The following is a 57,671-nucleotide window of genomic DNA, read 5'->3' as shown; positions in this document are numbered from 1 at the left end:
CCATATGACAAAACGGAGTTCCGCAGTCCATACATCTTGCCCCTTGTTTTTGTAAAGATTCATCCGTTAGCTTGGAAGAGTATTCTTTCCAATTGTTTATACGTTTGAGAGGGGCCACCTCTTTACTTTTTTCCCGTCCATATTCCATAAATCCTGTAGGTTTTCCCATGAGTATCTCCCCTCTCCTTATTTTTTTGCTAGTTCTTCTGTTTTTCTATCCTTCACAATAGAAGTTGACAAAAATGCTTGCATTGCTGCCGCATCATCAGTTAGACCCTGTACTTTAAATGACTGGATTTTATCCAACATTTTTTTATAATCATTTGGTACAACTTTCACAAATCGACTAGCTGATTCATCCCAGTTATCCAATAAATTCATTGCTTTCGTACTCTTTGTGTAATAATAATGATCCATTATTAATTGGCGAACAGCATGTAGCTCATCTGTAGTTTGTATTTGCTCGAATCCAATCATTTCCGTATTACATTTTTCTTTAAACCCGCTCACGTCATCTACAAGTACATACGCAATTCCTCCGGACATTCCTGCCCCGAAATTTTTCCCTACATCTCCTAAAATCACAGCACGGCCACCTGTCATGTATTCACATCCATGGTCACCAATACCTTCTACGACAACATCTACTCCACTATTTCGAACTGCAAAGCGCTCCCCAGCACGTCCATTTATAAATGCAGTCCCACTCGTTGCACCGTAAAGCGCAACATTCCCAGCAATAACATTTTGTTCAGCCTTACCTTGAATAGGGGCTGTTACAATTAGTTTTCCACCCGATAATCCTTTTCCAAAATAATCATTTACATCGCCCGTAATATACATCGACATTCCTTTTGGAATAAATGCACCAAAACTTTGACCTGCTGCCCCTGTAAATCTTAAAACGATCGAATCATCCGCTAACCCTCTTGCACCATATTGTTTAGAAATCTCACTTCCAATCACTGTTCCCACAACACGCTCTCTGTTGGATATTGGAAAGTACAATTCAGCTTTTGACTGACTTTCAATCACCTTTTTCAACTTAGGAAGTAATACTTTTATATCAAACGATTCATCAATTTTATGATCCTGCTGTGTATTCCAAGTTCTCGATCCTTCTGGTTGGTATAATAGGGCATCTAAATTTAGCTGTTTTGCTTTCCAATGAGCTTTTGCACGCTCACTAACCTCTAAGGCATCTGTTCGGCCAACCATTTCTTCGACTGTTCTAAAGCCTAATAATGCCATGTATTCTCGCACTTCTTCTGCTACGAACTTCATGAAGTTAACTACATAATCTGCAGTTCCCGTAAATTTATCACGGAGGTCTGGATTTTGTGTGGCAATTCCAACTGGACAGGTATCTAGGTGGCAAGCTCGCATCATAATACATCCCATTACAATAAGTGGTGCTGTTGCAAACCCGTACTCTTCAGCTCCTAGTAAAGCTGCCATTACAACATCTTTACCTGTCATTAGTTTCCCGTCGGTTTCTAACACTACACGATTGCGTAAACCATTTAACATTAATGTTTGATGTGCTTCAGCAAGTCCTAGCTCCCATGGTAGACCAGTATGTTTAATACTCGTTTTAGGTGATGCACCTGTTCCTCCGTCATATCCACTAATTACAATTACATCAGCTGCGCCTTTGGCTACACCTGCTGCAATTGTTCCTACTCCAGATTTTGCAACAAGTTTAACACTAATTCTTGCAGTTCTATTGGCATTTTTTAAATCGTGAATAAGCTGTGCCATATCTTCAATGGAATAGATGTCATGATGCGGCGGTGGAGAGATTAAACCTACTCCTGTTGTAGAACCACGAACATCTGCAACCCAAGGATATACTTTGTTGCCTGGTAATTGCCCGCCTTCTCCTGGTTTTGCACCCTGTGCCATTTTAATCTGTAATTCATTTGCTTGAACGAGATAATGACTTTTTACACCAAATCGGCCAGATGCAATCTGTTTAATAGCACTTCTTCGGTTATCACCATTAGCATCTAGTTCATAACGACTCGGATGCTCGCCGCCTTCCCCACTATTACTTTTACCACCTATACGATTCATCGCAATCGCTAATGTTTCATGTGCTTCTTGACTTAACGAACCATATGACATTGCACCTGTTTTAAAACGTTTAACTATTTTCTCAACAGATTCTACGTCCTCAATTGGAATACTTTTATGGCCTTTTTTGAACGTTAGTAGATTTCTTAAGAATCCAATTTGCTCCTCATTTGCCATTTCTGCATATTGTCTATATAATCCATAGTCCCCTCTTCTAGTTGCCCATTGAAGCGTATGAATTGTTTTAGGATTGAATGCATGATGCTCTCCATTACTTCTCCACTGAAAATCGCTGCCTGATTCTAGTGAATTACCTGAAGCAACAACTGCTTGTTCATGCCTATTAAAAGCTTCCCGCGCAATTGTTGCTAAATCGATTCCACTAAGTTGTGAAACTGTACCAGTAAAATAACGCTCAATAACGTCTTTACTAATACCAACAGCTTCAAAAATTTGTGCACCACGGTAGCTTTGTACAGTGGAAATCCCCATTTTGGACATTACTTTTACTACTCCATCTGCAATTCCTTGACTGTATTTAGCAACTGCTTCTGAATAACTACTTGTTAGATGCCCATCCTGTATAGCTTCTGCAATCGTTGCATAAGCAAGATAAGGATTGATAGCATCTACACCAAATCCGATAAGTGCAGCAAACTGATGTACTTCTCTAAGTTCTCCAGATTCCACAATGATACTTACTTTTGTACGATTTCCATTACGCAGTAAATGTTGGTGCACATGACTCGCTGCTAATAATACTGGAATTGTGGGTTGCTGTTCCTGAATTTGTCTATCAGAAAGTATTAATAATGATATTCCTTGTTCAATTAATCCATCCACTTTTTTAGAAAGAATTTCTAAATCTAACTCTAAATCTTCTGACATATTTAAATGGATGTCTACAGTAGTAAATGATTCTATATTATTCTTTTTTAAATGTGCTAGTTGACCATTAGTTAAGATAGGTGTGTCTAAGAAAATCCGTTTTGCGTTTGAGGCATTTGGATGTAGCAAATCTCCTTCTGCTCCAAGCAGTGTCATAGTAGAAGTTACAATATGTTCCCTTATCGAATCAATAGGGGGATTAGTAACTTGAGCAAAAAGTTGTTTAAAATAATTGAATAACGACTGGGGACGTTCAGATAGTACCGCTAAAGGTGTGTCGTTACCCATAGATCCGATTGGATCCTTCCCATCCGTTGCTATTGGAATCATATACTTATGCACATCTTCAAACGTATATCCAAATGCTTTTTGACGGAATAATAAATCATCAAGCTCTTCTGCTTTTTCTTCCGTTACGGGAATCTTATACATATTTTCTGATAGCCATTGTTGATAAGGCTGAGCCTTTGCCATTTCTGTTTTTATTTCCTCATCAGAAATAATTCTTCCTTTTTCCAAATCAACTAATAGCATCCTTCCAGGGCTTAGACGTTCTTTATATAAAATACTCTCTTCGTCTATGTCCACTACTCCAACTTCAGAGGAGAAAACAATATAGTCATCTTTCGTTACGAGATAACGCGCAGGACGCAATCCATTACGATCTAAAATAGCACCAATCTGTTTCCCGTTTGTAAAAGAAATAGCAGTAGGACCATCCCAAGGTTCCATTAAACTACTATGATATGCATAGAAAGCTTTTTTTTCCTCCGTAATATGTGGATTCTCAGTCCATGGCTCTGGTATAAGCATCATAGCGGTATGAGCAGGTGTTCTGCCAGCTAAAACAAATAATTCAAATGCATTGTCGAGCATGGAAGAATCACTACCGTTTGAATCGATAATTGGCAATAGCTTCGACAGGTCTTTGCCAAAAGCTTTTGAAACAAATTGTTTTTCTCGAGCCTTCATCCAGTTGATGTTGCCACGTAATGTGTTGATTTCACCGTTGTGAACAATATAGCGGTTGGGATGTGCTCGCTCCCAGCTTGGAAACGTATTTGTACTATAACGGGAATGTACAAGTGAAAATGCAGAAGTGAATAATTCATCCTGTAAATCGACATAAAACAAATCTACCTCTTCTGGAGTTAACAGTCCTTTATAAACAATTGTTTGACTGGAAAGACTCGCACAATAGAATTTAAGACTTTGACGTTCAGCCCAATGCTCAGCTAGTTTACGAATAATATATAATTTACGTTCAAAAGCTAATGATTCCATTTCGTTATTTGATTGAATAAAAACTTGACGAACGAAGGGTGCAGTTTCCTTTGCTTTATCACTTAATCCACTTGCATCGATTGGCACCGTTCTCCAACCTATAAGCACTTGCCCTTCTGCAGCTATCAAATCATTTATTTTTTGTTCAATTAGTTTGCGTTCATTCGAATCATTTGTGAAAAATAACATACCGACTCCGTATTTACCTTTTTCGGGTAAATCCCATTCGTTGCATACAACACGAAAGAATATGTCAGGAATTTGAACCATCAAACCGGCTCCATCACCTGTTTTACCATCGCCACCTCTGCCGGCGCGATGCTCTAAACGACATAACATCTCAAGTCCTTTTTTTACGATATCGTGTGTTGCATTACCTTTTATATGTGCGTATAAACCTATCCCACATGCGTCATGTTCAAAAGACGGGTCATACATACCTTGTGCTTGTGGTAGTTGGTGAAATGTCATGTTTATACCTCCCTTTAAACTGAAAAAGTGTCTTAGGAATATTGTATGTTTTCAAAATAATATAAACAATATATAATTTGGATATAAATCATCTAATTTTGAGATAGATAAGGAGAATTCTATGGAACTACGCCAATTAAGATACTTTATAGAAGTCGCAGAAAGAGAGCATATTTCGGAGGCTGCGGTCCATTTACATGTTGCACAGTCCGCAGTTAGTAGACAAATAGCTAATTTGGAGGATGAACTCGGGGTTCAATTATTTGAGCGGGTAGGTAGAAATGTAAAGTTAACACCAATTGGTAAGATTTTCTTGGAGCATAGTGTCTCCGCCATTCAAGCGATTGATTTTGCGAAGAAACAAATTGATGAATATTTAGACCCTGAAAAAGGAACTATTAAAATTGGCTTTCCAACAAGTTTAGCCGGTCACTTATTACCAACAGTGATTTCCGCGTTTAAAAAAAAGCATCCAAACGTTGCTTTTCATTTGCGCCAGGGATCCTACAATTATTTAATAGAAGCGGTTAAACAACGAGAACTTAACTTGGCGTTTTTAGGTCCTCTACCTCCTAAGGAGAGTAGTTTAAATAACACTATTCTTTTTACGGAGAATTTCTCTATACTAGTGAATGCAAACCATCCCTTTGCCAAAAGAGATAAGATTCCTCTCATCGATCTTCGAAATGAGGATTTTGTCCTTTTCCCTGAAGGCTACATTATGCAAAAGTTGGTATTCGAAGCATGCAACTCTGTTGGTTTCACGCCCAAAGTTTCCTCGGAGGGTGAAGATATGGATGCGATTAAAGGATTAGTTGCTGCAGGGATAGGACTTACACTTTTACCCGAAAGTACTTTTTATGATTCTACCCCAAGATTCACGAAGAAAATCCCAATTGAATTACCTAATATACGAAGAACTGTTGGAATTATAAGCCCAGCTACACGGAATCTTTCCCCTTCAGAAAAGGTTTTTCATGATTTTGTCATTCAATTTTTCTCGTTGCTTGGACAGTATCAATAAACAGTCAGCATTTGCCTGAGGTATTTGAGGAGCTAACAATATAATAGGTCTTCGAGAAGGCCCTTTCTATACTTTGCATCTATTAAAACAAATGAAAAAACATGAAGATCGTAATCACACGGTCCTCATGTTTTTATATTTAATAGATAAGCTTATAATAAACTCAGTTTTTCGTCTTTTAAATCACTGATAAACATACAACCAGGGGCATGTGTGATCATAATAGAAGGCTTACTTTGCATAGCAACTGCTTGAGGTGTGACACCACAAGCCCAGAACACCGGTACTTCTCCATCCTTTATCGTAACTGAATCTCCAAAATCTGGCTTTGTTAAATCCGTTATTCCAATTTGAATTGGATCCCCAATATGAATTGGCGCACCATGTACCCCTGGAAATCTGGAAGTAATTTGTGTGGCTCTAATTGCATCTGCAGAAGACATAGGTCTCATACTAACTACAGTCGGCCCTTCGAAAACTCCTGCTTTCGCACAAGCAATATTCGTCTTATACATAGGTACATTACAGCTTTCTTCAATATGTCTAATCGGGATACCTGCATCTAGTAGTGGCGTTTCGAACGTAAAGCTACAGCCAATAAGAAAGGCCACCATATCATTCTCCCAATAATCTGTAATATCCGTTACTTCTTTAATATAGACTCCATCTTTATATATTCGATATCTAGGTATATCAGTTCGAATATCAGCCTCTTTAGCAATTGAACTGGGAACAAAAGAACCTATATCAGTCACATCAACCAAGGGACATGATTTTGGATTCCGCTGACAGAACAGTAAGAAATCATAAGCATATTCTTTCTTTAATATCGCTAAATTTGCTTGTGTATATCCTTTGGACATTCCAGCTGTTGGACCAGTTATTTTTCCTGCCCGAATCATTTCACGTATATTACTAGGTGACATAGAATTATAGTTGTTCATACAATCTCACTCCTAACTAGTTAAAAAGCAATGGAATTTGTTCTATAAGTGTCATGATACCTAAAACACCCATAATTATTGTTACTAATCCCCCACCAATCGTCATCCAAAGAGGGTGTTTATACTCTCCAACAACTTCTTTTTTATATGCACCAATTAACAGTGTCCCTAGTGCTAGAGGTAAAATCAGTGCATTAAGTGCACCAACAAGTATAAGAACGTTAACAGGTCTTCCTATAAAGGCGAATGTTACAGTAGATATAATAATAAATAATATAATTACCCAATTGTGATATTTTTCTATCTTTGGGTGGAAAGAACGAATAAATGAAACAGAGGTATAAGCTGCTCCCACAACTGAAGTAATGGCTGCTGCCCACATGATTACACCAAATATACGATATCCAATCTCACCTGCCGCAAGTCTAAATACAGAAGCTGGTGGATTCTCAGGGTCTATTGCCAATCCTTGCGATACTACTCCCAGAACAGCAAGGAATAACGCTACACGCATAATACCCGTTACAGCAATTCCCGTCACAGAGCTTTTCGTAACATCTGGAATTGATTCTATTCCTTTTACTCCTGCATCAAGTAGTCTATGTCCTCCCGCAAAAGTGATATAACCACCAACAGTACCCCCTACTAGGGTAACAATTGCAAAAATACTAATCTCAGATGGTGCAAATGTTCTTACAATCGCTTCTCCTACTGGAGGAGATGTTATAAAAGCAACATAAAGCATTAGTAATATCATGACAAAGCCAGCTACTTGAGCAACTTTATCCATTGCTTTACCTGCTTCTTTCACTACAAATATAAATATAGCAAATACAGCACTTATTATTGCACCAGTAATCGGATCAATTCCTAGCATAGCGTTCAATCCTAGACCAGCACCTGCAACGTTTCCTATATTAAATGCTAATCCTCCCATAACAATCAGAATTGCTAATATCACACCAAGTCCAGGGACTACCTTATTTGCAATCTCTTGTCCACGTAAACCAGATACTGTAATGATTCTCCAAATATTTAATTGCGCAAATACGTCTAATATCAATGAAATTAAAATAACAAATCCAAAACTTGCTGCTAATTGTTGCGTAAATACGGTTGTTTGTGTTAAAAACCCTGGTCCAATTGATGAAGTTGCCATTAAAAATGCAGCACCAAGTAATACGCTATTAGTAACTTTCTTGCTATTATTCACTGGTATAATATTCTTTTTTGACATCTTTCTCTCCCCCTAGTCCACTAATGAAGAAATAGCAATATTGTTGCGCTCTAATGTTTCTTTAATCTGTCGCGCAAATGTCACAGCATGTTCTCCATCGCCATGAATACAAACTGTATCTGCTTTTATCGATACCTCCGTATTTTGTTGAGATATTACTATACCTTCCTTTATCATTTTGACAACTTGTGAAACGGATTTATGTGTATCAGTTATCAATGCATCCGCATGTTGTCGAGAAGTCAAAGTTCCATCCGCTTGGTATGTACGGTCTGCAAAAACTTCATGAGCTGTCTGTAAGCCAATTCTTTCGCCTGCAGCAGTCAACTCACTATTTGCTAGTCCAAAGAGAATTATGGAAGAATCCACATCATAAACCGCTTTTGCTATAGCCTCTGCTAGCTCTTTATTTTTTGCTGCCATATTAAATAATGCTCCATGAGGTTTTACATGCTGCATCTTTTCATCAAATGTGGCTAAAAATGCTTGTAAAGCTCCTATCTGATAGACAACCATGTCGTACCCTTCTTGAGGAGAGATATTCATTTCTCTACGACCAAATCCGTTTAAATCAGGTAAGCCAGGGTGTGCACCGATTTTCACACCGTAGTCAATAGCTAGTTTTACTGTTTCTCGCATAACACTCGGATCTCCTGCGTGAAAACCACACGCTATATTCGCAGATGTTACATACTTCAATATCTCTTTTTGTTCACCTAATTGATAACGTCCAAAACTTTCGCCTAAATCACAATTTATATCTATTTTAAACATTTTCTAAACCCTCCTCAGATTTAAATAAAAGAATCAACACTCGCTTGTTCCGAATTATGGAACCTTAGTTTTGAAACTTAAAAAAAGTTTACCACAGTTTGATTTTTCTGAATAGATATTATTTTAGAAATCAAATAATTAGATAGATTCTATTAAATTCATAAAAGCATATTAAATAGTGAAATCCTGGCAACCTTAATTTTCGCTGGAATCGACGCCTTTCACACCAATTAATAAGATTGACTTTTAAAAATGAATAAAAAATTGTAGAATCACGTAAATATTCTTCTTTTTAATAGAATCAGGTTAAGAAAACAAAACTTGTAATTTAATTTTAGACAATTATAATAATTTATGTAATTCATTTTTAAGAACTTAAGTACCGTAATTCGAAACTAAAGGAGTTGTTACATACTATGAAATCTTCACAATTAGAACTCGACATTAAACCTTTAGGCGATTCAGCACTGATTGTTCAGCTTGGAGACGGAATAAATCCTACCCTACACAAACTAGTAAAAAGTCTCTCAGAGATAATTTCGACTATACCATTTAAGGGAATTATAGAATTCGTGCCTGCTTATAACAATATTACCGTTTACTATAATCCATTTTTGGTGCAAAATTCACATAGCGGTTCGACTAGTGCCTACGATAAAGTGAGTAGTCATATAAAAAAACTGGCTCAACAAATAACATTGGATAAAAACGCCGATACAAGAATTGTAACTATCCCAGTTTGCTACGGAGGTGAATTTGGTCCTGATTTAGAGAATGTAGCATCTATAAATAATCTATCAATGGAAGAGGTTATTGATATTCATACAAGTAGTGAATGTTTGGTTTATATGCTAGGATTTGCACCAGGATTCCCTTTTATGGGCGGTATGGATGAACGAATAGCAACTCCAAGAAGAGAAACCCCGAGATTATCAATTCCACGAGGATCAGTAGGTATAGCTGGTAAACAAACAGGGATTTATTCGTTAGAAACACCTGGGGGATGGCAAATCATTGGTAGGACTCCACTCGATTTGTTCCTTCCAAAAGAGTCTCCTCCTACACTGTTACAGGCAGGCGATCAAATCCAATTTGTATCCATAACGCCTGAGGAATACTTATTATACGAGGAGTTGAAGAAATGAGTATAAAAGTTTTGAACCAGGGACTAATGACTACTATTCAGGATTTAGGAAGATATGGCTCACAAAAGTTTGGTGTAATTGTAGGCGGAGCAATGGATTCCTATTCATTAAGGCTAGGTAATCTCTTAGTTGGTAATATTGAAAGTGAGGCTAATCTTGAAATAACACTTTATGGAACCACTCTTCAATTTGAGGAAGAAACACTAATTGCTATCACTGGCGCAGATTTCTTACCAACTATTAATAATATTCCCGCACCATTATGGAGCCCAATTGTCGTCAGGAAAGACTCTATTTTAAAATTTCATACAGCCATTAACGGAAGTAGAGCTTACGTAGCAATAGCAGGAGGAATTGATATTCCTGAGGTGATGGGTAGTAAAAGTACATATCTTCGTGCTAGGATTGGCGGATTTAAAGGGAGAGCGTTACAAAAAGGAGATGTTCTTCCTTTAACACATTCCAATAAATTGGAAAACGAGACTTCAAAAACAAGCCAGAAAAACAATGTCAATTGGAGCATAAATTATAATGAGTTGATAAGTTTTAACAAGCATCAAGTAATACGAGTAATTAAGGGAACAGAATTTGAAAGGTTCAACAAAGAGAGTCAACATAAACTATGGACTGAGGTTTTTACTATATCTTTACAGTCTGATCGAATGGGTTATAGATTAGAAGGGCAATCTCTTTCCCTTTCGGAAAACTTTGAACTCCTATCGGAAGGAGTAACATTTGGCACAATTCAGATCCCCCCTAGTGGACAGCCAATAATACTAATGGCAGATAGACAGACAACAGGCGGATACCCAAAGATTGGACAAGTTATTTCTGCAGATTTGCCTACGCTTGCACAACTTCAACCAACAGCTACTATCCAGTTTAAAGAAGTCACATTAGAAGAAGCCGAACATGCATTTATTCAAAATGAACGAAAGATAAACCTCATTAAAAATGCAATTAAATATAAGTTATATCATTAAATTGAAAATCCCCTCCTATTTTTGTTGAGGGGGTTTTCTGTATCCTAGCTTACGAGAAATTTCATCAGCAGCAGTCATTACTTTGCTGGCATAAAAAGCAATATTATCATTTTGGTAATTTGCTTCGATACCTGCAATACTTAGTCCTCCAATAATTTCACCTTTAAAATCGAAAATTGGAGCTGCAATTGCAGACGTATAATCCTCTAATTCAGAATGGCTAATTGTATATCCATTTACCCTTGCATCGCTTATAGACTTTAATAATACTTCTTTATTAGTTAATGTCCCAGTTGCAATTTTTTCTAACTCAACCTTATTTAGATAAGTCTCTATTTCTTGATCAGTTAAAAAAGAAAGAATAACCCTAGCACACGCACCTGCATAAAGCGGACTTCTTCTGCCGATTGCAGTATACAAACGAACTTTTTGATAGACATCCACTTTTTCAATATAAATTGTTTCATCACCTTGACGAATGATTAAATTTATAGCTTCTTTTAGTTCCTTATGTAATTCTTGCATGATATCATAAGCAATTTGTCTTAGATTTAATCGGGAAGCTACAAGATTTCCATACGTTAAAAACAATAAACCTAAACGATATTTTGAATCTCTTCCTTTTTCTATGAAACCCATTTCTTCTAATGTAAGGAGCATTCTGTAGACAGAGGTTTTCGGTATCATAGATAGTTCAATTATCTCTTGAAAAGTCAGTTCTGAGTGTTCAAGAAACAAGTTTAAGATATCCATTGAACGGACTACGGTCTTATTTTTCATATACTCACCTTCATTTAAAATTATTAGCTATTTTTACTATAATCCAAAAGTTTCTTTTTACTTCTATAGTTTACTATAAAAATACTTATTCCAACCATAACCAGACCAAGAATAAGCATGTATGTTATTGCTTCATCTAAGAATACTGCACCTAAGATGACTGCAATAATTGGTACCATAAAAGTGAAAGATCCTACCTTACTAGCTTCTCCTTCCCTAATAAGTTTGTAATAAACTAACTGTGCTAGAGGAATCCCTAAAATAGATCCATAACTTAATGCACCAACATATTTGCTATTCCAAACAATATCGGAAAAGTCTTCGAAAAAACCGCCAAATACAATCAAAACAAATCCACCAATAATACATTGCATGGAAACCATCCAAAATGCGTTAACCTTATGACTCACTTTTTTGACGTATATAACACCTATCGCCCAGAAGAAGGCAGTCATTAAGCCAAGAGCTACACCAATTACGGAAACATGAAAAGTCAACCCATCCAGGCTTACAATGACAATCCCTATAAACCCAATTACCAACCCTATAATCTTTCCTGGAGTCATAAATTCACCTAGCCAAATCCACGCAAAGAGACCTAACAGCACTGGTTGAAAGTAAACAAGAATGGAAAATAATCCGCCCGGTAAATAATTTAATCCAACTGTTTGAATTCCAAAAAATATAGTTGTATTTAATAAGGCAGAAGTACAATAATAACGCCAATTTTCACGCCAATTTATTTTATCCCTTATATTAAATAAAATAACTGCTAACAGAAGCCCACCAATTGTTGCTCTCATTCCTGCAAATAATATGGGTGGTGTATAAGGTAAAGCTAGTTTATATATAGGCCAACTTGCTCCCCAAACAAAAATTAAAAATAGGAGCAACATAGTTGATTTATTAAAAACATTATTCAATTTAATTACTTCCTTCCACCCTTATACGAATTCTCTAGAATCACTATACACCTTATGTAACAAACCATCTATGAAAATATGTTCATTTATATTTTTCAATTAAGAATTTTAACAAACAAAAACCGCAAATCATTAATCGATTTGCGGTTTTGTTCACATTATTATTTTATATTGTTATAAAATTCCTCAAAGTTATTTACGACCTGATCTAAAAAATCACTTGTTGCTTGATCTGTAATTTCATTTTGTTCATTGATCTTTGTATGAATGGCACCGATATAGACTTCATTGCCAGGAAGTAATCTTGGTTGAAGCGTCGGATTGGAAATAATTTCTCTTAAATGCATTTGCGCACGAATGCTACCTAAAACACCCATAGAAGATCCTACGATAAATGTTGGTTTATCTTTTAGGTCATGTCCACTGCGTGACATCCAGTCAATCGCATTTTTCAATGCACCTGGGATAGAGAAGTTATATTCTGGAACTGCAAAAAGCACTGCTTCTGCATTGCGAACTATTATTTTAAAATCCATAGCCCCTTTAGGAGGGTTATCTTCTATATCAGCATTAAACATTTCTATATCATTAATGGAAACGATTTGTATGTCCAATTGTTGCGTATAGCGTTTTTTCATATATTCTACTAATTTTAAGTTGTATGAGCCCTTTCTATTACTTCCTATGATTGCCGCTACTTTTATGGCCATTTGTACATCTCCTCATTCTCTGTTGTTTAACACCTTCTATATTTACTCACGATTGTTAGTATATCTCTATAATCCAAACTTATGCTGAGAGAAGGCTCGTTCATCTGATCAAACTATATTCAGATGATAATCTATTATAATAAAAGAGGACGCTCTCCATGAACGTCCTCAATTGTGATTATTAAACAAAAATATCTGCAATAAGTATAGCTATCAGTGAAGCACCCCAAGCTAAAGTAGTTGGAATTGACCACACCATAATTTGTTCTTTCGTATTTGTAATACCAAGCGAACGGTTAACAACCCAGAACATTGTATCACTAAAATAAGAGAATACCATTGCCCCAAGTGCTGCCGCTTGTGCCGCAAGTACCATATTTACACCGTCTATATTAGCTAGAATTGGTGCTGAAATGGATGCAGCTGTAATCATTGCAACAGTTCCACTACCCTGTATCAATCTTATAAGGGATGCAACTATAAACGGTATTAATACAGCAGGTAACGGTAAAGATGCAACGAGATTTCCGATATAATCCCCAGCACCACTTTCACGTAGTACATATCCGAATGCACCACCAGCACCTGTGATTAATAGAATAACCCCGGCACTGTTCATACCTTCTTCCATACGCCCAAGAGTATCTTCACGACTCCAACGTCCTGCTAATGCATAAATAGCTGCGATTACCGCTAACCCAACAGCAATAATTGGTTGACCTAAGAAAATTAGATAATCATAAATTCCACCAGTAATTTCTAATGCAGTCAAGGTCGTATTTAGGAAAATCAATACAATCGGTAAGACAATTGGTAATATAGAACGGAATAAGGACGGAAGCTCTTTATTCCGCTCATCAGAAAGTTGAACAAATTCATCATACGTCATTTCATCTTCAGGACGAACCCAGTCAGTGCCATCTTCATTTGGAAGTTGATATATTTTCTTTCCTAACCATTTCCCATAGAAAACCCCAACTAACATAATCGGAATAGCAAAAATCAATCCATAAATAATCATTTGACCAACGTCAACGCCGAAGATTCCTGCAACTCCTAGTGGTCCTGGAGTTGGGGGAACAGCATGATGAGTTGCTACTGCACCAATTGCCAATGGTATCCCTATTGCAACAACTGATTTCCCAGTTTTTCTTGCAACAGATTTAATTAGTGGTGTTAAAATGATAAAAGTTGAATCGACAAATATAGGTATAGCTACTATGTATCCTGCTAGGGCCATTGCCCATTCTTCTTTTTTCTTACCAATAAATTTAATAAGTGCGTACGCTAATCGTTCAGCAGCACCTGAAACTTCTAGTAGTCTACCCATCATGACTCCAAATCCAATTACAATACCTATGGAGCCTAGCGTACTACCAAAACCACCAATAATAGCATCAGCTACCTTAGGAGGTGACATTCCTCCGATGATTCCTGTTATTGCTGCGGCGATTATTAAAGCTAAAAATACATGAATTTTTGTTTTCACTACTAGATAGACTAATAGAATTACCCCAATGATTAGACCTAAAATTACTTGTGATTCAGACGACATCTCATGTAACCCCTTTCAAACTTCTATTTAAGAGAAGGAAAGTAGACTACTTTCCTTCTGTATAATTATTTACAATGATTCTTTACTTACAATAATTCTTTACTTACAATGATTCACGAGTAAATTTTGGTGCATATTCAGCAGCTAGTTTGATACATTCGTACATACTTACTTCAGATGCAATGTTTTTCCAAGCAATATCAAATGCGGTACCATGGTCAACAGATGTACGTAGGAAAGGAAGACCATTTGTAATAGAAATAGTACGGTGGAAATCTGTCATTTTCGCAGCGATATGACCTTGATCGTGGTATAGAGAAAGAACCGCATCATATTTACCGTTAAGTGCTTGGAAGAAAACTGAATCAGCCGGAACTGGACCGTAAGCATCAATACCATCTGCTTTCGCAAGCTCTACACCCGGTTTAATTTCTTCTACTTCTTCCATACCGAATAGACCGCCCTCACCTGCATGTGGGTTTAATCCTGCAACTGCAAGTTTACGATTTTCAACACCGAGACGTTGCAGAGCTTTATCACATCTATTTAAATAGTCACGAACTCTTTCTTTTGTCATTTGTGTGATTGCTTCTGCTACAGACACATGACGAGTCAAGAAGAAAATACGCATTCCATTTACTTGGAACATAGTTAGTGGATCAGGAGCCCCGCCTAAATCCTCTAACATTTCTGTATGGCCGATATAAGGAACTTTTGCTGCTTTTAATGATTCTTTATTGATCGGTGTAGTAGCAATAGCTTTAACTTCTCCAGCCATTGCAAGCTCCACTGAACGTTTGATAAATTCAAATGCTGCTTGTCCGTTTTGTGCAGAAACTTGTCCAGGCTCGAAATCTTCCATATTAATATTAGCTAAATCCATTACATCAATTGTTCCAAATTCATAAGAACCTTCAGAAGGCGATGTAACTACACTAACCTTTAAATTTACTCCAGTTACTTCGATTGCTTTACGTAGTATGTTCGCATCTCCTACTACTAGTGGTTTACACATAGTGTAAAGTTCTTCTTTTGCTAAAGATTTCACTGTAATTTCTGGACCAATACCGGCCGCATCTCCCATAGGAATCGCAATAATTTCTCGTACTGTAGTCATTTCCTAAACACTTCCTTCTTCTTTTTTGTTTGTTAAGAATCTTACACATTTATAAATAGAGTATTTATCCCCTACCATGCCACCTTTAGTGATTACAGGAATGCCATCGAAAGCTCCTCCTATAAAATGACCATACGCAGCTAAAGGAAGTACTTCATCCTGTAAACCGATAGCCTGCGCATCACTGACAGAACATAGAGCAGCTGTCACATCTCCACCACTGGAAAACATTCCATCAATAGTATGTTCAGTTTGGTCAATAACACTTTGAGTAACTCTAGCCAAACCTTCCGTTAAGCGTTTGGCAAGCTTTTCTTCAGTTACTCCTTCCCTAGTTGCAATATCTTTTAAGTTTAATTTTCCTGCACCCGGGGCATAAGTAGTGATGATCAGAACCTCTTGTTCCTCAAGTTTAATAATAGCTTCCTTCACCGCACGTTCTATTTCCTCGTCCCACGTACTAGTAGTAGAAGCTAACGCCTCCGTTTTTACATAAACTGGATCGGCATTTTTCTTATCGACTAAGTAATTCAACTGTCTTCCAGTTAAAGGAGTTATACTACCTACAGTCACGATGAATTTATTCGTTAAAATATGCTGATGAGCCATCAAACGACTATAAGAAGCAGATAATGGACCTGGATCCACTGGTACAAAAACCACACCATCAATTGCAGCCATCGATTCTGCTATATGATCTATCTCTTCATTGGTCACGGCATCCACAACAATAATCCGATTTCCAGCTTCTATTTGTTTCAACATTTCTAAATGAATACTATTTTTCCCTTTTAAAACTCTTCCTAATCCTATATGGGAAACAGGAAACTGGCTTTGCTCACTCATAATAGTTGGCACATGGGATATTGTAATCGGATTCATAGGATCCTTTGCAACATCAGTAGATTCCACAGGTACACCATCTACCAATAGGTATCCACCAGAGACAATGCGCCCAGAGTCTGGATAAGAAGTAACGACCACTGCCACACTATTTTCTCCTAGTGCATTTAATAAAGTGTCTGTTTCTACTCCAAGATTTCCACGTACTGTACTATCAATCCGTTTACAAAACACACTTGCACCCCATGTTGAAAGCTGTTCGTACGCTTTTAAAACTCTTGTTTGTGCCGAACTAGGCGCACAGTATCTGCTATCTGTATCCACACTAATGGAGGTAAACCCACCAATTGTTGGTACCTCTCCTTCAAATACTACTGTTGCACTATTAAACCCATTCTTAGATAGGAGAACTCCTGTCGCATTAGCTCCAGTTAAATCATCTGCAATAATTCCAACTTTCATTTTCCCACACCCTTTATAAAGCTAGTCATTTCACTGTATATTTCTTCCACTTCTTTTGGAAGTGTTTGGTCTGTTATTATGGCCGTCACAGAGTCGATACTTGCTATTTTAGCAAACGCTTTCTTTCCAAACTTCTGTGCATCTACAACTAAATAAACTACTTCACTACTATTAATCATCTCTCTCTTAATAGTTGCTTTTTCCAGAGTTGCAGAAGTAATTCCTAGTGTAGAATGAACCGCATGGGCACCCAAAAACAATATATCTACATGAATTTCTTTTAACATCTTTTCTGCATATGTTCCAAAAACCGCACCAACACCATTTTGAATTTTACCGCCTAGCATTATGACTTCCACTTTACTATCCATTAGTTCGGCAGCGATTTTAATATCATTTGTAACAATTGTGAGATTATCTCTAACTTTCAAACGTTTAGCAATCTCAAAATTGGTCGTCCCAGAATCTAGAAATACCTTCATACCATCCTTTACTAATTCTGATGCAATTTCAGCTATTTCAATTTTTTGTGGGTGAGCTTCCAAAATTTTTTGTAAATAGCTCTGTTCAGCAATAATAGCTTCGGGTATCGCAGCTCCCCCATGAGTTCTTATAAGTTTCTTCTGTTTTTCTAATTCATCTAGATCTCGACGAATTGTCATTGCAGAAACATCAAGTAAATTCACTAAATCTAATATTTCTACTTTACCTTTTATGGCAAGCTCTTCAATGATGCGTTTCTTCCTTAATACCGGAGTCATATAATTCTCCTTTTTATAAAAACGTTTACTATGAACATATTATGTTCGTTTCTACCACATAAGTCAATATATTTTGTTTAATTTAAATTATTAATGTTAATAATGAACATTCGTCCCAATTAAGTTATTAAACAATTTTGAATTATCTACCGAAATTCTGGTATTTTAACGATGTAGTGTGTTAAAATATAGTAATCTTTTTAAATAGAAAAATGGAGGTTCCGTCCCTATTATGCAATTAACAGATACGAAATCTATTCAAGTAGAAAATGTCCTTATTGCACATCAGTTTTTAAAAGATGTGGTCTACCATACTCCCTTACAAAAAAATGAATATTTATCTGAAAAATATGGTGCATCTATTTATTTCAAACGGGAGGATTTACAACATGTCCGGTCATTTAAATTACGCGGAGCATACTATAAGATCAAAACAATCGAGGAAGAGGCAAAAGAAAAAGGTGTTGTCTGTGCTAGCGCAGGTAACCACGCACAAGGAGTAGCATACGCATGTGCACAACTAGGAATCATAGCAAAAATTTTTATGCCATTAACCACTCCTTCACAAAAGATTGATCAAGTGAGAATGTTTGGACGTGAATTTGTTGAAATCATTCTTGCCGGGGATACTTTTGATGATTCGGCGGAAAGTGCAACGGCATACGCAGAGGTGGAGGATAGAATTTTCATACATCCATTTGATGATCCAGATATCATTGCGGGTCAAGCTACTGTTGCGGTGGAAATTATGAATGACATCGATGTGCCTATAGATTATTTGTTCGGTAGCATTGGTGGTGGCGGGTTAATATCTGGACTTTCTACATATGTAAAGAACGTCTCTCCATTCACCAAAGTGATTGGTGTTGAGCCTGCTGGAGCCGCAAGTATGAAGGCAGCTTTTAAAAACGAAGGACCTGTCGTGCTAGATTCAATTGATAAATTTGTAGACGGTGCTGCAGTAAAATGTGTCGGAAATCTATCTTATGAACTAAGTAAAAAATATGTAGATGATATCGTCCTTGTGCCAGAAGGAAAGGTATGTACAACTATTTTAGATTTATACAACAAACATGCGATTATTGCAGAACCTGCAGGTGCCCTATCCGTTGCAGCATTGGACTTTTATAGCGAAGCGATTAAAGGGAAATCTGTCGTTTGTGTCATTAGTGGAGGTAACAATGACATTGGTCGTATGCAGGAGATAAAAGAAAAGTCTTTAATATATGAAGGATTACTATATTATTTCATCGTAAAGTTTCCTCAAAGAGCAGGCGCATTACGACAATTTCTTGATAAAGTTCTTGGACCAGATGATGATATTACTACTTTTGAATATACGAAGAAAAACAATAAAGAAAGTGGTCCAGCACTTGTAGGCATTGAATTGAAAAACAGAAATGACTTTTCTGGCATTCTTTCTCGTATGAATGAGAATGGATTTTCCTATAAAGAAGTAAATAAGGATAGCACATTATTTGAATTACTCATTTAACTAAAACCTATGTAACATCAGTGTTTATAACGATTGATGTTACATTTTTTATTATATTAAAATAAAGTTTGTTAAATCTTCACACCTCAAATCTAGCAATATTTTCATCTCTTTGATATAATGATTCTTGTATTATAAATATTCTAATCTAGGGGGAAATTGAATGTCAGAAAATCAAAACAACAACAAAATGACAACTGCAGCGGGTGCGCCAGTAGTAGATAATCAAAACTCGCAATCAGCTGGATCACGTGGCCCACTATTATTACAAGATGTGTGGTTACTAGAAAAACTAGCACATTTTGATAGAGAAGTAATCCCAGAGCGTCGTATGCATGCAAAAGGATCAGGTGCTTATGGTAAATTTACTGTAACTCATGATATTACACAATATACTTCAGCAGCTCTTTTCTCTGAAATCGGAAAAGAAACAGAAATGTTCGTTCGTTTCTCAACTGTAGCTGGTGAACGTGGAGCCGCAGATGCAGAACGTGATATCCGTGGTTTCTCAATGCGTTTCTACACAGAACAAGGTAACTGGGATTTAGTTGGTAACAACACTCCTGTATTCTTCTTCCGTGATCCGCTTAATTTCCCAGATTTAAATCATGCAATTAAACGTGATCCACGTACTGGTATGCGTAGTGCTAATAGCAACTGGGATTTCTGGACATCATTACCGGAAGCACTTCACCAAGTGACAATCGTAATGAGTGACAGAGGACTTCCAAAATCTTACCGTACAATGCACGGATTTGGTAGTCATACATTCAGTATGATCAATGCTAACAATGAACGTGTATGGGTAAAATTCCATATGCGCTCACAACAAGGTATTGAGAACTTAACTGATCAAGAAGCAGTTGAAGTAGTTGGTGTGGACCGTGAAAGTTCACAACGCGACCTATACGATAATATCGAAGAAGGCAACTTCCCTAAATGGAAAATGTATATCCAAGTAATGACGGAAGAGCAAGCTAATAATATGCCTTACAATCCATTTGACTTAACGAAAGTTTGGTATAAAAAAGACTTCCCTCTAATTGAAGTTGGCGAATGGGAACTTAACCGTAATCCTGAAAACTATTTTGCAGAAGTAGAGCAAGCAGCTTTCACACCAGCTAACGTTGTACCTGGTATTAGCTTCTCTCCAGACAGAATGTTACAAGGACGTTTATTCTCTTATGGGGATGCTCAACGTTACCGTTTAGGTGTTAACCATCACCAAATTCCAGTTAACACACCGAAATGTCCTGTACACTCTTTCCATAGAGACGGTGCGATGCGTGTTGACGGTAACTTAGGTGGATCATTACCTTATGAGCCAAATAGTTATGGAAAATGGAAAACACAACCTGAATACACAGAGCCTCGTTTACCACTTCATGGAGATGCTGGAATTTGGGATTTCCGCGAAGATGACGATAACTATTATGAGCAACCTGGTAAACTATTCAGATTGATGAGCTCAGAACAACAAAAAGTTCTTATTGATAACACAACACGTAATATGAATGGCGTAGAAGAATTTATTAAGATTCGTCACATCATTCACTGTTACAAAGCTGATCCTGCATACGGCCAAGGACTTGCGGAAGCAATGGAAATTCCATGGGGCAATATCGAAGCAGCAATGGCTTAATAAGAGAAACATAGAGTGGCGGTCGTAACAGATGTTACGACCGCCACTTTTTTTGAAAAGTAAGCAAGTATATAAAAATGTAGCATGAAGACTGGGTTCATGGTGCTTTAAAGAATGAATATTACTGGTGATTTCCGTTTCAGGTGGACGCGTTCCGCAGTGTGAGCGAGAAGCAAAGGCTAAGAGTGCGAAAAGCGTCCGCCGAAGCGGAAATCAACGGTGTTTCTAAGGTTACTCTTCTTAAAAGGACCGGGCATGTCTTTTACCCGGTTTTTCTTATTGCTCTAACGTCTCTTCTCTCGTAAACTTACTTGCACAGGTACAATAAGTTACTTGCTCTCGCTGCCCTTTTACTTGCGTAGATGTGGATTTACTGGCGAATCGGAAAATTTATCTAATTCCCCACTTATATAAAACTACAAAAATAAAAGAGCAGCATTTTAGCTACTCTTTTACTTATTACGACGATAATAGTGTTCGGTCACTAGTAAACTTTTGGCCTCTAATTCGTTGGAATTCTTCCATTAGCTTTTCAATCGTTAAGGTATGCTTCTCTTCTTCCCCAACTTCCAAAATTATTTGTCCTTTATCCATCATAATTAAACGATTACCCAAGTCTAATGCTTGCTGCATATTATGAGTTACCATTAGAGTGGTAAGATTATCTTTTTTAACAAGCTTTTCCGTTAAATTTGTAATTAGTTCTGCTCGCGATGGATCAAGTGCAGCCGTATGCTCGTCTAGTAATAAGATGGAAGGCTGTGTAAAAGTGGCCATTAACAATGATAATGCCTGTCTCTCTCCCCCCGAAAGTAATCCAACTTTAGCATTTAATCGATTTTCAAGATTAAGATGCAGTCTTTCCAGTGAGTGAAGAAAAAACTCTTTTCTTTGTTTATCCACACCAATTTTTAGACCTCTTTTTTTATTTCTAGAGTATGCAATTGCCAAGTTTTCTTCGATTGTCATAGTAGGTGCAGTACCCGACATTGGATCTTGAAACACTCTACCGATAAACTGAGAACGTTTAAATTCTGGGAGTTTTGTTACATCGTTTCCATCAATCATTATTTGTCCAAAGTCTGGTGATAATGCTCCGGATACCATATTTAACATTGTAGATTTTCCAGCACCATTACTCCCGATAACAGTGACAAAATCTCCTATATTTAAATTTAAATTTATTCGATCTAATGCAATTTTCTCATCTGCCGTGCTTTCATTGAAAATCTTGTTGATATTATTTAACTTAAGCAAGGTTTTCACTCTCCTTACTTTTTAGCATAGTTTGGGACTCACGTAGAGCATGTCGTTTAGCTTTTCTACTTTTTTCACGACGTTTTTCAAAATATTGAGGTAAAACTAGCGCTATAATTACAATGATTGCTGTAATTAGCTTCATATCTCCTGCATCCAAAAATTCTACTCGAAGTGCTAAAGCTAAAACGATACGATAAATAATGGCACCAATGATTACAGCAAGTGTCGTTCTTACAATTGTTTTCGTACCGAAAATCGCTTCTCCAATAATAACAGATGCAAGTCCGATTACAATCATTCCTATACCCATTCCAATATCCGAAAACTTAGCGTATTGAGCTATCAAAGCCCCAGAAAATGCAACTAACGCATTAGAAAGGCCAAGTCCTAATATGACAAGCGTATCTGTATTTACAGAAAAGCTTCGAATCATTTTTTTGTTATCACCAGTAGCCCGAATCGCTAAACCAACTTCCGTTTTCAAGAACCAGTCAAAAATAAATTTGATAATAACTACTAAAATAGCAACAATTACTACTGTTCCCCAAGTCTTTGGAAGGTATTGAATTCCCATTGAAGTTAAAAAACCATTAATAGTTTCATCTATACCTAAACTCCCCCACCAGCCAAAGAATTGGCTAAATAAGGTTTCTTCATTCATCAAGGGGATATTTGGCCGTCCTACCGAGTTCTCAACAGTAAAGCCCATTATCCGTAAATTAATAGAATACAAAGCAATCATCATTAATATTCCAGAAAGTAAGGGATTAATCTTCCCTTTTGTGTGTAACAGCCCAGTCATGCAACCTGCAAGAAATCCTGCCAATATAGCAACTAGAGTTGCAAGCGCAGGGTGATAGCCCAACACAATCATCATTGCAGCAGTACCGGCTCCAGTCACAAAGCTACCATCTACTGTTAAATCAGGAAAATCTAACACTCGGAATGTCAAATACACGCCGAGTGCCATAATTGCATATATAAATCCTTGTTCAACTGATCCAAAGATTGCTGAAAACATAATACATCAAACTCCTATCTATTCCACAAATTCAGATTCCCACTCATCTTTCACTTCAATTCCAAGAGCATCAACAGTATCTTTGTTCAAAACAAATTTTAAGTTTTGTGGATATTGAACTGGTAATTCTGCAGGTGTACTTTCACCTTTTAAAATTTTAACAGCCATTTCCCCTGCTTCATAACCGATATCATAAAATTCAAATCCATAAGCACCTAAGCCACCACGTTTTACTGAATCAAACTCTGCTACCATCATTGGAAGCTTCTGTTCGTTGGCAACATTTACAACAGATTCAAGTGCTGAAACTACCGTGTTATCCGTTATGATATATAACGAATCTACTTTTCCTATTAAAGATTCAGTTGCTTGTTTAACTTCAGCAGATGTAGAAACAGAAGCTTCTACTACATTTAGTCCAACTTCAGCCATTTGTTCTTTTACGGCATCTACTTGTGAACGTGAATTTTGCTCCCCTGCATTAAAAACAATACCAACATTTTTTGCTTTTAACTCGTTTTTCAAAAATGCAATGGTACTTGGAATAGCATCAGGGTGTGTGTCAACTGTCCCAGTTACGTTTCCACCTGGGCTTTCCATAGAGTCTACAAGTTCTGCATCAACAGCGTTTGTTACGGAAGTAAATACAATTGGAATATCTTCTGTTAGAGCTGAAACTGCCTGGGCACTAGGAGTAGAATTGGCAAATATTAAATCTACCCCTGAACTTACTAGATCATTAGCGATGGTAGTATTCTGACTGTTATCATTTTGAGCATTCTTAACTTCATATTCGACTTCAAGTCCTGCATCCTCAATTGCTTTTTGGAATCCGTCAAATGCAGCATTCAAAGATGGGTGCTCTACAATTTGCGTTACACCTATCTTATAAGTTTTTGTGTCCTCTGACTCCGTAGTATTTGTTGAAGCGGATTCATCTCCACCACATGCAGCTAGTATTAAAACAGCAGCTGATAAAACCATACCTAATTTTTTCTTCGTGCTTTTCATCTTTTATAACCCCCATTTAACATTTAATGCATCAGCGATTCAACTCGCTAAAGTATTCTGATAAAGCAATGTTACACTGGATCTATATAATAGTCAATAACATTATGAATTATTCAAAAATTTCATAGCATTATGAGACCATTACAATTTCTTAACATAGAAATCATATGTAGGAGACAATTCTTATTTAAACTATAAACTAGGATATTTTGCTTTATTTTAGGGGGATATAGGATGGCAATTTTAGAAAATGATTATTATGATCTTTTTAGGTATATTTTAGAAGAAAAGGCTATAGAAACTGTATTTCAACCAATTATTTCTTTACAAACGGGGCAAATATACGGTTATGAAGCATTAACCAGAGGACCCATTAATACTGTATTACATAATCCAGAGAATTTATTTGATTATGCACTGAAGACCGGAAAGCTTTGGGAGCTTGAAAATGTTTGCAGAGCAAATGCATTGAAGTGTGCACATGAATTACAAGCTGAAGGCAAACTTTTTTTAAACGTAAATCCAAATATTATGAATGACCCCAAGTTTAAACAAGGGTTTACGAAAGAATTTTTGTCACTTTTTCAGATGGATTCAGATTCAATAGTATTTGAAATCACAGAACGGGAGGCTATTAATAACTTAAAAGATTTTATAAATACGATTGATCACTATAAAAGACAATATTACCAAATTGCTATTGATGATGTAGGATCTGGATATTCGGGACTAAATATTATTACGGATGTACGTCCACATTTTATAAAATTAGACATGAAACTAACTCGTAACATTAACAAAGATAGGACCAAACAATTGCTCGTTAGAAGTTTATGTGAATTTGCCAATTATTCACAAATACATATTATTGCAGAAGGCATTGAAACAATGGAGGAATTACATACACTGATTGATATAGGTGTACATTTTGGACAAGGATATTATATTCAGAAGCCGAATTCAAAGTTAATTCCAGTCCGTAGCGAGCTGATAAGCATTATAAAAAAAGAAAACAACCGAAAAAATAGTATTTTTTCTAATCGTTTAACTGACACGTCTATAGAAAATATTGCTACTCCCCTACATATGATTTCGAGTGATATGCCGATTTCCAAAGTTAGTAAATTAATGGAATCCAATGATTCCCTCCCTGGCTTTAGTATTAAAGAAAACAATAAACTAATTGGGGTAATTACGAGAAATAAACTGCATTTGAAATTCAGCGGACCCTATGGCTATAGTTTATATAATAAAAAACCAATTTCAGCAATTATGAGCAGACAATTTATGAAAGTCGACGCTGGAACCCCGATTGATGTAGTTGCTAAAATTGCGATGAAACGCGATCCATTACACTTATATGATTTTATCACTATCACTAAACAGGATCATTATTTTGGCGTTGTCACAGTGAAGGATTTATTGGAGAAAAGTATGCAGCTAGAAATAGACTATGCAAAGCATTTAAATCCACTTTCAGAATTACCCGGTAATATTATAATTGAACAGCAGCTACAAAAATGTATTGAAGCAACAAACGAGCTTATCGTTCTTTACTTAGATATTGATAATTTTAAACCATACAATGATGTATATGGATTCGAAAAGGGAGATAAGGTAATAATGGACCTTGCAAAAATATTAGAGGAAGTATGCCCTTCCGATGGATTCATCGGTCATATTGGCGGAGATGATTTTATACTAATTACAGACATAACTAAAAGTAAAGACATTTGTGAAAAGATTATTGAACAATTCAATGAGTCTATTGAGCATTATTACTATGCATACGATTATATAAAAGGATACATTGTCTCTAAAAATAGACATGGAATAGAAGAACAATTTCCTCTTTTAACTATCTCAATAGCTGGATTAACAAACCGAGAGTGTCAAACTATTTATGAACTATCTGAAAATGCAACAAAAGTAAAAAAACAATGCAAGCAGCTGACGGGGAGCAATTATTTAATTCAGTACTAAGTACTCCCCAAATCAAACATTAATTTGAACAATTATAGTTCTGCCCTAATAAGGTCATTGCTTATGCTATGATATAGCTAATGATTCATTATTAGGAGGAACTTGCATGACTACCGTAATTATCATTGGTATATTTATATTCCTAATTGTATTAGGGCTCACTATTTTCACTATCAATAAAGGATACGCATTCAAGCACACAATTGATGAAATACCTGTAAAAGACGATAAAAAAACGCATAGCCATAATGGCTAATGCGTTTTTTTCAAGTTATGAAGTGTTCCAAATATTAATGATACCGCTGATTTCCGTTTCAGGCGGATGCTTTCCGCGGGCCCGGCTTCAATCTCCTCGTCACAACGTTCCTGCGGGGCTTTCAGCTCGGGCTATTCCCGCTGTAGTCGCCACCCTTCACTCCAATCAGCAAAGGGAGTAGTACTTAACAATAAGATTACCGAAAAAAAAGAGACTGGTTGTGACATCAAACCAGTCGCAACCAGCCTCTCTAAAAAATCTGTCGATAATAATATAGCAGCAAATCTGTCCAAAGTTCTCCGAAAACGAGACAAATTAGGTTTTTATCTTAAAAGGGCACTTGCGTTTTTTTAAAAAGAGAAAGTATATAAAAATGTACCGTGTACATTGGGTTCATGGGTTGAAAGAATGATTAATACCGCTGATTCCTTTTCAGGTGGAAGTGTTCCGCGGGATAATAGTAGTCAAAGTTAATATAGTGGTAAAACCGTCCGTTGAATTAGGGATACTATTCTGTAATGAAGGATAAAGAAAGCAGATTTTTTTTATACTAGTGGAAAAAAAGAAAAATAGTAAGTGTTTACTAAATAAAGAAGTGAAATAGCGAATGAAATTGTATCTTCGAGAGCTTCCTCTATGAATAGGAAAATATCTTTTCTCTAGTTACCCAAAAATGCACTTACCTGTTTCTAAGAGTTGTAGGAGGGCGACGGACAGAAAAAGTAAAACTTCATTCCGTGGGGGCTTCATCCCCCATGGTATGTTAGTTGAACCATTCGGGCTTTTACGGGCAGTTATCTACTGCCCGTAAATGCGGGACAAACGCCATAAGATTACCGAAAAAAGTGATATTGGTTGTGACGGACGTCACAACCAATATCACTAAAAATTCACTCGGTAATAATATAGCCAAACGTTTGTCCAAAGCCCTTCGAAAACGATAGAAACAGGTTTTGACCTTAAAGGACTGGGCATGTCCTTTGCCTGGTTTTTTTTATCGTTCATTCCCTATACTTAATTGTTTACTTTAACTTTATCTTTTTTAATTTGTTTACTTCTCAATTGACCACATGCAGCATCAATATCGGTACCTTGTTCCATACGAACACCACAATTGATACCTTTGTTTTTCAATGTTTGGAAGAAAGCACTAATAGACTTTTCACTACTACGTTGATATTGACCATGCTCATCTACTGGATTGTAAGGAATTAAGTTCACATACGAAAGATGACGTTTATTTTCTAGAAGTTTTGCTAATTGTAGCGCTTCTTCTACATGATCATTTACATCTTTGAGAAGAATATATTCAAATGTAATACGACGATTTTTCTTCTCTAAATAATAATCTACTGCTGCCATTACTTTTTCAATAGGGAATGCCTTATTAATAACCATTATTTTCGAGCGAAGTTCATCATTAGGAGCATGCAAGGAAACAGCAAGATTCACTTGGATATCCTCTTCCGCAAAATCTATTATTTTCTTTGCAAGACCGCTTGTTGACACGGTAATATGACGAGCGCCAATAGCAAGTCCTTTTTGATCATTTACAGTACGCAAGAAATTCATCAAGTTTTTATAGTTATCAAACGGCTCCCCAATACCCATAACAACGATATGGCTAACACGTTCTTCTTTTTGAATTTGGTCTAAATGGAACTGTACCTTCATAATTTGTTCCACGATTTCTCCTGCGTCAAGGTCACGGCTCTTTTTAAGTAATCCACTTGCACAGAAGCTACATCCGATATTACACCCTACCTGAGTAGTAACACATACAGAAAGACCATATTTAAAGCGCATTAGTACAGTTTCGATCAAGTTTCCATCTTGCATTTCAAATAGAAACTTAATTGTTCCATCGGCTGATTCTTGCTTAACACTCTCTTTTAGCGTCTGTATAACAAAGTTTTCTTCTAAAATTTGAAGACAATCTTTGTTTACATTTGTCATTTCCGCAAAGCTTTGAACACGTTTAATGTACAACCAGTCCCAAACCTGCTCAGCACGGAATTTCTTTTGGCCATGTTCCATAAGCCATTCGATTAATTGATCTCTAGTTAGACCATATATAGATTTTTTCATTATTAGCCCTCATTTCATGCGTATACAATTTGCCTATTATACTATAGTTATTTACCCAAGACAACTTATTATACTGGAAATAAGGTGCAAATGAAATATTTATGCTCGATTAACTCCTTCAGCACATGTTTTTTTGTTGCGAGCCTCAGGCGGATGCCATAGATTTTTAAAGAGATTTATCGAGCTAGCTCGATAAATCTCTAGGCGCAAATATGCTGAGGCATATTTGATTATTATTTTTCAACATCATTCTCTCTTATCCAATCACTGTAGCTACCTACGTATAGTTGAACATTTTCGTAACCAGCCTCTTTTAAACATCCATACAATGGCGCCGCTGTAACACCACTACCACAATAAGCTATAACTGGTTTGTTATTTGGAGCCAAGTGACTCAATTTTTCCTTTAACGCTTTCTGCTCTAAAAATTTCCCATCTTCTTTGAGCTGCTCCCAGTCAAAGTTAATAGCAGTTGGAATATGACCAGCAATTGGATCGATAGGTTCACTTTCGCCTTTAAAACGAACATTAGATCTTGCATCTATTAATTGACCCTTTGTTACGTCTGCAACTACTTGTCTTACTTCATCCATTGTAAGTAATTTACTAGTGTTCCATTTAAGTATCGTTGTTGTGTGCTTTACGACAGGTTCGATTTTCGAAACTGGCAGCTTACTCTTTAATTCCTCAAACCCAGAACGGGATACATATATATTTTTAAATCCTGCCCACTCCAATAAAAAATATGCACGTAATGCAAAAGGTGCAGCTCCTTGGTCGTAAATTACGATAAAATCTTCTAGGTTTAAACCAGCTTGCTGAACAAGACTTGTCATTTTTTCCTTAGAAATCATCGGGTGTCGACCATTATCACTGAACATATCAGATAAATCTTCTTCTAAATCCCAATATATTGCTCCTTCAACATGTTCCATATTATACATTTGACGTCCTGCGTTTTTATCACTTAAATCAAAGCGAGCATCGATAAAACGGGGATTTCCCTCTAAAATCTCTGCTAATTCAATAAATACTTTAGCCATATAATCACTCCTTTTATAGTCGTGCGTATATTGATTTCCACGTGTGAAGAGTTTCTTCCTGCTCTAATAATTTTCGTTCCGCATCAATTTGAGTAATCGATTCTTGAAGCAGCTTCAAACGTAAAGCCTCTGATTCAATATCCGAGTATTGCTCAATCCAATTTCCTAAACGTTCTTTTTCTTTCGTTAAATATTCATCTGCCTCAACTTTAGATTCATCGGATAACGAATCGCGTAGTTTTTCTTTTTCATTGTTTTCAAAAAAGCTTTTAGAATTTTTAAAGTATGATTTTACATGCTCATATTTAGCAATACTTTCAAAAGGTCCTATAAAATCTAAAAGTTCCCTCTCCATAACTTCATGTGGACTAAATGTAAAGCCTGTATTCCAATCCTTAAGTACACGTATTTCCTCTTTTTCTAACTGAAGAATTTGCTGCTGAATAAACTGGAGAATTCGGAAATTTGATACGCGCATTTCTTGTTCTATATCGAAACGAATCATTTTGAGAATATCCTTTAAGGCAAGATCCAATGCAACAGTAGCAGAGTTATTTGAAAATAAAGAGGGATTATAAGCTTCTTTAAAGAACTCATTAAAACGATAATACACACGTTGTAACACGTAATATAGCAGTGTATCTAACTCCTGTTTTGCTTCTTTTGCAATTTGTGTAGACTTAGAATTTGTGTACCTTTTACGAATATTTTGTTCTTGATTTCGAAGCTCGATTAATCGTTGGTCCTTTCTCGCAAGATTTGCCTCCGTCTGTTCTATTAAGCTAAGTAATTTCGATTGTTGACGAGTCGCTTCCTCTTCAAGAGCAGAAATAGAAATTTGCTTTAAATCCTTTTCTAGAAAATGATGAAATGATTCTTCAAATTTTTGCATACCTTCATGCAATGATAATCCACCGATTTTCTCTTTTAATCCTTGTAAGCTAGATACTCCATATACTCTTGGAAAACGGATACCAAATCGTTGTAGTTCATCCTGGACATATTGCTTTACTAAATTGGCTTCCTCATCTGAGTCTGCCAAATCGATTGCATTTACAACGAAGAACATTTTATCTAGCTCGAACGCATCTTTTACTCTCCCTAGCTGTATTAGGAACTCACGGTCTGCCTTTGAAAACGCATGATTAAAATAAGTAACAAACAATACAGCATCAGCATTACGAATATAGTCAAAAGCTACACCCGTATGCCTAGCATTAATCGAATCTGCTCCAGGAGTGTCTACTAGTGTCACACCTAGTCTCGTTAATTCACAATCATAATAAAAATCAATGAAATCTACAAAGCAGCTTTTGGATTCATCTGCAACAAATTGTCCAAATTCATCTCCAGAAACGTTTAGAACCTTTCCTAATTGTTCCTTAAATGTTGGATATCCTTTATAAAAGGCTGTAACAAACGATTTATGTATCTCTTCTACTACCTTCTCTTTCATAACAGAACTAGCTTTCTCAAAAGCTTCCTCTAATGTATGGATAGTTATTCCAAGCTGTTCATACGCATAAGCCACATCTTCTAAAATTTGTCCTTCCGATTTCAGAACAACATCAGCTGTATTATGTAGATGATTTTCGGATACCGGATGGATCTTATTAATAGCAGCAGTTGTTGGGTTAGGTGAAACCGGTAGCACATTTGCTCCCATTAAAGCATTCGAAAAGCTAGATTTCCCAGCACTAAATGCACCAAACAATGCAATAGTAAATTGTTGGTTCTCTACTCGTAAAGCTTTCCTTTTAATCGTTTCGGCTGCCTCTTCAAAAGCTGGTAATTCTGCTAATACTTCACCAATTCTCTTCGCACGACTCACTACAGCCTCCGCAGAAAGAAGATCTTCTTCATCTTTTGCTTCTACTACCTGTTCTATCGTTACAATTGGCTGCTCCGTATTATAATCTTGTTCATCATAATCCGTAATAGAGCTTTCAAATTGAAGGCGCTCTTGTTCCCAATTTTTTAATAATTCATCTCGATCCTTCCTAATAGGTAAAGATGGAGTAGTGACTGTTTTTTCAAATGTTTGTATTCGTGTATCTATTTCTTCCAATGCGTGTATCGCCAATTTTTTTTCGTTTAGATCTTTTGTTTTCGATTCTATTTGGTCTTCATTTTCAATTGGGTTTTCTTCTATATAATGTATATTTTCTTCTTTCCATAAATCCGTTTGATTTATGTAATACCGATTGACTTCTTCTGTCACACGATTGGCAAAGTTTAGGATTGCATTACCGCTTGTACTTGCTCCTTCGTGTAAAGAATTGTCTATAAGATCAGTAGAAACACTAAATTGTATTGCATCGATTTGATTTGCCTTATCTTCGGTTAATAAAGAAACGTCTTTTAACATGCGTTTCATCAATAATTTCATATGAGTAGTAATATTGGTGGCAATAATTTTATCTAACGAGCTAATAATTTCGTTGAGTCTTCTTTGTCTCTCTTCCTCTGTTTTCTTTTTACTCCCTAAAAAACCAACTTTAAAATTGGATTGCTTACTCTCCGCATAAGACTTCAAAGCTTCGCGCATTTCAAACGTCATAATAGAAGCATTTTCTAGTATGTTTTTACGAAGGTCTTCAAAGGTCTTTTTCCAAAGAGTAACATCTTGAAGTTTTACTTGTTTCTGAGCAAGTTCCAATTGTTCTTTAATATCTTCTTTGTTGTTCCAATCCTCTTCGCTCAGCTGACTCTCAAAGGTTTCAAAACATGCTGCTTTTTCATCCTCTAAAAAATGTAAATGCTCATCTATTAACTTTTCTAATGTAGCCTGAGCTAGTGTAAGATAATAATCCTCTTTGTTTTCAATAGAGCTAGTCACTATTTGTTGAACCTGTGGAAAATCATTATGTATGAAATCATTATTTTTTAAGCTAGTATAAAAAATCCCTTTTGGATCAACAGACCAAGAATTAAAAGCATCTGCAACCGATTGTTTATAGGCTGTAAAAGGCAATTCTTCTTCTCTATGCTTATCCACTTGGTTTACGATTAAATATACATTTTCATTATAATGAAGTAATTGCTTCGTAAATTGAAAGTTTAACTCTGACTGAACGTGATTGTAATCCATTACGTAAAAAACAATATCAGCCAAATGCAAGGCAGATTCAGTGGAAATACGATGTGCATCATCTGTCGAGTCTACTCCAGGGGTATCCATTATTGTAATTCCTTCAGGGAGACTTGAACCAGCATGTCCTATTTCAATTTGAGAAACTTTACTTCCATCTTTTGAATATTTTTTTACTAGTTGAATATCATACTCCCCAGAAAATCTGACTGGTGGTTGATCCACAAAGTGAACTAGAGCATAGTTTTCAGCTGTATTTTGAACTGTAACGATATTTGCTGAGGTAGGAATCGGGCTAGTTGGAAGCAATTGTTCATTAACCAATGCATTAATCATACTAGATTTACCAGCCGAAAAGTGACCTGCAAAGGCAATAGTAAATGTGCCTTTTTCCAATTTCCCAGCAAACAGTTTGGATTTTCGATACCGTTCGTCGTCATTGTTTCCTTTGAAAATAGTTGCTAGTAATGCATTTTGTTCTTTTATCTCTTGTATTTCCTTTGAGTTCTGCATATAAAAATTTTATCTCCTTCATAATTCGACAATGTACATCTATCATAGCAAAAATTTAAAGCCTATAACAATATTCTTTGACTCTTTTATACGATAAAAAAAAGACTCTATTTGCTTTCGCAATAAAGTCATCTGGATTGTTCATGTTATTTTTGCTTTTGGCGCTGTAGACTTTAAAATATATGCTGTTACCCCACTATACACTAAAATAGATAATCCAATTATTACAGCTAACATATATATCGCCCTCTCAACTGAATTTGATATTCATTCTCATCGACATAATACCATAGTATATTTTAAAATTCTACAATACCTATTCTTTTTTCCTATATTACATGATAAAATCGATACATCTATACTAGATGGAGGGGAAAAAATGAGCGCTTCAAAACATATTCAAACAATTTTAAACGGAACAATCCAATCTTTAAAATCAGTCATACCAATTGCAATGGATATAAAATCCCCTTCCTTGATGGTTCAACCATTCGAACAAAAAGAAATGGGTGTACTAATTGGAATTATCGGTGATATTAAAGGGCGAATAATTATTGACTCCACAGCTGATTCCTTTTCTGCAATTGGAGCAACCATGTTCGGTATGCCATTAGAAGGTGAAATGCTCGAATCATTTACAGGCGAGCTTGGGAATATGGTCGCAGGGAATATTTGTACTTCCGTTGCTGCTAATGGAGTTGAAATTGATATTACTCCACCTACTGTTATTGTTGGCACTACCAGGTTATATGGATTTCAACATGCTTTTAAACTTCCTGTAGTGATTGAAAATATTGGTGAAATGGCAATTATCTTAACTATAGATGAATAAGAACAGAGCCTCCTTTTGTAGGAAGGTTCTTTTTTTATGTAAAAAAACCTGTCTAATTAGGCGAACCCCCTAGGAAACTATCACATTTCACATATAGTTCACAGTTTACATACGTAAGTGTGATTTTTATCACATCTTCTATTAACCATTATATTTATTATGGAATTATACAAGTTGAATAGGAGGAGGTGTAAGTAAATGTCGAAAAAGAAAGAAAAAGATTCAGATTTAAAAGGCACTCTTTATTCAGTTGGTTTTGTTGGCTTATTTATATTAGTTTCTTGGTTCATGGCATTTTACTTATTCATAGACAGATTTTAATTTAATTGGAGGTTAAAGACTTATGCATATTCATAAGTATGAAAAGTGGTGGCTAACTTTTGGGATTAGCTCATTGGTATTATTTTTAGTTATAGTTGGTTTTAGTGCATTTCATTATGGTTCACACCCCCCAACTGGAAAAGTTTACATCGATCCTGAGCGAGTTGATGAGATAGCACCTTTTAATAATCCAGGGGTTCATAAAGTAGAAGGTAAAGAATGGGACTATGAAGTAGTTCTAGTTGCATCTGCATTTTACTATAATCCACCTGAGATTGAGGTACCATTAGGTTCCACCGTAAAGTTCATATCAACAACTAAAGACGTTGTTCATGGATTTCAAGTTGCTGGAACAAATATTAATATGATACTAGAACCAGGTTACGTTTCGGAATATGTAACAACGGTGGACAAATCTGGCGAGTTTTTAATCTTATGTAATGAATATTGTGGCATCGGACACTCTTCTATGACGTCCAAGTTAAAGGTGGTGGAGTAAAATGACAACGATTAAAGAAAAAGCAAAAGATTTCACAAAAGTCGACCGTCGTGATGGTAAACTAGCCCTTGCTCATATATATGTAGCATTTATCGCTTTATTCATCGGAGGTCTTTGTGGTTTATTACAAGTTCTAGTTCGCTCTGGTAAATTTACACTCCCATGGGGAATTGGGTATTATCAAATTTTAACTGTTCATGGTGTGTTATTAGGTCTTATTTTAACAACTTATTTTATACTTGGTTTTCAAATTGCTGCTATGAGCAGAACTTCTGGAACTTTTACAGACAAACAACGTTTACTCGGTTGGATAGGTTTCTGGGTAATGACTACTGGTACGGTTGCAGCTGCAACGATGGTATTACTAAACGAAGCTTCTGTTTTGTATACATTCTATGCTCCTCTTCAAGCACATTGGATTTTTTATGTGGGAATGGCTCTGGTAGTTGTAGGATCATGGATTGTTGGTATTGCACAAATTATGAAGTATAACGAATGGCGTAAAGCTCATCCGGGTGAATCTAGTCCCCTTCTATCCTTTATGGTAATTGTCAATATGGCAATGTGGATTATTTGTTCTTTAGGGGTAGCTGTGGAAGTTGTATTCCAACTAATTCCATGGTCATTAGGCTGGGTTGATAAAGTGGATGTTTTACTTTCTCGTACTTTATTCTGGTATTTCGGTCATCCATTAGTTTACTTCTGGTTGTTACCTGCGTATATGGTTTGGTATGTCGTGATTCCAAAAATTATTGGAGGTAAAATTTTCTCTGATGCCTTAGCAAGACTTTCATTCATGTTATTTTTACTGTTCTCTATTCCAGTTGGATTTCATCACCAGTTAACAGAACCAGGGATTGAATCATTTTGGAAGTTTTTACAAGTAATATTAACAATGATGGTAGTTATTCCTTCTTTGTTAACGGCATTCTCTATGTTTGCTACATTTGAATTACGTGGTAGACAGCTTGGTGGTAAAGGGTTGTTTGGATGGGTGAAAAAACTACCTTGGCAAGATGCTAGATTTACAGTTCCATTTATCGGAATGGCCGCATTTATACCTGCTGGTGCTGGCGGTATTATTAACGCATCTCACCAGATGAATCAGTTAATTCACAACACGATTTGGGTTACTGGTCATTTCCATTTAACAGTAGCAACAACTGTTGTTTTAACATTCTTTGGTGCTTCTTACTGGTTATTACCTCACCTAACTGGTAGAATTTTAACGAAACAAATGAATAAGTTAGCTATTATTCAAGCTATTGTTTGGACGGTTGGTATGTCGATCATGTCAGGTGCAATGCATATTGTTGGATTAATGGGAGCACCTCGTCGCTCGGATTTTTCTACCTACGGTGGTGCTGAACAAGCAACGGAATGGATTCCTTACCAAATAGCACAGGCAGTAGGTGGAACAATTCTATTCGTCGGTATTATTTTAATACTTTATATTGTAGTAAATCTGTTATTTTTTGCCCCTAAAGGTGAAACAGAGTTTCCTGTTGGAGAGGTTTCAGAGAATGCAGAAAAAACTCCAATGTGGTTGGAAAATTGGAAGATTTGGCTAACAATATGTATTGCGTTAATCTTGTTTGCTTATACTGTTCCAGTTATTGATATGATTCAAAATGCTCCTCCAGGTTCAAAAGGATATAAATTCTGGTAGTAAGAAATATAAAGAAATGGTTAGTCGAGACGTATGTCAAGACTAACCATTTTTATATATTCCACTAGGATTAGAAGATTCCATAAACTAGTTGACATTAGAAAGCATATGACGCCCTTACCTGTTTTCTATCTTTACCGAAGTGCTTTGTATAAGACATATCGGTATATTATTACCGGTTAATTTTTGGAGAGGTTGGTCGTGACTGACTTCACGACCAACCTCTCTTTTTTTTGGTAATCTTATGGCGTTTATCTGTGGATTTATAGTATGCAAAACTTATACTTTTATTTAAAAAAAGACCCAAGCAACATTCGTCGCTTGGGTCACTATTAAAAGAAGGTATATGCATGTTACTAAGCATGTCTAGCTCCAGCGCCTAGTTCCTCGAGTCGCTTCAAACTTGCCGCTTATCTTATTAAAGCTTATAAATTCTTGTATACTTTTCTTCTAAATAATCAGCAAGGTATTTCCCGTTAAGCCCTTCACCTGTAGCTGCTTTAAGAATATCCAATGGCTTTTTTAGAGCTCCGTACTGATGTACATTTTGTGTAAGCCATTCCTTAATCGGTGCCAAATTGCCTTGTTCTAACAAACTATCAAACTGCGGAATATCTTTTAACATCGCTGCTTTAAACTGAGATGCATATATATAGCCAAGTGCATAGGATGGGAAGTAACCGAAACTAGCACCTGCCCAGTGGACATCCTGTAAAATACCTTCTGCATTTGTAGATGGTCTAACACCCAAGTATTCTTCATACTTAGAATTCCAAATCTCTGGTAGATCCTCTACTTTTAATTCTCCATTAAACAAACCTTTTTCAATTTCATAACGAATCATGATGTGAAGCGCATAAGTCAGCTCATCAGCCTCAATACGAATTAAGGAAGGTTTTACTTCATTAATCGCCCGAAGAAAATCTTCCATCGGAACTTCCCCAAATTGTTCAGGAGAATAGCTTTGAAGCATTTCGTAGTTTTGTTCCCAGAACTTTGGATTACGTCCAACAAAATTTTCATAAAATAATGATTGAGATTCATGAATTCCCATTGAAGCTCCACCCGCTAATGGTGTTCCAGTTAACTCCTCTGCAACATTTTGCTCATATATTGCATGACCGCATTCATGAATTGTACCAAATACAGCAGAACGGAAATCGAATTCATCATATTTAGTCGTAATTCGTACGTCTCCTCTGTTTAAGCCAGTAGCAAATGGATGAACTGTTTCATCTAATCTTCCAGCATCAAAATCATAACCAAGTTGTTTGAGTATATCTAAACTAAATGACTCTTGTTTTTGTTTGTCGAAAGATTTGAATAAGAAATCAGTAATTGGCTTGTTAGGAGATTCGGAAATACGCTTTAATAATGAAACGATTCTCTCTCTTAATTCACTAAATACTTGATCTAAAATTTCGGTCGTCATACCAGGCTCATATTGATCTAATAATACATTATAAGGATTATTATCTGTTACTCCCCAGTACCCCACAAATTTCTTTAAAGTAGCTACCATTTCTGTTAAGTACGGTTGGAACATAGCCCAATCATTTTTATCCTTTGCTTCTTCCCAAACAGATTCTGATTTAGATTGAAGCACGACAAATTTCTTATATTCATCTGCAGGAATTTTCTTACTTAGATTATATTCCTTTTTTACTTCTTCAAAAACACGTTTACTTACTTCATTTACTGAATCCAGCTCCAATTCCATCTGGTCAAGTAACCCTTTAAGTTCGTCTGAAGTCGATAAGTTAAATACATCCGTCGCAAGGACTCCAACAACCTCTGATCGCTGATCAATACCTTTTTTTGGTGCACCAGTGCGCATATCCCAATAAAGCACCCCTAATGCTTCTTGATAAGCACCAATCTTCTTAACATAATCTAAAAAGCTTTGTTCTACTGACATTTCATTTCCCCCTTGTATCATTTCGAAATTGCTGTAGGTAATACCCCTGTAAATCTATTTTCAAGCTGTGCTTCTTCCTCATTTAATAGTAAATGAATTTCGCCATAATCGCTAGATGTACGGATTAAACGACCAATACCCTGCTGTAATCTTAAAAGCATAAATGGCAATTCTACTTCTTCAAATGGATTGTTAGAAAAAGATCGTTTTGCATCAAATAGTGGATCAACTGGTGGAAATGGTAAATCATAAATAATTACTCTAGTCAGTGCCTCTAATGGTAAATCCAGGCCTTCCCAAAGATGATACGAACATAAGGTCGAGTACTCACCATTTTGGAATTCTTTAACAATAGTTGAAAGCTCACGATCTCCTTCAAAGACGATATCAGCTCGATCCCCTATAGTTGCTCTAAAGGAAACCATTGCCGATTTTGATTTAAACAAAATAAGTGTTTGCATCGAATTATTTAACAGTTTTTCTACATAACTAGGTTTCTCCCGCTGTTCCATTTCATCCGTATAAATCTTCATCACATCATCATAATCAAATGGTGATGCAACGGAGAACGATTGGAATTTTTCAATTCCCAATGAATCCGCTATATACGTAAAGTCTTTTTCAATGGATAATGTAGCAGAAGAAAAGACAATCGGAATTTTAGATGTAAATAATTTCTCATGTAAAATATCCGTAACTAATCTTGGCATTATGATTAATGTTTCATAACCATCAATGATTTCTAACCATTCAATCCCATCCCCTTTTTCCGTAAATAAACGAAGCGAGAATGTATATTGTTCTAAAAATTCTTCTACCATACGAAGCTCGTATTCAGGAATTGTATATAACTCAGACTCGAATACAAATTCCTCTAACAAGCTATCCGCTACTCGAATTGCTTGTTTACATAATTGCATCAACTCAGGAGATTTATCAACCTTCATCCGGTCTGTTTCTTCAATATCACTGCCAATGCGCAATAATCCAAATATTTTATCATGCAATTCTTGTAGTACTTCCATTAAATTTAATGTTTTTTCTCTAACACCGTCGACCATTACTTTTTCTAATAATCTAATAAGCGTTTCACTTTGAATTTCATATGTCAATGCTTTTTGAGCAGCAAATTCAAGTAAATGTCCTTCATCTAGAACAGCCATTGAAACTTCAGGCAACAAAGGCATTTGACCTTCACGAACACGTGAGTCTTTTGTCCAAATATGCTCCATTAAAAATTCATGCGAGCATATGATCAAGTCCGTGGACTCACGATAATGCTGACGATGAATCGTTTGACCACAACGGTTTCTTAAATCACATACCATACATTGTTGAGTTGGATGATAGTTCACTTTTTGCCAATCCTCATCGCTCACTCCAGCAAATTGACTGCGTTCGCCATATGGATAAATTTTTTGCATAGATGAATGAGCATAAACAAAATCCGGAATTTGATCTTCAATTTCTTCTAAAAAGTATTCGTTTTCATCATCTTTTTGTGCTTCTTCCAAACGCTTTAAACATAAATATTGATCGCGAGATTTTGCTAATCGTACATCAATTTTAATATCTAAATAGTTTTGAAGCTTAAAAATATCTCCTGCTTCTTTTACTAGCTGTTCGATTAATGTTTCATCTGCGCATGCTATCAATGCTGGTTTTCCAGTGTAACGAGCATATGAAATAGCAGGAAGTAAATAAGCTATAGTTTTACCAGTACCTACTCCTGCTTCTGCAAATAGAACATTTTTCTCTTTTAACGTCTTTTCAATCTGATAGGCCATGAAGATTTGTTCGTCGCGACATTCAAATCCTTTTTCAGGTAATTCATCATATAACACATCACCCATCCAATCCCCTAATGATTCGAAGAAAGAACGGTCTTTTGAAAGTTGGAATGGTAAAGCTTGTTTCATCTAAAAACTCCCTTAAATAATAATATAACAGTAAGGGAGAGACTAGTCTCCCTTACTGTTATGAACGTTTACCCCAGAACTGATAGTAATCCGTTCGAATAAATCCATTGAATAATTTACGCTTTTTGGTTGCTCTTCTACCGTATACGTTTTCAAAGTTTTCCATAGACGATAGCATATATACGGACCATGAAGGATATTTATCCATCAAATGACCTAAGTCACTGATTACCTGCTCGATTACTTCCACTTCTCCAATACGCTCTCCATATGGTGGGTTACTAACCATTACACCGTCTGTTAAAGTAGTAGTAAAATCCTTCGCATGCATTTGCTTGAATGTGATTATGTCAGCGAATCCTGATTCAAAGGCGTTTTGCTCCGCAATTTGGACCATTTTATGGTCAATATCTGATCCGATAATTTGAAGCTCTTGATCATAATTAGCTAATGATTCAGCCTCATCGCGCACTTCTTCCCAAATAGTCTTTGGCATCCATGACCATGCTTCACTATGAAAATCACGATTAAAGCCTGGTGCAATATTCTGCCCTATCATTGCCGCTTCAATCGGAATAGTACCTGATCCGCAAAACGGGTCTACAAATGGACGGTTAGGACTCCATTTAGAAATTTTCACTAAAGCTGCGGCAAGTGTTTCCTTCAATGGAGCTTCCCCTTGACCGTGCCGGTAACCACGTTTGTGAAGCCCTGCACCACTTGTATCTATCGTGATGGTAGCAATATCTTTTAATATACTTATTTCAAGTTTGAATGTTGCTCCAGATTCGTCTAAAAAACCGATTCTTTTATGAGCTAATTTTAAGCGCTCAACTACGGCTTTTTTTACAATAGCCTGACAGTCTGGAACACTGAATAATGTTGATTTAACTGATTTTCCTTGAACTGGAAAAGCTGCATCTACGGGCAAGTATTTTTCCCATTGTACTGCCTTCGTACGCTCAAAAAGTTCATCAAATGTTTTTACTGGGAACTGAGCAGCTACAATCTTAACTCTGTCAGCAACACGTAACCAAATATTTGCTCGTGCTATTGCACGCTCGTCCCCTTCAAAATAGATCTTACCGTTTTCTGTTGTTGTTTCATATCCTAGTGCTTTTACTTCATCTGCAACGATGGATTCTAGTCCCATAGCTGAAGTTGCTACTAATTTAAATGTTGTCATTATATATTCCTTTCCTGTCTGTAAATTTCCCATAGCTCGATGAAATCCATAAGCTCCTTGACCGCTAATGGTTTACTATAATAATATCCTTGAATGATATCGCAGCCCATTTGCTTTAAAAGCTTAGCTTGTTCCTTCGTTTCTACTCCCTCAGCAATAACCTTTATGCGTAGGCGATGAGCCATTAAAATAATTGCTTCTACTATAGCTTGCTTGTCTTGTAAGTTAGTAATTTGTTGGATAAAACTTCTATCAATTTTTAAGTAATTAAGTGGAAATCTATTTAAATAACTAAGAGAAGAGTATCCGGTACCAAAATCATCAATAGATATTTTGAATCCCATAGCTTTTAGTTTTACCAGTTTATCTACTATATCGTCTGACTCCTTCATAATTGTACGCTCTGTTAGCTCTAACTCCAATAGCTGCGGACTACAATTATACTGCATAACTATTGAATTTATACGCTCGATAAAGTCATCCTGTTGAAAGTGGAGAGATGCAATATTAATGGACACCGGTAATATATGTATATTCCCTTGTGATCTTGACTCCAGTATATCCATACAAACTTTTTCTAAAATAACTTCGCTTAAAGGAATTATAAGACCTGTATCCTCTGCAATAGGTATAAATTCAGCGGGCGAAACAAATCCTAACTTTTCATTATTCCATCTGACTAAGGCTTCTACACCAATAATATCTTGTTTCGCTAACCCTATTTTCGGCTGATAATGGATGAAGAAATCCTTGTTTTGTATAGCTTTTCTTAGCTCTGCTTCTAAAACGATTAATCGTTTTGAATCTTTTTTCAAGTCATCAAAATAAAAGGCATATTGATTTCTACCATTTTGTTTAGCAAAATACATCGCCTTATCTGCTTTATATATTAACTTTTCTATATGCTTACCATCTTGTGGAAAAATACTGATTCCTATACTTGCGGTAATATAAACTTCTGTCCCACATACATGAAATGGTTTATGGAAAAGCTTCGTAATATCCTTAGCTAGAAGTGCAGCATCTTTTTGATATTCAATTTTCGATCTGGCATATACAAATTCATCGGCACCATATCGTGCAAAAATATCCGAAGGACCGACAATCGAGTTAATCCGTTTTGCAACCTCTATTAAAATAAGGTCACCTACGTCATTTCCCAAGGTGTCATTTATCTGCTTAAATCGATCTAAGTCAATAAATAAAATTGCATGGCTGTCATTTGAGCTATTTACTTTGTCAAATAATAATTCATTAAAAGCGTTTCGATTCGAAATATTTGTTAAAAGATCGGTTTGCGTTAGTTCTTCTAATTCCCTTTCCGTCTCTTTTTCATAGGAAATATCTGAAAAGATTCCATAATAATTTATAGGCTTACCTGTATCATCTAAAACACTATGAATTGCAAGGATTTCAGGATATATTTCACCATTTTTTCGTCTATTCCAGATCTCACCCTTCCAAAATCCTTTTGAACGAATTTCTGACCACATCACTTTATAAAAGTCAGCGTCCTGTTTACCTGACTGTAATATGCTCGGAAACTTCCCAAGTACTTCGGATGACTTATATCCAGTAAGAGCTTCAAAAGCATTATTGACCAGTGTAATCTGCATTTTTTCATTTGTAATCATAATACCTTCTACAGTTGAATGAAAAATTTGCTCCATTAATTCATTAGAATACGTCTGTAATCGTGCGGGTGGCTGTTGTTTTTCCACAATTCGTTACCTCCCTTATTACGTACTAAGCTAAAATCATTTATCTCGCAATAACGGGCAGTAATACCCCCAACTCAATGCTTGGTCCAAGTAACAAAGCATATTTGGAAGATAACTGCCTGTAAAAGCCCGACGAAAATCCTAGACGAAAGTCACTACGTCGCGCGGCTTCGTCTAGGTGACTCGCTTCCAGCGAGCCTTTGGCCAACAGATGTTGTTCATTTAGGCATTGCTGCAGGAAACTGCGTAGTTGCCTATGTTCTATTTTCAATTAGTGGGTATGAAGAAAACCACGGATTGAAGTTTCGCTTTATATAATAGAAAAGCTCTCCGGAAATGGAGAGCTTCTTAGTTATTAAATATAGCCACTCATACACTCAATAAGCCATGTTTTGTTTCCACGGTACTCAAACGGTGCATTACCTCGTACGTATGTGGACGGCAATCATCTATCTACAGATTAAATCTGTTCTTCTATCCGTTCAATTCCTTCAAGAAAATGCCCCTACCATAATTTGGGTTTCTCACTCGTGGGGTTTACCTCGTTCCACCTGTATAGTTTCCTATACAGCTCCGTCACTGTGGCACTTTCAGAGATTGTCAGCCATATCCTAAGACTTAGGCCTTCATCCCGCCATCAGCTATTAATAGCTGCCTTAGTTTATTTTTTCACTAAGCACGAACACTACATTCATCGCAGAATTGTGTGAGCATGGACTTTCCTCTACAATGTCTAGCATTGCAGCGATTGCCCGAATATATAAGTGGTATCACTATTATATACGAAATACTTGTTAGTTTCAACATAAGATTATATCAAATTCGCCTTTGCGTATTTGTACCCAGATTTTCACCCGGCCTGCTCGATAAATTCCACTAAAAAATCTGTGGCATCTGCCGGAGGCTTTAAGTTAATTCAGTAGGGGTTTTACCCCTACTGAATTAACTTAAATAATTATTCGTACAATTTACTTCCAAAGACATGTTTTTCAAGATGTGAAAGACGCTTTAAAATATCAAAATTAGTTGCCCCAGTTTGCGGTGCAGCTGCTTGAGTTCTCTTTGGTAATTCTTCTAGCTGTTCTTTCAATTTTTTATTTTCTAACTGGAGTTGAGCTACTCTCTTCTCATAAGCCTCGTAATCTTGAATAATATCGTCTAAAAAAACATCTACTTCTTCTTGGTTATAACCCCTTAAACCCGTTTTAAATTCTTTTTCTAATATATCAGAAGCCTTTAGTTTAAATTCCATATGGTATCTTCCTTCCATCTACAATTAGCTACTCGTATTATAGCATATGGTTGTCGAATAATGGAGTTTTTTCAGCCATTTAAATGCGCTTTTTGTTATGTTCTGCGCTTTCCCGGGAAATATTTAATTTCCGGATTATTCTTATTTCTCTCTTCATAAGTTCTTTTTTCAAGCGAGACTGCCCATCTATATTCTGTTTTGCTTCATATTCAATACATTGCTGCGTCATTTCTAGAGCATTTGGGAAATCTTTTAGTTGATGTTCGAATAGCTTGGCCAACTCGATATACACCTCCATACGATATTTCCCAGAAATCTCTTTTAAAGCTTGTGTAAAGGCTTGCAGACTGTCCTCGTATAAACCAGCTCTTTTTAAATGGAGACCAACGAAATAATACGCGATACTTGCTTCCTCATCTGAAAAATTATTAACTACAAAAGTAAACCAATCCATACTTTTATCTATCGTTCTTAAATCACGAAACCATTTACCGATATTTGTATATGTTGTTGCTGTTTCAACTACTTCCTTCTCTTGGAGTAATTCCACTGAAAGTATATATAACGTTACGAGCGATAGAATATCCCATTCATTATGCTTTAACACCTTCATCAAGTTGATAGGATTACCACTTTTCACTGCATCAAAATATATTATTGGTGCGAGGTGGCCAGGAATATCATTTTCTCTTCTAAAACCAAGCTTCATTTCCTCAATTTGTTTTAGCTTAAAGCGCTCTAATTCACCCTTCCAAATTCTTTTTGAGGAATGCATTAAGTCAATTTGATGATGTTGCTTTAACTGTGGTAAATTATTTCTATTCATCGTCCATCTTGCAACTAATTGAGGAAGGTCAAAACTCTTACCGTTATACGTAATAATTGTCTGAGGTTTTTCCCAAAAATCAGTCGCTTTTAAAAAACTTACCTCTTGCCCTGGATCAGCTAGCACATATTGTGTTAGCAAAAACCCAGTCTCAACTTCCTTCAACACTCCGTTTAAAAAGATAAGTACTCCAGCACCTTTTAACCCTGTCGTTTCCGTATCATAAAAACAAAATGGACTTTCTTTTGCGATAGTTAGAGGGTGAGTTGGATAGACTTCCTGCATAAATCTTTTTGCCTGTTGTAGCTTATTAAGCCCAATATTTCCATGTATATGCTCCGAATGATAAAAAGTTTCCTTTACAAAGTAAAATCCTTTTTCATTTTTTATAAATTTTAGTCCCGCATTTTGCCACTCTTCAACATAAAAGGGAAGCACCATTTCTGGCTCTTCCTTTTTAACTATCTCTTCTATTGGCTTCTTTTTCACTAAACTCTTCATTTGCATTAGCTTTTTTTCATATGACATGTCGGTCCACCTGCAATAAATGAAGTAACTTAATCACTTCTCCTTTTAGATTCAGCTCCGCATCCTGAGCACCGATGCATGCAGGGCATCCATGCATACATGGGCACTCTTCCACCTGCTCCGTTACTTTTGGTATTAACTCATTCCAAAGATCGAACATTCTTTCAGATAGTCCAATACCTCCTGGATAGCTGTCATACATATAAAAAGTAGGTTTTTCTCCGTGAATCGATTTTACCTGAGGCACAACATGAATATCCTTCGCATCACAATGAATAAATAGTGGGATAAATGCATGCAAGGCATAGGAAACCCCCGTCATTGCATCTGACAGTAAAGTGTCTTTCCAGCCATCTGGTTTATCAAAACTAAACCATGTAGAGGAAGTGTGTAATTCTATTGGCGGTAAATGGATCTGACCAGAGCCGATATTATCATGTGTATCAAATTTAATTTTTTTGAATATAGTTGGTTGTGCTAAAACGATAATGTCACCAAATCGAAGTGTACCAATCTCAGCTTCTTTTACTTTATCTTCACTTAACACTTTTAACTCAATTGCGATATTGGCATCTGTAAAATAATCGACATCGACCTCTCTTACGAATGCCTTCTTTTCTTCCCAATCTAATATTTCCACTTGAAATTGGGTACCTTGGTGTAAGTAAATTGCTTCTTCATGAAGCAGGGTCATCGCACTATATTGATCCATTTCCCCAATAACCCTAGTTTTAGTTGGGATAGACTGATCAATAATAATGACGTTCTCTTGGGATGCGGAGCGTAGGCTGATATTGCTTGCAGGAAAACTATCTGACATCCAATGCCATTTTTCGGATGTTTTTAAAAGGACCCCTTCGCTTTCAAGAAATTCTAGCAATTCCTGAATAGAAAATTCCGCATACAAATCGGTAAGTGAAAATGGCAGTTCAAATGAAGCACATTTTAAATGGTCCATTAAAATAATCATATTATCTGGATGAATCCTAACTTCCTCTGGAGATTGGCCAAGAAAATATGCAGGGTGTTTAACAACATATTGGTCAAGAGCAGTCGACCCGGCCACATAAATAATAAGTGCTTCATCCTGTCTTCTGCCCGCTCTACCAGCCTGTTGCCATGCACTTGCGATGTTCCCTGGATAACCTGTCATAATACATGCCTGTAGCTGACCAATGTCGACACCTAACTCTAGCGCATTAGTACTTACAACTGTTCTAATAATTCCTTCCCGTAACCCCTTTTCAATCGTCCTTCTTTCCGAAGGCAAATAACCGCCTCGGTACCCTCGTATAGTTTGATCATTAATCTTTTTACTTACTAAAGACTGTAAATATGTCACAAGCATTTCTACACGGACACGGCTCTTTGCAAAAACAATTGTTTGTATGCCATTTACATATAATTCACCTGCTATATCTCTAACTTCTAAAACGGCACTTCTTCGTACATTAAATACAGGATGTACTATTGGTGGATTATAAAATACAAAATGTTTCTTTCCTGCTGGTGCACCGTTCTGGTTGATTAATTCATGGGCAGTGTTCGTTAAATTTTCAGCTAACTCCTTGGGATTTTTTATCGTAGCAGAAGTACAGATAAACTGTGGATTACTACCATAATAGGCGCAGATTCTTTTCAGGCGTCTAATAACATGTGCAACATGACTTCCAAATACTCCTTTATATGTATGAATTTCATCTATTACGATATATTTTAAGTTTTCAAAAAGAGTTACCCATTTTGTATGATGTGGTAAAATTCCTGAATGTAACATATCAGGATTGGTTAATACTATATGACCTGACTTTCGAATTTTTTGCCGAATTCCCGGAGCTGTATCTCCATCATATGTATAACTTAATATTTCTTCCCCAGTAGCTTCAATTAAATTATTTAAATCACTTTTTTGATCCTGTGCTAGCGCTTTGGTTGGAAATAAATAAATAGCCCGAGAGGTTGGATCTTCCATAATAGATTGAAGTACAGGGAGATGATAGCAAAGTGATTTTCCAGAGGCTGTTGGGGTGATCGTAGTATATGACTTTCCGGATGAAGCAGTATCGAAAGCGAGTCGTTGATGTATATATAATTGGCTTACACCACGACTTTTAAGCGCCTTTTGAATGGACTGATGCATTGTACTAGGAAATGGAGCAAAAATTGCTTCTTTTTCTTCGGTTGTATGAATATGTTCAATTCGTGGAAAGCGATTTTCATCCACTTTCCACGCATCTAATAGTTGGTGAATGCTCTTTTTTTCAAGCATACTCATCCCCTACTTCCTTTATAGCTTGGACAATTGTTTCTAACGTATATTTGGATGAATGGACAGAAGAAAGAAACCTTTTTTTGCTAGTTCCCTTGTAGTAAGATTGCACGATAAACTGCTTCACGGATTCAAGTAAGGAGTCAATTTGGCTTGGGTGGACATATTTTGGACGTTTTACTTGAATCCATTTTCGAACAAGTAGTTCCCATTCAAGACAGATCTCATCTATTTTATATGCATGTGGCTTAACTTCTGTAAAAAAATCTGGTTCTTTATCTAATTCTCTATATTGATGAAAACGCGTAATACATTCATCGCATTCTTTCATTAAATGGTTGCTAAGCTTTAATAATGACAAAGTGATCCCTCGCATTCTAGTTATAGTTTAGCAAATTCTCACTTATATTACTAGTTCTAAGCGAACGTACATTCCTTATAATTTATTCTCAATTTTTTCCAACTTCCCAAGTAGCCGAAATGAATTTTTACTAAAATCCTCTTCAAATTTATCCTGCTCGTCATTTAACCGATTTTCCAATAAAAACTCTAGAAGCTCTAACTGATCTATAAGTCTTTCAATTTTATTCATCACATATTCCCCCTTTTTAAGGGTATATTCGCCAGTTTTACATGCACTCCTTCCGGTTTGACAAAGCATCTTCTTAAAAGACAAAACAAGTGTTTACTCGACATTCCGGGAAATGAAACCTTATATATTAGCTGTTCGTCTAATGTACTTGTGATAAACTAATAGCATAAAGAGGTGATTATTTTGGCTATTCATTATCCAAATGGAAAAGCGTATATCCCGGTTACAAAAGCAAAAATAGAAAAGAAAAAAGATTACTCTTTCAGTAATAGAGGTAAGACGTTAGAAGACGAAATAAACGATGCAAATGAATTTTATTTTGCGCAGGATATTGCTGTTATTCATAAAAAACCAATACCAATCCAAGTTGTCAAAGTAGATTATCCTTCTAGAAGTAGTGCAGTTATTAAAGAAGCATATTATCGAACACCTTCTACAACTGACTTTAATGGAGTATATCAAGGTAAATATATTGACTTTGAAGCAAAAGAAACGGAAAATAGAACAGCATTTCCTTTAAAAAATGTTCATCTTCATCAGGTTGAACATATGAGAAAAGTTTCAAAACAATTGGGAATTACCTTTCTGCTCGTCCGTTTTTCTGCATTAGAACGTTATTTTTATTTGCCTTTTGAACAATTATCGTTATTTTGGGATAGAATGCTAACAGGAGGAAGAAAATCTATTGCATTATCAGAAATGGAAACACACGCAATAGAGATAACTCCAAGATATGCACCAAGAATTGATTATTTAAAAATAGTTAATGACTTGAACGTATAAAGTGAAAGTGAGGAGACGTTTATGAGTGAGCAAAAAATGACTCGTGAACAACGTAGAAAACAACAAGAAAAAAAGAAACAGACTAAAACACCAGCTAAACTATGGATTAAAAGAATATTGTTAACCATTGTAATTATTGGTGTGGTTGGACTTATAGCTGGAGGTTCACTATTCGCCTTCTACGCAAGCAGTGCACCAGAATTAGATGAAACAGCTTTAAAAGATCCTATTAGTCCAAAACTGTTAGACGCTAACGGAGACCTTTTCGCAACAGTTGGTGCCGAAAGCAGGGAATATGTCCCTTATGACGAAATTCCACAACAAATGGAAGATGCAATCATTGCTACAGAGGATGCTCGTTTTTACGATCATTTTGGTGTAGATGTATTACGTTTAGGAAAAGCAGTACTCGCTAACATCACAAATGGTTTTGGTGATCAAGGGGCAAGTACGATTACACAACAAGTCATAAAAAATTCATTTCTTACAAATGAAAAAACATTAAAACGAAAAGCACAAGAAGCCTATCTATCCATACAACTAGAACGAAAATATGAAAAAGAAGAAATTTTCGAAATGTACTTTAATAAAGTACTAATGTCTGGAAGAATATACGGTTATGGTACAGCAGCGCAGCATTTCTATGGTAAAGATTTGAAAGACCTTACACTAGATCAATTCGCAGTACTAGCTGGTATGTCGCAACGTCCAAATGCGTTTAATCCGTTTAAAAATCCTGACCTTACGGAAGAACGAAGAAATGTCGTATTACATTTGATGAATTTACATGGGAAGATCACAAAGGAAGAAATGAAGACGGCTCAAGCTGTTCCAATAGAAGATACTCTATTACCTGAGGATCAACGAGTAGCCAATCAAAATTCTAAATATGATGCTTTCATAGACATCGTATTAAATGAACTAGAAGCTAATGGTGATGGAGATGCTATCTCTGAGGGGATTACTATCTACACTACGTTACAACCAAATGCACAACAACAAGTAGAGAAGACATTAAATTCTGATATGTTCCCTACCGAGGATATCCAGTCTGCTGTAGCAGTAATTGACACGAAAACAGGAGCTGTTGCTGCTGTTGGTGGCGGAAGAAATTTTGGAGCAAATCGAGGCTGGAACTTAGCAGAAGACATGAAAACACGCTCGCTTGGCTCTACGATCAAGCCATTAATCGACTATGCTCCAGCAATAGAATATTTAGGCTGGTCTACTGGACAAACAATTGTTGATGAAGAAATTACGTATACAGGCACAGATCAAGTAGTTCGTAACTTTGATAGAAAATATAGAGGTGCTATGACATTTAGAGAAGCGTTGTATAATTCTCGAAATGTTCCAGCAGTTAAAACACTTCAAGAAGTAGGACCAGATAATGCTGAGGAATTTATTAACCGATTTGGAATTGATCTTGGTGAAATATATGAAAGTAGTGCAATTGGTGGTACTGAGAAATCAATGTCCCCTATTCAACTAGCTGGAGCTTATGCGGCTTTTGGAAATAGTGGGATCCATACAGAACCATATTCCATAAACAAAATTGTTTATCGTGATGGAAAAACGGAAAAAAATTATAAACCTAAAGCAAAAGAAGTAATGAAGGATTCTACTGCTTATATGATTACGGATGTATTACGTGATGTATTGACAAAAGGTACAGGTAAGCGTGCTGCCGTAAGTGGTTTAGATATTGCAGGTAAATCCGGAACTTCCAACTATAGTAGTGATGATATGGAAAAATGGGATTTACCAAGCAGTGCCTTCCCTGATGTATGGTTTGCTGGCTATACGACTGATTACTCAGTTTCTGTATGGTCTGGATATCCAGATATGAAAACACCTATGACTACAAATGAGGAGCGAAACTTACCCCAGAATATTTTCAAAGAAGTAATGGCTAACATTTCTACAGACGCAGCAAATGAAAAATTTAGCAAGCCAAATTCTGTAGTAGAAGTCACAATTGAAAAAGGTTCAAGTCCGCTTAAACTGGCAAGCGAATATACACCAGACGAACTAAAATTGACGGAACTGTTTGTAAGAGGCACAGAGCCTACTGCAGTTTCAGAGGAATATAAACAACTTGAGTTGAATACACCATCCAATCTTTCGGTGGATTATGATGAATTAACATCTACTGCTACATTAGCTTGGGATTTCGATCAGGAAGATATTGAATCTGAAGTTCAATTTGAAGTTGCTGTAACGATAGATAATGGACCACCTGAAGTAATTGAAACAACTAACCAAAAAGGGTTGATCGTACAAAACCTTATCCCAGGAAGTACGTATACGTTCAGTGTAACAGCAGTATCAGAGGATGTTCGAAGTGATAGTGCTTCTGCGAGCTTAACATTAGATGCAATAGTTGAAGAAGATTTAGATGATTTAGATCCAATAGAAGAAGACCCAGAAAATCCAGATGGGTCGAATAATGGTAATTCGAATGGAAATGGAAACAATAATGGGAATGGCAATGGTAACGGAAACGGCAATGGTAATGGTAACAACGGTGGTAACGGAAATGGAGATGGATCTGATTCAGGTGATGGTAATGAAAACCCTGACGATGGTTCAACGGAAAACCCAACTGATGGCACTGGAGAAACCGGTGAAAATGGGGAACCTGGAACGAATCCTTAATTAACCAAAAAGTAGCAGGTCATGACTGAAGTCATGACCTGCTACTTTTTAGTCAAATATAGAACGTGCGAGAATGAACTTATAATGTACGATATAGAATTCACCTTAGTGATTTTCACCTAAACGAGAGAGCCCCCGACCATTCTGCAACAATTTATAGGTATTTTTTAAGGACTAATTGTTTATCTATAACGTTAAAAGCGGATGAATCCTAGGATTCATCCGTTTTTGTTTTGTGCACGTATGCGCGCTATTTTTTTCTTTGATTCCTTAAAAAGCTCATCGAGTTGAATAAATGCGACATGTCTTTCTATATTGGACTCGATAAATTTTAAGCGGTCTGTATAGTTTAATGGGGCTGCTTCTGGTATTTCATCATGAATAGACACTAGTAGATAAACACCCTTTCGCATCAGCCCAAACTTTTTCATGTTGTTTGATCTTATTAACCCTAGTAGTTCTTCACGAATTATTTCCCATTCATCGAAATTCCGCTGATTACTGTGGGACAATTTTATTCATCCTCTTCTTCCCTTCCCTGCAAACCGAGAGTAGAGGGCATTCAGGGCAATTTGGATTTTGCGCTTTACAATGATAGCGACCAAAAAATATTAATTGGTGATGCGTTTTAGACCATAATTCTATTGGTGTCTTTTTCATTAATGTTTCTTCAACTTGTAGAACTGAGTCTTTCCACCTGCAAAGTCCTAAACGTTTTGATACTCTTTCAACATGCGTGTCTACTGCAATCGCTGGAATATCAAATGCGACCGAAACAACTACATTAGCAGTTTTACGACCTACTCCAGGAAAGGTAGTAAGCAAATCACGATCAGGCGGCACTTCCCCACCATATAACTCTACAAGCTGTTTACTAAGCGCTTGAATATTTTTAGACTTATTACGAAACAAACCAATAGAACGAATATCTGACTGCAATTCCTCAATGGATACTGCTAAATAATCCTCTGGTTTTTTATATTTTTGAAATAAGTTCTTTGTTACTTTATTGACTAACACATCTGTACATTGTGCGGATAACAAAGTAGCGACTAACAATTCGAAAGGGTTATCATGCACCAACTCACAATGTGCATCTGGGAACATTTCCTCCATCTCATCCAAACAGTATAGCCACTGTGCTTTTGTAAGCAAAATTTACACCTACTCTCTTTCTTCTAACCAATTGTAAAACGGAACTTTCAAGCTGGAAGATGGTTGTTCCGTTGTTTTTTGCACTGGAACATGCTGTCTAAATTGTGCTGATTGATTTTCAGCAGCTTCCACAGTTTTGATATTTTTCTTTTTCCATTCAAATAATATTCGATCTATATACCGGAGACTAAGCTTTTGTGAAAGTACTGCTTCCTTTAAAGCCAAGCGGATGAGTGCTACAGAATGCTTGTCTTGATCGAACCACATACCTATAGTCTCATATTCCATTGGGGATAGTAATCGACCAAATTCCTGCTCGAATAATTTATATATATCCCCTTCTTCCTCTTTGCTACGAAGATCTTTTTCATCATTTTGTTGATGCTCAATAACATCTACTAATAGCTCCCATAATTGATGGAATGCGTAATATTCATAGTGTATACCATCTTGATCTAAATGCTGCTCTATTTGTATTAACCCTTTTTGCATAAGACGTTGCAAAATAGTTACTACTTTATTTTCACTAAAATAAGTACGTTCTACTAAGTTTTGTGGGGTAGGAAAATGATTTCCTGCTTCTCCAAAAGCGAATAAATGTAATAATAGAATAGCCTCTTCATCTCTTATATTAATCGCTTTATAATGACTAAAAAAAAGCTGGGAAATAGTTACATTCCCCTGCTCAGTCCAGATACGGAGTCGATCTCGCTTTTGCATACTCGTACTCCTTTCTCTCTATATAATTTCTATTTACTTATTATGGATACAAACGATTTAATAAACGTGGGAACGGAATAGACTCACGAACATGCTCTGCTCCACTAAACCATGCGACCGTACGCTCTAGCCCTAGTCCAAAACCAGAATGAGGTACAGAACCTTGTTTACGTAGCTCTAAATACCAAGCATACGCCGATTCATCAAGTTTATGCTCCGCTAAGCGTTGTTTCAAAAGATCATAATCATGAATACGTTCAGAACCGCCAATTACTTCTCCATAACCTTCTGGAGCTATTAAATCAGCACATAAAACTACATCATCACGCTCTGGATGTGGTTGCATGTAAAATGGCTTAATGCCTACCGGATAGTGGGTAATGAATACCGGTTTATCATAGCTTTCTGCGATGGCAGTCTCATGTGGTGAACCAAAATCGTCTCCCCAAACAATGTCATCGAAGCCTTTTTCATGTAAAAACTTAATAGCATCATCGTATGAGATACGAGGGAATGGCGCTTTAATATTCTCTAACTTCGATGTATCACGACCAAGACGTTCTAACTCTAATGTACAATTTTTCAATACTGACTGTGCGATAAATTCAACATATTGTTCCTGCACTTCCAAGTTTTCCTCAAATTCTACAAATGCCATCTCTGGTTCAATCATCCAGAATTCGATTAAGTGACGACGTGTTTTAGATTTCTCTGCTCGGAATGTTGGTCCGAAAGAAAATACCTTCCCTAGTGCCATAGCCGCTGCTTCCATATATAATTGACCTGATTGAGAAAGATATGCATCCTCGTCAAAGTATTTAGTATGGAACAGTTCAGAAGTTCCTTCGGGGGATGAACCCGTTAAAATAGGCGGATCCATTTTAACAAAGCCATTTTCATTAAAAAACTCATATGTAGCACGAATAATTTCATTACGAATTTTCATAATTGCATGCTGCTTTCTAGAACGTAACCATAAATGACGGTTGTCCATGAGAAATTCCGTACCATGCTCCTTAGGAGTAATAGGGAAATCGACCGCTGCATGAATTACTTCAATTTCTTTTACCTGAAGCTCATACCCGAAAGAAGAACGTTCATCTTTAATCACTTCACCAATTACATACATAGAAGTTTCTTGTGTTAACCCTTTTGCAGTTTGAAAAATTTCTTCTCCAACCTCTTCTTTTACTACAACACCTTGCACAAAGCCTGATCCATCACGTAATTGTAAAAATGCAATTTTACCACTTGAACGTTTATTGGCAAGCCAAGCACCCATTTTTACTGTTTCTCCAACATGGTTGGCCATATCTTTAATCATGATTTTTTTCATTATACCCTCCAAAAGTTTTGACTATAGGTTCGAAATTCGTTTCCACCATTCACCATTATCGAATAACAAATATACATAATTGAGTTTGTCATCCGCATTCACATAAGTAATTTCCCAAACTGGCCCTATTTTTTCTACACCGAGTTTAGCATGTAACAGCTTACCTTCTTTTACATCCTTCATCGCTATGTCCACAGCTTGCTGCTCCGATATACCTTCGTCCATGCTGACTTCCATAATCTTTTCATCCGACTGCTTGTCTGGTAAAAAATATGCTTTTTCTTGCCCTTTAGCTGTCGTACCAATCACCGTATGAAAAGTGGATGTATTGTTATATACATAGGTCTTATCTACCTGAGCTAACAAGTTATTTTCCAAAGCATACGATTCTGCTGCATCCGTTGCATCCGAAAATGGACTTTTTGCTTGAAAGTAAATTAATAAGCTTATAATTATTGTTAAACTAAATGCAAAAATTACAATAAATAATAACCATCTTTTAAGTGCCATCTATTACGTCCTATAAATGGTGAAAATAGCTTTATTTTCATCCTGCTTATCTAATGATAGCCCAAACATTAAATCTTTCTCTTTAAGCGTACGATTTAATACATCAACTATTTTATATAAGTCAGATTGGTAGTCGACTACAACAGTCGATAGCGTTTCAATTTTGTTTTCCATATTCCTACCTGCTTTCTAAAATCATCCTTCATTAGTATACCAATTTTCTAGCTCTAAGACCATATTTTCTAACGATACTTTCTTAACAGGAATATTAGGAATTGCCTGTAAGAAGTCTCTCCCATATGACTTCGTCTCTATTCTTCTGTCTAAGACGATGAAAACACCCTTATCTGACGATGATCGGATTAAGCGCCCGAATCCTTGTCTAAAACGCAACACTGCTTCTGGTAATGAATAGGCAGAAAATGGGTTCTGACCATTTTTCGTTATTAAATCCGCTCTTTTTTTGAATAGAGGATCATCTGGAGAGGAGAATGGTAAACGAACCATAATGATCACCGATAGTGCATCACCAGGTACATCAACTCCCTCCCAAAAACTATTCGTTCCAAATAGTACGGATTTGGAGAAACGTTGGAATGATTTTAATAATCTCATCCTACTTCCGGAAGTCATTCCTTGCGCAAAGAGCATATAGTCTTCCAATAAATGAGTATCTTGTATTAATTCCACTGTTTTTCGAAGCATATCCTGGGATGTAAATAAAACAAAGCATCTGCCTTCCGAAACTAGAACCGTTTGTACTACGGCTTCTGCAACTGCTTCAATATAATCACTCTGTGACACCTGTTTAATATCAGGCATATTTTCCACGATTAGCAACTCTGCTCCATTGTAATAATCGCTAGCTGCTTTATATTGATAAATAGGTATTTCAGAACTTAACCCAAGCTGGGAAGTGATAAAGTGCCTATTGGATGGTACGGTTAATGTACCAGATGTCCAAATAACCGCTCCCACTTCTCGGTGGGTCATTAATGCATTTTTAATATCCTCTTTATAATTTAGTGGGCGCTTAATAACAGTTAGGCTACCGGGAATACTTCTTGTATCGATTTCTAGCCATCTCGCCTCTGTTCCTCTATTCTGTAGGAAAATCTCATCCCATTCACTTACTTTAATATCTAATTCTCTTATCCAATATTGCCATTCATTGATGAAAGATTGTATTTTTTCCTCTTCCACATGCTTACTGTACGAAGTGATCATAGACTTAGTCGAGAAGATAAAAACCTGTATAGAATTAGCAACTGAACGGAAAATAGATTGATCTAAATCAAGGTCTTCTAATGCTATCATCTTCTTAGTGCTCTTCCCGTTTCTTTTACTTTTCTGAAGGAATGCATCAATGACATACGATACAGCTTTATCAAATTTTTCTATTGTTTCTACATATTGCTTTTCTAATCGAATTTGTACTGACAAAGGAACATGAAGAAGTTCCAATTTATGCAACAACTGCTCAGTATCAAGTGTTCCAAACTGCCCTAACACATATTTCCAGTTAGTATAAGAGAAAATACGCTCACCACGAGACATACTAGCGTGAATCAATTGGTGAGCTTCATCGACAATCATT

47 protein-coding genes and 1 other RNA gene (2 of these 48 cut by a window edge) are annotated in these 57,671 nt (G+C 36.3%); 13 read left to right on the top strand and 35 right to left on the bottom strand.

The window, feature by feature from the left end; translation table 11 throughout:
- Together gltD and gltB are read right to left on the bottom strand one after the other, a co-directional pair.
- Positions 1 to 169, bottom strand: partial view of a glutamate synthase small subunit gene (gene gltD, locus KD050_RS19795; RefSeq protein WP_211894009.1) — the 5' end (the start) only. 1,316 nt of this gene lie to the left of the window's left edge; 169 of the gene's 1,485 nt are visible here — the first part of the coding sequence; the start codon lies at positions 167 to 169; the stop codon falls past the left edge of the window.
- A 17-nt stretch (positions 170 to 186) separates the two neighbouring features.
- Positions 187 to 4,719 (bottom strand): glutamate synthase large subunit, encoded by a 4,533-nt coding sequence (gltB, locus tag KD050_RS19790; RefSeq protein WP_211894008.1) that lies wholly within the window; start codon positions 4,717 to 4,719, stop codon positions 187 to 189.
- Between the two features lie 121 nt (positions 4,720 to 4,840).
- Here gltB and KD050_RS19785 point away from each other — a divergent pair, with 121 nt between their 5' ends.
- Entirely contained in the window at positions 4,841 to 5,743 is a 903-nt protein-coding gene (locus tag KD050_RS19785) for a glutamate biosynthesis transcriptional regulator GltC (RefSeq protein ID WP_211894007.1), read from the top strand.
- 152 nt (positions 5,744 to 5,895) lie between these two features.
- On the opposite strand, the gene KD050_RS19780 is transcribed toward KD050_RS19785, so the two are convergent.
- Genes KD050_RS19780 through pxpA form a run of 3 tightly spaced genes read right to left on the bottom strand, consistent with a single transcriptional unit; the run spans position 5,896 to position 8,698 of the window.
- Positions 5,896 to 6,687 (bottom strand): putative hydro-lyase, encoded by a 792-nt coding sequence (locus tag KD050_RS19780; protein ID WP_211894006.1) that lies wholly within the window; start codon positions 6,685 to 6,687, stop codon positions 5,896 to 5,898.
- 16 nt (positions 6,688 to 6,703) lie between these two features.
- A complete protein-coding gene (locus tag KD050_RS19775; RefSeq protein WP_211894005.1) occupies positions 6,704 to 7,924 on the bottom strand; it encodes an NRAMP family divalent metal transporter in 1,221 nt (406 codons plus the stop codon).
- 12 nt (positions 7,925 to 7,936) lie between these two features.
- Positions 7,937 to 8,698: a 5-oxoprolinase subunit PxpA gene (pxpA, locus tag KD050_RS19770; RefSeq protein WP_211894004.1), complete on the bottom strand. Its 762-nt coding sequence runs from the start codon at positions 8,696 to 8,698 to the stop codon at positions 7,937 to 7,939.
- Between the two features lie 416 nt (positions 8,699 to 9,114).
- Here pxpA and pxpB point away from each other — a divergent pair, with 416 nt between their 5' ends.
- The gene (pxpB, locus tag KD050_RS19765) at positions 9,115 to 9,843 is read left to right on the top strand and encodes a 5-oxoprolinase subunit PxpB (protein ID WP_211894003.1); all 729 of its coding nucleotides are present in this window, start codon (positions 9,115 to 9,117) and stop codon (positions 9,841 to 9,843) included.
- Positions 9,840 to 10,826 (top strand): 5-oxoprolinase subunit C family protein, encoded by a 987-nt coding sequence (locus KD050_RS19760; RefSeq protein ID WP_211894002.1) that lies wholly within the window; start codon positions 9,840 to 9,842, stop codon positions 10,824 to 10,826. Before pxpB ends, KD050_RS19760 begins: the two co-directional genes overlap by 4 nt.
- Before the next feature lie 15 nt (positions 10,827 to 10,841).
- On the opposite strand, the gene KD050_RS19755 is transcribed toward KD050_RS19760, so the two are convergent.
- The 7 genes from KD050_RS19755 to KD050_RS19725 form a co-directional block, all read right to left on the bottom strand.
- On the bottom strand, positions 10,842 to 11,606 hold the full coding sequence (locus KD050_RS19755) for an IclR family transcriptional regulator (RefSeq protein ID WP_211894001.1): 765 nt from the start codon (positions 11,604 to 11,606) through the stop codon (positions 10,842 to 10,844).
- 23 nt (positions 11,607 to 11,629) lie between these two features.
- The gene (locus KD050_RS19750) at positions 11,630 to 12,529 is read right to left on the bottom strand and encodes a DMT family transporter (protein ID WP_211894000.1); all 900 of its coding nucleotides are present in this window, start codon (positions 12,527 to 12,529) and stop codon (positions 11,630 to 11,632) included.
- Positions 12,530 to 12,690: 161 nt separating this feature from the next.
- Positions 12,691 to 13,239, bottom strand: a complete 549-nt coding sequence (locus KD050_RS19745) for an NADPH-dependent FMN reductase (RefSeq protein WP_211893999.1) — start codon at positions 13,237 to 13,239, stop codon at positions 12,691 to 12,693.
- A 181-nt stretch (positions 13,240 to 13,420) separates the two neighbouring features.
- Positions 13,421 to 14,794, bottom strand: coding sequence for a GntP family permease (locus KD050_RS19740; RefSeq protein WP_211893998.1), 1,374 nt, complete (start codon positions 14,792 to 14,794; stop codon positions 13,421 to 13,423).
- 103 nt (positions 14,795 to 14,897) lie between these two features.
- A complete protein-coding gene (gene pdxA / locus KD050_RS19735) occupies positions 14,898 to 15,911 on the bottom strand; it encodes a 4-hydroxythreonine-4-phosphate dehydrogenase PdxA (RefSeq protein ID WP_211893997.1) in 1,014 nt (337 codons plus the stop codon).
- A 3-nt stretch (positions 15,912 to 15,914) separates the two neighbouring features.
- Complete coding sequence (locus tag KD050_RS19730; protein WP_211893996.1) at positions 15,915 to 17,216, bottom strand: four-carbon acid sugar kinase family protein; 1,302 nt, start codon at positions 17,214 to 17,216, stop codon at positions 15,915 to 15,917.
- Complete coding sequence (locus KD050_RS19725) at positions 17,213 to 17,977, bottom strand: DeoR/GlpR family DNA-binding transcription regulator (protein ID WP_211893995.1); 765 nt, start codon at positions 17,975 to 17,977, stop codon at positions 17,213 to 17,215. The genes KD050_RS19730 and KD050_RS19725 overlap by 4 nt, the downstream gene beginning before the upstream one ends.
- A gap of 232 nt (positions 17,978 to 18,209) precedes the next feature.
- Between KD050_RS19725 and ilvA the strand changes: the two genes are divergently transcribed.
- Positions 18,210 to 19,472: a threonine ammonia-lyase IlvA gene (ilvA, locus tag KD050_RS19720; RefSeq protein ID WP_211893994.1), complete on the top strand. Its 1,263-nt coding sequence runs from the start codon at positions 18,210 to 18,212 to the stop codon at positions 19,470 to 19,472.
- Positions 19,473 to 19,635: 163 nt separating this feature from the next.
- Positions 19,636 to 21,114: a catalase gene (locus KD050_RS19715; RefSeq protein WP_211893993.1), complete on the top strand. Its 1,479-nt coding sequence runs from the start codon at positions 19,636 to 19,638 to the stop codon at positions 21,112 to 21,114.
- A gap of 459 nt (positions 21,115 to 21,573) precedes the next feature.
- Here the strand turns inward: KD050_RS19715 and KD050_RS19710 are convergent, their stop codons facing one another.
- From KD050_RS19710 to KD050_RS19700, 3 genes are read right to left on the bottom strand one after another with little or no spacing between them, the layout of a single operon-like run.
- Complete coding sequence (locus KD050_RS19710) at positions 21,574 to 22,371, bottom strand: ABC transporter ATP-binding protein (protein WP_211893992.1); 798 nt, start codon at positions 22,369 to 22,371, stop codon at positions 21,574 to 21,576.
- Positions 22,364 to 23,395: an ABC transporter permease gene (locus KD050_RS19705; RefSeq protein WP_211893991.1), complete on the bottom strand. Its 1,032-nt coding sequence runs from the start codon at positions 23,393 to 23,395 to the stop codon at positions 22,364 to 22,366. The genes KD050_RS19710 and KD050_RS19705 overlap by 8 nt, the downstream gene beginning before the upstream one ends.
- A gap of 18 nt (positions 23,396 to 23,413) precedes the next feature.
- Positions 23,414 to 24,406: an ABC transporter substrate-binding protein gene (locus KD050_RS19700; protein ID WP_211893990.1), complete on the bottom strand. Its 993-nt coding sequence runs from the start codon at positions 24,404 to 24,406 to the stop codon at positions 23,414 to 23,416.
- A gap of 234 nt (positions 24,407 to 24,640) precedes the next feature.
- On the opposite strand from KD050_RS19700, the gene KD050_RS19695 reads away from it, so the two are divergent.
- Both KD050_RS19695 and ytzI read left to right on the top strand, forming a co-directional pair.
- Positions 24,641 to 26,389: a GGDEF domain-containing protein gene (locus KD050_RS19695; RefSeq protein WP_211893989.1), complete on the top strand. Its 1,749-nt coding sequence runs from the start codon at positions 24,641 to 24,643 to the stop codon at positions 26,387 to 26,389.
- Between the two features lie 106 nt (positions 26,390 to 26,495).
- The gene (ytzI, locus tag KD050_RS19690) at positions 26,496 to 26,645 is read left to right on the top strand and encodes a YtzI protein (RefSeq protein WP_211893988.1); all 150 of its coding nucleotides are present in this window, start codon (positions 26,496 to 26,498) and stop codon (positions 26,643 to 26,645) included.
- 1,014 nt (positions 26,646 to 27,659) lie between these two features.
- Here ytzI and rlmN read toward each other — a convergent pair.
- The 3 genes from rlmN to KD050_RS19675 all read right to left on the bottom strand — a co-directional run bounded on the left by rlmN (position 27,660) and on the right by KD050_RS19675 (position 33,380).
- Entirely contained in the window at positions 27,660 to 28,733 is a 1,074-nt protein-coding gene (rlmN, locus tag KD050_RS19685; protein ID WP_211893987.1) for a dual-specificity RNA methyltransferase RlmN, read from the bottom strand.
- A gap of 233 nt (positions 28,734 to 28,966) precedes the next feature.
- On the bottom strand, positions 28,967 to 29,776 hold the full coding sequence (locus KD050_RS19680) for a sulfurtransferase (protein ID WP_211893986.1): 810 nt from the start codon (positions 29,774 to 29,776) through the stop codon (positions 28,967 to 28,969).
- A 13-nt stretch (positions 29,777 to 29,789) separates the two neighbouring features.
- A complete protein-coding gene (locus KD050_RS19675; RefSeq protein ID WP_211893985.1) occupies positions 29,790 to 33,380 on the bottom strand; it encodes a dynamin family protein in 3,591 nt (1,196 codons plus the stop codon).
- Positions 33,381 to 33,759: 379 nt separating this feature from the next.
- On the opposite strand from KD050_RS19675, the gene KD050_RS19670 reads away from it, so the two are divergent.
- The 4 genes from KD050_RS19670 (at position 33,760) to KD050_RS19655 (ending at position 36,701) form a co-directional block, all read left to right on the top strand.
- A complete protein-coding gene (locus KD050_RS19670) occupies positions 33,760 to 34,212 on the top strand; it encodes a chemotaxis protein CheX (RefSeq protein WP_211893984.1) in 453 nt (150 codons plus the stop codon).
- Positions 34,213 to 34,410: 198 nt separating this feature from the next.
- Positions 34,411 to 34,533, top strand: coding sequence for a cytochrome c oxidase subunit 2A (locus KD050_RS19665; protein WP_211893983.1), 123 nt, complete (start codon positions 34,411 to 34,413; stop codon positions 34,531 to 34,533).
- Positions 34,534 to 34,555: 22 nt separating this feature from the next.
- Positions 34,556 to 35,032, top strand: coding sequence for a cupredoxin domain-containing protein (locus tag KD050_RS19660; protein WP_211893982.1), 477 nt, complete (start codon positions 34,556 to 34,558; stop codon positions 35,030 to 35,032).
- 1 nt (position 35,033) lies between these two features.
- Positions 35,034 to 36,701 (top strand): b(o/a)3-type cytochrome-c oxidase subunit 1, encoded by a 1,668-nt coding sequence (locus KD050_RS19655; RefSeq protein ID WP_211893981.1) that lies wholly within the window; start codon positions 35,034 to 35,036, stop codon positions 36,699 to 36,701.
- 418 nt (positions 36,702 to 37,119) lie between these two features.
- Here the strand turns inward: KD050_RS19655 and KD050_RS19650 are convergent, their stop codons facing one another.
- The 10 genes from KD050_RS19650 to KD050_RS19605 all read right to left on the bottom strand — a co-directional run bounded on the left by KD050_RS19650 (position 37,120) and on the right by KD050_RS19605 (position 48,912).
- On the bottom strand, positions 37,120 to 38,619 hold the full coding sequence (locus KD050_RS19650) for a carboxypeptidase M32 (protein ID WP_211893980.1): 1,500 nt from the start codon (positions 38,617 to 38,619) through the stop codon (positions 37,120 to 37,122).
- A gap of 17 nt (positions 38,620 to 38,636) precedes the next feature.
- Positions 38,637 to 40,538, bottom strand: a complete 1,902-nt coding sequence (locus tag KD050_RS19645; RefSeq protein ID WP_211893979.1) for an ATP-dependent DNA helicase — start codon at positions 40,536 to 40,538, stop codon at positions 38,637 to 38,639.
- 58 nt (positions 40,539 to 40,596) lie between these two features.
- Positions 40,597 to 41,724, bottom strand: coding sequence for a THUMP domain-containing class I SAM-dependent RNA methyltransferase (locus KD050_RS19640; RefSeq protein ID WP_211893978.1), 1,128 nt, complete (start codon positions 41,722 to 41,724; stop codon positions 40,597 to 40,599).
- Positions 41,724 to 43,445, bottom strand: coding sequence for a putative bifunctional diguanylate cyclase/phosphodiesterase (locus KD050_RS19635; RefSeq protein WP_235753860.1), 1,722 nt, complete (start codon positions 43,443 to 43,445; stop codon positions 41,724 to 41,726). Before KD050_RS19635 ends, KD050_RS19640 begins: the two co-directional genes overlap by 1 nt.
- 376 nt (positions 43,446 to 43,821) lie before the next feature.
- Positions 43,822 to 44,205: RNase P RNA component class B (rnpB, locus tag KD050_RS19630), an RNA gene on the bottom strand.
- A gap of 195 nt (positions 44,206 to 44,400) precedes the next feature.
- Positions 44,401 to 44,697 carry a cell division regulator GpsB gene (gene gpsB, locus KD050_RS19625; protein ID WP_211893977.1) on the bottom strand — a complete coding sequence of 99 codons (297 nt, stop codon included), beginning with the start codon at positions 44,695 to 44,697 and terminating at the stop codon, positions 44,401 to 44,403.
- 79 nt (positions 44,698 to 44,776) lie between these two features.
- Positions 44,777 to 46,051: a ribonuclease H-like domain-containing protein gene (locus KD050_RS19620; RefSeq protein ID WP_211893976.1), complete on the bottom strand. Its 1,275-nt coding sequence runs from the start codon at positions 46,049 to 46,051 to the stop codon at positions 44,777 to 44,779.
- On the bottom strand, positions 46,041 to 48,320 hold the full coding sequence (locus tag KD050_RS19615) for a DEAD/DEAH box helicase (RefSeq protein ID WP_211896367.1): 2,280 nt from the start codon (positions 48,318 to 48,320) through the stop codon (positions 46,041 to 46,043). The genes KD050_RS19620 and KD050_RS19615 overlap by 11 nt, the downstream gene beginning before the upstream one ends.
- Positions 48,313 to 48,681 (bottom strand): YppE family protein, encoded by a 369-nt coding sequence (locus tag KD050_RS19610; protein ID WP_211893975.1) that lies wholly within the window; start codon positions 48,679 to 48,681, stop codon positions 48,313 to 48,315. Before KD050_RS19610 ends, KD050_RS19615 begins: the two co-directional genes overlap by 8 nt.
- A gap of 75 nt (positions 48,682 to 48,756) precedes the next feature.
- Entirely contained in the window at positions 48,757 to 48,912 is a 156-nt protein-coding gene (locus KD050_RS19605) for a hypothetical protein (RefSeq protein WP_211893974.1), read from the bottom strand.
- 183 nt (positions 48,913 to 49,095) lie between these two features.
- Between KD050_RS19605 and recU the strand changes: the two genes are divergently transcribed.
- Together recU and KD050_RS19595 are read left to right on the top strand one after the other, a co-directional pair.
- Complete coding sequence (gene recU / locus KD050_RS19600; protein ID WP_211893973.1) at positions 49,096 to 49,695, top strand: Holliday junction resolvase RecU; 600 nt, start codon at positions 49,096 to 49,098, stop codon at positions 49,693 to 49,695.
- A 21-nt stretch (positions 49,696 to 49,716) separates the two neighbouring features.
- A complete protein-coding gene (locus tag KD050_RS19595; RefSeq protein ID WP_211893972.1) occupies positions 49,717 to 52,353 on the top strand; it encodes a PBP1A family penicillin-binding protein in 2,637 nt (878 codons plus the stop codon).
- 218 nt (positions 52,354 to 52,571) lie between these two features.
- Here KD050_RS19595 and KD050_RS19590 read toward each other — a convergent pair whose 3' ends face one another.
- The 7 genes in view from KD050_RS19590 to dinG are tightly spaced (at most 40 nt apart) and all read right to left on the bottom strand, a layout consistent with a single transcriptional unit that may run on beyond the window.
- Positions 52,572 to 52,865, bottom strand: coding sequence for a YpoC family protein (locus KD050_RS19590; RefSeq protein ID WP_211893971.1), 294 nt, complete (start codon positions 52,863 to 52,865; stop codon positions 52,572 to 52,574).
- Positions 52,852 to 53,508, bottom strand: a complete 657-nt coding sequence (nth, locus tag KD050_RS19585) for an endonuclease III (RefSeq protein WP_211893970.1) — start codon at positions 53,506 to 53,508, stop codon at positions 52,852 to 52,854. The genes KD050_RS19590 and nth overlap by 14 nt, the downstream gene beginning before the upstream one ends.
- 9 nt (positions 53,509 to 53,517) lie before the next feature.
- Positions 53,518 to 54,228: a DnaD domain-containing protein gene (locus KD050_RS19580; RefSeq protein WP_211893969.1), complete on the bottom strand. Its 711-nt coding sequence runs from the start codon at positions 54,226 to 54,228 to the stop codon at positions 53,518 to 53,520.
- Between the two features lie 40 nt (positions 54,229 to 54,268).
- Positions 54,269 to 55,564, bottom strand: coding sequence for an asparagine--tRNA ligase (asnS, locus tag KD050_RS19575; RefSeq protein ID WP_211893968.1), 1,296 nt, complete (start codon positions 55,562 to 55,564; stop codon positions 54,269 to 54,271).
- A gap of 21 nt (positions 55,565 to 55,585) precedes the next feature.
- On the bottom strand, positions 55,586 to 56,074 hold the full coding sequence (locus tag KD050_RS19570; RefSeq protein ID WP_211893967.1) for a cell wall elongation regulator TseB-like domain-containing protein: 489 nt from the start codon (positions 56,072 to 56,074) through the stop codon (positions 55,586 to 55,588).
- Between the two features lie 3 nt (positions 56,075 to 56,077).
- Entirely contained in the window at positions 56,078 to 56,248 is a 171-nt protein-coding gene (locus KD050_RS19565) for a YpmA family protein (protein ID WP_211893966.1), read from the bottom strand.
- Between the two features lie 21 nt (positions 56,249 to 56,269).
- Positions 56,270 to 57,671: the 3' portion of an ATP-dependent DNA helicase DinG gene (gene dinG, locus KD050_RS19560; RefSeq protein ID WP_370627147.1), read on the bottom strand. The gene runs 1,358 nt beyond the window's last position; the window shows 1,402 of its 2,760 coding nt (coding positions 1,359-2,760); the start codon falls outside the window, past its right edge; its stop codon occupies positions 56,270 to 56,272.

It is taken from the genome of Psychrobacillus sp. INOP01 (assembly GCF_018140925.1).
Classification (GTDB): Bacteria; Bacillota; Bacilli; order Bacillales_A; family Planococcaceae; genus Psychrobacillus.
This window is presented reverse-complemented; position numbering and strand designations above follow the sequence as displayed.

Coding starts and splice junctions, on each gene's coding strand:
- KD050_RS19660 (WP_211893982.1), top strand. CDS start 34,556: ATGCATATTCATAAGTATGAAAAGTGGTGGCTAACTTTTGGGATTAGC.
- gltB (WP_211894008.1), bottom strand. CDS start 4,719: ATGACATTTCACCAACTACCACAAGCACAAGGTATGTATGACCCGTCT.
- KD050_RS19740 (WP_211893998.1), bottom strand. CDS start 14,794: ATGTCGTCTGAATCACAAGTAATTTTAGGTCTAATCATTGGGGTAATT.
- KD050_RS19655 (WP_211893981.1), top strand. CDS start 35,034: ATGACAACGATTAAAGAAAAAGCAAAAGATTTCACAAAAGTCGACCGT.
- KD050_RS19730 (WP_211893996.1), bottom strand. CDS start 17,216: ATGAAAGTTGGAATTATTGCAGATGATTTAACTGGAGCTAATGCGACA.
- gpsB (WP_211893977.1), bottom strand. CDS start 44,697: ATGGAATTTAAACTAAAGGCTTCTGATATATTAGAAAAAGAATTTAAA.
- pdxA (WP_211893997.1), bottom strand. CDS start 15,911: ATGACTACAGTACGAGAAATTATTGCGATTCCTATGGGAGATGCGGCC.
- KD050_RS19705 (WP_211893991.1), bottom strand. CDS start 23,395: ATGTTTTCAGCAATCTTTGGATCAGTTGAACAAGGATTTATATATGCA.
- KD050_RS19780 (WP_211894006.1), bottom strand. CDS start 6,687: ATGAACAACTATAATTCTATGTCACCTAGTAATATACGTGAAATGATT.
- pxpA (WP_211894004.1), bottom strand. CDS start 8,698: ATGTTTAAAATAGATATAAATTGTGATTTAGGCGAAAGTTTTGGACGT.
- KD050_RS19650 (WP_211893980.1), bottom strand. CDS start 38,619: ATGTCAGTAGAACAAAGCTTTTTAGATTATGTTAAGAAGATTGGTGCT.
- KD050_RS19680 (WP_211893986.1), bottom strand. CDS start 29,776: ATGGCTAAAGTATTTATTGAATTAGCAGAGATTTTAGAGGGAAATCCC.
- KD050_RS19620 (WP_211893976.1), bottom strand. CDS start 46,051: ATGTCATATGAAAAAAAGCTAATGCAAATGAAGAGTTTAGTGAAAAAG.
- KD050_RS19755 (WP_211894001.1), bottom strand. CDS start 11,606: ATGAAAAATAAGACCGTAGTCCGTTCAATGGATATCTTAAACTTGTTT.
- ilvA (WP_211893994.1), top strand. CDS start 18,210: ATGCAATTAACAGATACGAAATCTATTCAAGTAGAAAATGTCCTTATT.
- KD050_RS19785 (WP_211894007.1), top strand. CDS start 4,841: ATGGAACTACGCCAATTAAGATACTTTATAGAAGTCGCAGAAAGAGAG.
- KD050_RS19745 (WP_211893999.1), bottom strand. CDS start 13,239: ATGGCCATAAAAGTAGCGGCAATCATAGGAAGTAATAGAAAGGGCTCA.
- rlmN (WP_211893987.1), bottom strand. CDS start 28,733: ATGAAAAAATCTATATATGGTCTAACTAGAGATCAATTAATCGAATGG.
- KD050_RS19615 (WP_211896367.1), bottom strand. CDS start 48,320: ATGCTTGAAAAAAAGAGCATTCACCAACTATTAGATGCGTGGAAAGTG.
- KD050_RS19725 (WP_211893995.1), bottom strand. CDS start 17,977: ATGACTCCGGTATTAAGGAAGAAACGCATCATTGAAGAGCTTGCCATA.
- KD050_RS19715 (WP_211893993.1), top strand. CDS start 19,636: ATGTCAGAAAATCAAAACAACAACAAAATGACAACTGCAGCGGGTGCG.
- KD050_RS19775 (WP_211894005.1), bottom strand. CDS start 7,924: ATGTCAAAAAAGAATATTATACCAGTGAATAATAGCAAGAAAGTTACT.
- KD050_RS19695 (WP_211893989.1), top strand. CDS start 24,641: ATGGCAATTTTAGAAAATGATTATTATGATCTTTTTAGGTATATTTTA.
- KD050_RS19605 (WP_211893974.1), bottom strand. CDS start 48,912: ATGAATAAAATTGAAAGACTTATAGATCAGTTAGAGCTTCTAGAGTTT.
- KD050_RS19665 (WP_211893983.1), top strand. CDS start 34,411: ATGTCGAAAAAGAAAGAAAAAGATTCAGATTTAAAAGGCACTCTTTAT.
- KD050_RS19670 (WP_211893984.1), top strand. CDS start 33,760: ATGAGCGCTTCAAAACATATTCAAACAATTTTAAACGGAACAATCCAA.
- KD050_RS19645 (WP_211893979.1), bottom strand. CDS start 40,538: ATGAAACAAGCTTTACCATTCCAACTTTCAAAAGACCGTTCTTTCTTC.
- KD050_RS19700 (WP_211893990.1), bottom strand. CDS start 24,406: ATGAAAAGCACGAAGAAAAAATTAGGTATGGTTTTATCAGCTGCTGTT.
- KD050_RS19595 (WP_211893972.1), top strand. CDS start 49,717: ATGAGTGAGCAAAAAATGACTCGTGAACAACGTAGAAAACAACAAGAA.
- KD050_RS19580 (WP_211893969.1), bottom strand. CDS start 54,228: ATGCAAAAGCGAGATCGACTCCGTATCTGGACTGAGCAGGGGAATGTA.
- KD050_RS19570 (WP_211893967.1), bottom strand. CDS start 56,074: ATGGCACTTAAAAGATGGTTATTATTTATTGTAATTTTTGCATTTAGT.
- pxpB (WP_211894003.1), top strand. CDS start 9,115: ATGAAATCTTCACAATTAGAACTCGACATTAAACCTTTAGGCGATTCA.
- KD050_RS19760 (WP_211894002.1), top strand. CDS start 9,840: ATGAGTATAAAAGTTTTGAACCAGGGACTAATGACTACTATTCAGGAT.
- ytzI (WP_211893988.1), top strand. CDS start 26,496: ATGACTACCGTAATTATCATTGGTATATTTATATTCCTAATTGTATTA.
- asnS (WP_211893968.1), bottom strand. CDS start 55,564: ATGAAAAAAATCATGATTAAAGATATGGCCAACCATGTTGGAGAAACA.
- KD050_RS19640 (WP_211893978.1), bottom strand. CDS start 41,724: ATGACAACATTTAAATTAGTAGCAACTTCAGCTATGGGACTAGAATCC.
- KD050_RS19565 (WP_211893966.1), bottom strand. CDS start 56,248: ATGGAAAACAAAATTGAAACGCTATCGACTGTTGTAGTCGACTACCAA.
- KD050_RS19675 (WP_211893985.1), bottom strand. CDS start 33,380: ATGCAGAACTCAAAGGAAATACAAGAGATAAAAGAACAAAATGCATTA.